Genomic DNA, 54,371 nt, shown 5'->3' with positions numbered 1-54,371 from the left:
TCGCGGCCTCGCGGTGCTCGTGCGCTCCTACAGGCTGGACACCGGGGCCGTTTCTACGCAATAAACGGCCATACTTCCAGCATGGCCATATAGCACATATGTGCTATTGAGCACGTTTTCAGCGACTGATATCGTCCGTGGTTTGTCTTTACGTCGACGCAGCCAGTGATTGTGCAGCGAGTGCCAGGCGGAGGGCGTTTATTGCTGGCGAAGAGACGGTTCATGGGTGAATTCAGTTTGAACAGTCGTTACCCAAAACAGGTAACGCGTCTGGCGGTTTTGGTGGTCCTTGCGTGTGGCGGAGCATTTGCGGGCTCGGCGGCTGCGAGTGATCAATCATCAGTCCCCTGTATTGCCGAGGCCGACTTCCGCCAAGGCTCATCGGTAGAAACCCAGACGTGGATCAGCAGCTCGCCCGGCGTGCAAGGTCACAACAAAACCGAGACCCTCGGCCGCCAATCATTTGCCGGTGCCAATCCGCTGATCCAGGCACAGACAACGCTGATCAATAACGCCCCGGTCTTCACCGGGTACGCCTTTGTCGACCTGGTGGATGGCAAGATCATCAGATACGGCAACCAGCACGGCAGCGGCGCTTCGCTGGTCACGACTTACAACGAGCCGCCCCCAGCCGTCCCTGTCGATTTCCAGCCGGGACAAGCAGTCACGGTCAGCTATCGCAGCAAAACCGTCACGGCCGGACCGGGTGTCGAATACGAGATTACTGAAAAGCACACCTACGTCGGCCGAGAGACGATAACGACGCGGCTGGGTACCTTCGACGCCTGCAAGTTCACCAATGAGATTTCCTCGGGACTTCCCTCCAGCAAGGATGGGCGAAATCTGGCTGTCATTGAAAGCTGGTTTGCGGCGGCCGGGCCTTATCGCGGGCGTCTCATAAAAACGTTTGTCCCGGCCCATGGAGGATTGCCGGACGTGACTAACGAAACGATAAAAATCGTCACCTCGCAATAACGCGCCTTGAAACTGCGCGCTTGATTTACCGGATTTTTGTGCGAACGGACTCGCCTCGGCCTCGCGCCGATTCATGCTGGAAGACAGGCATCCTTGATGGACTTCCCGGCACTTTTCAATAACGGGTTCTGAAGAAAGAAATGACCATGCTCAAGACAACCCTTGGCCTCGCCGTTGCATTTGCATCCACTCAAGTTTTCGCTGGCGGCTTCGCCCGCACCGAACAAAGCATCAGTTCCATGGGCAGTGGTCAGGCAGGGCGTGCATCGGCTGCCAATGACGCCGGTACCGTGTATGGAAACCCGGCGGGCATAGCGCGCCTCGAAGGCACGCAGATAACCGCGGGCGCGACGTTTATCGACGCCTCCACGGATATCAGCAATGTCAGCGGCCGCTCCAGTGGCAGCAATGACGGTGATATGGTGCCTTTCAGCACTGTGCCCTTTGGTTTCTATACGCAAAAGCTCGATGAGCATTGGTCTTTTGGCTTTGGGGTCTATGCGCCATTCGGGCTGTCGACTGATTACGAGAACGGCTTTCAAGGGCGCATGTTTGCCAGCAAGAGTGACATCAAGGTCGTCACGCTACAGCCCACCGTCAGCTACGCCTTCAACGACAGATGGTCGATCGGCTTCGGGCCCACCTTCAACCGTATTGCTGGCACGCTCGAGTCAGATGTCACACTGAATCCGGCCATTGCTGACACCAACGTCAAGGTCAAAGGTGACGACACCGCTGTCGGCTTCAATCTGGGCGTGTTGTTCAATGCCACCGATACCACCCGGATCGGGCTGACATACCACTCCAAAGTCGATTACAAGCTGGATTGCCACACCCAGGTCGCGACCGGCGCAGGCACCCCTCCGGCATTGCTTGCCAGCAACCGCTATGACTGCACCCTGAAAGTGACCACCCCAGAGTCGTACGATTTTTCGGTCACCCAGGAAGTCACCGATGCCTGGAAACTTTTCGCGAGCGCGACCTGGACCGGCTGGAGCAGCATGCAGGACCTGAGTCTGCGCAACCAACCGATCTCGGCGGCGCAGGGTGGTGTGTTGGCTGCGGCGTTGACCGGATCCATTCAGGAAGGGCTGAACTGGCATGACACCTGGGCTTATGCCATCGGCACCGCTTACCAACTGAATCCGCAATGGGTCGTGCGCGCGGGGCTGACACTCGACCAATCGCCGACCAGCAACACCAATCGTTCGCCTCGAACGCCGACGGGCGATCGGCAGATATTCAGCGTCGGTGTCGGCTATAACGTGACGCCGCAATTGACGATTGATCTGGCCTATTCCTACCTCAAGGAAGAAAGCGTTGACGTCAGCCGCTCCAACGCGTTGGCGAGTTACAGTGCAACTTATCAAAGCGACGCTAACTTATTCGGGGTAGGTGCAACTTACAGGTTCTGATAGAGCCTGAGTGCCATGGAACCAATGCCTTTTATCTTTAAAAGGCATTGGTCATTGCTCAGTAGGTCCTGAAGGCGCGTACGACGTCACCTCTGAAATCAATATGGATCGAGGTAATCTTTACCTTTTTCCCGGGGGTGTTGCTGCCTGAGAGCGTGCCCGCGTCTTCCGCAATTTCTTGAGCGTCGCCTACTTTGTTTTGACCACCAATGATGGCGCTTGCAGAATCGCCTGCTCCATATCGGCTGGTGTATTTATAGGCCATGTCCGCGAGCTTGCCCAATTTCGAGTCTTTGCTGTCGTAGACCCACTCAGATGAATCATTACCTAAATCATCACGCACCGAGGTGGGATCGCCAAACTTTTCCCGAATCTGTTGTTTTGACGATTTGCCGGCAATAATGTTTGCCTTAATGTACTCAGGCGCATACTTCGAATCGCCTGTTAGAGAATCCAGCCCGGGGATAGAACTACCCACACCACTTGAACAAGCCGTCAAGGCTACCATTATCATCGCCGCACTTGCCAAGCCTTTGAATTTTGCCAGTTGGCAATAAGTACTCATGCCTGTTACCTCTGATCTGAGATTAGAATTAATTCTTTCCGCGCAGGCGCGACTGCAAATGGCAGGTTACTTGCTAACAGGTTACTTGCTATGTGGAGTGACCCTGCAACGCATACTTTTTAACGGTGAGGCAGATTTCGTTTATGGCGATAGCTTAAAGGGGCTGTTTGAAAATCGCCTATAGTACAGATGTGCTATTGCCTGAAAGAGGTAGCGAGCAATAACCTTTAAGCGTCTACCATCAGGTTTTTATTTTTTGACGAAGTCATCACCCGTCAGGTGGTTACCCTGTGGTGCATTCTCTGGACAACAACAGAGATCAACAGCAGACGCATGTATGCGTCAACTTTCTCACTCCAGAATATTGCAACGCGCGTTTGCATCGGGAGGCTTTCCTTGCTTAGAAAATTGCTGGCCGGCGCGCTCGCGATTCTGGCAGTCGGATGCGGAGTGGTCGTGCTCTTCGTCGTGTTTCTGTTTACAAAGCTCCCGACAGACCACACGCCAAAGTACAGCGTAGCGTTGGACATGCAGGGCCCGGCAAGTACAACACACCTTGAAGTGTGGGTGACGGAACCTGGTAATTATGCCGTGGCGCTTCATTACCCATACAGCGACGACGTTGAGCGGGAGAAAGCCTGGGCCTTGGCGGGTGGGGGTGTCCGGAATGGCGATACCTGGAGCGAGCCAGGCTCTGCGTTAGTATTTAAAGTCCGCATTGAAGAGATCGAAAGTGGTATAGAGATGCTGAACCAGCAGGTCATGCACCCTAAACTGGACTCTTGGGCCGGCAACTATCTGAGTGCCGACCTGGTTAAGAGAAAGCTCGATACTGGTCATTATCAGGTGACCGTGCAGTGGGAAGGAAGCCTGGACGATACGCCTCCAGCCCCACTCAAGATCCACTTTGGCAAGGCTCATCAGGCAAAATAAACACGACGCGGCAAGACAGCCGAGCCATTACAAAGCAGGTGCGCAGACCGAATTTGTACAGCGGGACGTGCTGTGTGAATCTTCCATGCCCCATCTTTAAACTTATCCGAATCAAGACCACGCATCACCGCCAGGCTAACGGCAGGGTTACTCATGACAGACCGGAAAAACGCTGAGCTGGATCAGGCCACGCTGAGATTAACGGTGGCGACGGTGGCAATCATTTATGTATCGTTGATTGGTTTTTTGCCGGGGTACGATGTTGCGCAGTACGAGCCAATCATTGCTTACTATGCCGGCTTTCTTGTGGTCTCGTTTATCTTGCGGCAATACGTTATCAGTCGCCCTGGCGTATTCCCGGCACGTCGGGTATTCGGGATGGTGCACGATTACACCGGAATCTCAGTAGGGCTGGTGGTGGGCGGCGAGGCGACGCTGCCGATCTTCAGTGTGATGGTCTGGGTCACGCTGGGGAACGGTATGCGCTACGGCTCGCGCTACTTGGCGATCGCCGCATCATTGGCATTATTGGCGATCCTGATTATTTATCAGCTGACCCCTTACTGGCAGGCTCAGCCCTTCATGGTACTGATGCTGGTCGCGGTCACTATTCTGGTGCCCGGCTACGCCCACATTCTGTTGGTCAGGACGCGGCAGGCGTCCGAGCAGGCCACCGTTGCCAATCAGGAGAAAGAGCGCTTTCTCGCGCAGGCCAGTCACGACCTGCGTCAGCCCATTCATTCTATCGGCATGTTCACCGCCTGCCTGCGATCAAGTCCGCTGGGGGATTACGAGCGCAAGCTGGTGGACAACATCGATCGGTCACTGCATAACGTGGCGCAATTGTTCCGCTCGATTCTCGACATCTACACGCTGGACAGCGGCAAGGTTTCGGTCAAATCAGACGTGGTCAATCTCGGCGAGATGCTGGGTGAAATCGCGCAGCAGAATATCGCCGCCGCGCGTTGGGCCGGCGTTGAACTCAGGATCCGGCCTTGCAAGCGGTGGGTGAGGGTAGACGCCACGCTGCTTGCCACAATGGTTCAAAACATACTGTCCAACGCACTCAAATACGCCCCAAATCATCCAGTCCTGATCGGCGTCCGCAGTCACAAGGACGGTCTCTCGATCAGCGTCCATGATCAGGGGCCAGGGATCGCCGCCGAGCATCTCCCCAAGGTATGGGACGAGTTCTACCGAATACGTCACGCGCGTGACAAGGATGTAGAAGGCGTTGGGCTAGGCCTGTCCATTGTCAAACGACTCAGCCAGATTATCGGTGTGCAGATCCAGATTGAATCCAGAGTGAACCGTGGGACGAGCGTGACCATTCACGGGCTTGAAGAGGTCGCTGCCCCCGTGCAGCAACCGCGTAAAAAAACACTGGGGCACAGCTTGCTCAAGGGCGTCAAAATTTGCCTGGTCGAGGACGACAATAACGTCCTTATGGCCACCGCAGCCCTGCTTGAACGTTGGGGCTGCGACGTACAGACCGCCAGTTCGGCGGAAGGGCTGACCACCGACTGCGACATTATCGTGGCGGATTACGATCTGGGTACGAAAGCCAACGGCCTGGATTGCATCGACAGTATCCGCATGGCCCGGGGCTGGGACGTTCCGGCGCTGATTGTGACCGGGCGCGAAGTGGATATGGTTCAGGAGGCATCACAGGCCCGGGATGTGTCTGTGCTGTCGAAACCGCTGAGACCTTCGGAACTGCGTCTGACCCTGTTGTCGATGTGTGAGAAACCCACAGAGCGGGTCTGATCCCTGTCACGACGTGCTGATAATCGCTCCCAATCTTGTAAACGTGAACGGTATTGAAGACAGGAACGCATTGAATGTCGCTGAGAGTCATGGTTGTTGGCGGGTACGGAAATTTTGGCAGGATCGTTTGCCGACACCTGATCAACATGCCCAACGTTGTTCTTGTGATTGCGGGACGCAACACTGAAAAGCTGGCTGATAGCGTCAACACGCTGCAGAGCCAGTCGGGTGTTCCATGTGAGAGCTGGTGCGGTGATGCAATGGGGGCGGCGTTCGGCTCGGTATTACGCAGCCTTGATATCCAGTGGGTCATCCACACGGGAGGGCCATTTCAGGGCCAATCCTATGCCGTAGCCCAAGCGTGTGTGGACGCTGGGGTCAACTACTGCGATCTTGCTGACTGCCGCGCTTTCGTCAACGGTATCGGCATTCTCGACGCTGCAGCCAGGCAAGCGGGCGTGACACTGCTCAGCGGCTGCAGCTCGGTGCCCACGCTATCGTCTGCACTCATTGATCAGTACCGTCATCGCTTCAGCCGTATCGATGTCATTGAACACGGCATTTCCTCCTCGGCAAAAATGCCCGGATTGTCCACCGTTGAAGGCGTGCTCGCTTACGCTGGCAAACCGATCAAACAGCTTCGAGACGGGCAGGTCCATGAAGTGTCGGGCTGGCAGGATCTGACATTACGCAAAATGCAGCATCTGGGGACCCGTGTACTGGCTAATGTCGACGTGCCGGATATCGATATCTTTGGCCGTCGCTATGGCGCGCACACGCTACGTTTCAAGGCAGGCTCGGGCCTCAAGCTGGGCGGCGTAGCTAATTACCTGTTGGCAGCTTCCCTACGCGCAGGGCTGGTCAAAGACCGCATGGGATGGGCCGCTCGACTGCATCGCTGGGGCACGCTATTTGAGCGTTTCGGTGACGGTCGCAGTGCGATGTACATCGATGTCGAGGGTGTCGGCGTGGAGGGTAAGGCCCTGACCATGAATGTTCAGCTCACCGCGCACAATGACAAAGGTCCGGAGATTCCCAGTTGCGCAGCGGTCGCGTTGATGGCGAAAGTCGCTCGGCAGTATCGCCCGCAGCCAGGCGCCCGACCCTGTGTGGGGGAGATCAGCGTTGACGAGTACCTTGCCGCCATCAATGATCCGCAGAATATACAGCTGGCCGTACGCTTCTCAGATGAGCAGGGTTGATCAATGCTCTATCTGGCGCTGAAGTATTTGCACGTGATCGCGGCGGTTTTCCTGTTCGGGTTCGGCATGGGCTCGTTTCTCTATCTGATCGCGGCCAGTCGCACTCGTAACCCACAAGTCATCGCTCATGTCTGTGCAATGGTGGTGCGGTTCGACACATGGATCACCACCCCGGCAGGCTTTCTTCAGTTGGGCACCGGCTACCTGCTGTTGACGCTTGCGGGGCTGCCGTTGAACTCTCCCTGGTTGTTGACTTCGGTGGTGATCTTCATTGGCGTCGGTGCACTCTGGCTCCCGGTACTCGTACTGCAAAAGCGGATGCACGGGTTGGCATTGAGCGCAGTTGAACAGGGATTGTCGCTGGATAATCGATACCACAATCTCTATCAGAAATGGTTCTGGATGGGCATTTGCGGTTTTTTTGGCATGTTCGTCGTGGTGCTGATGATGACGACAAAGCTGACCCCGTGGCAGTGGCTCAAGATGCTGCTGGCCTGATCATGCACGGCAATTGGCTGAGTGTGATGGAGAACTTCTTATTGACTAGTACAGGTGTGCTATTGAATGCCAAAGAGGGTATGAGATTATCAGGGCAGATATAAAGTTTGTTCGGTTCCTATTGTCAGCAACTACGGGAGTAAACGTTGGTGCATAAACTCGCTTTGGTTCTGGCGGTCTTTTCCCCCCTTGTCATTTCTCCGGGCATCGCAGTTGCCGCAATGCCTGACTGGTGGCTAATCTTCGGAAGTGGGGATCAGCCGAAACGGCAAGTCATTTATGCCGATGCTCTTTCCGTTGCGGATACGCCTTCGAAATCTGGTGCTGAGCCCGCACGCTCAGTGAATGTTGTTTATGTATTCGAAGGAGAGGACAAACCTCTCTTCACGCTATACAGGATTGCCTTTCAGTGTAAGGGTGGCCGGTACACTGTCGAGTCCGCGAATTCTAAAATGCGTTCGGGCGAAGTCACCCAGGGACCGACAAGTACTCAATGGGAACCGGTTGCTAGCACTGTTCTGGAACGGCCCTATGATTTCGTCTGTAAAGCAAGCTCTCGGAGAACCAACGGCATGATCAAAATAGGTCGACCGGAGCTCGTGAATACGTTGCCGGAATTTACCTATAGAACGTTTTGGGGGCCCACGACTAACGCCCCACGTCAGTGAAAGGGGAACGCCAGGTCAGCGCCGCCATTGCCTTGAAGAACTCGGCGTGTGCTGACCGGAAATCTGATTCGTTACCCTCGCGCCCTTGAGCAAGGTTTAGTACTTGCGAAAAATCGGATCAGAGCATGCGGTGTACATGACCTTGCACTCATGGCCACCGCTTTTTTTGACACACCTGTTCATCGCCAGATCAATAGCTCGTTGCTTCGTTGCGGAACCTTGAGAGACGCTATTAATTTCACTGGACACCAGTGCAACACACTGATTTTTATACGCCAGGTCAACCTTGCAGTCAGTGGCTCCTCCTAAGGCGCATTGATAAAGGGCTGCCGACTTCGCTTCCTCTTGGGTTAACTTGCCGACCACCGCTCCGGACTCGCCAGTAGTATCTGAGCCCGCGATCGCCCCCCAGGTTTTAATCCATTCGCCAGTTGGCCGGGGAGGGGCACTTTGACCGGTCTGCGGGTCATCCGGTATGCATTGAATGCTGCCTGCCTGGACGCCTATGGGGCATCTTGTCTGCGCGCCGGCCTGCAGGCTGATCACCAGCAGTGAAAGACTCACCAGATAAATTTTCATGTCCATCTTTTGGCCCTATGGCAGTGACTGACTTCCAGCGCTGATCATTGAGTTTTCGATCTTTAAGAATGCTTCATGGCGCGTATAAACCTTGTTTTTATAGTTGAGCAGACGGAGTTGTCTGGGTCACGATTCGTTCTCCTTATGTTGCTTGGGGATGATGCTTTGCAACAGCACACCCTCCGTTTCTTCATTAACGGCGGGTAAAATCAGCATCACGAGATAATTCCTGCAGTGCGCTTCGTGCTCGATCTTGAATCTTCTTCCAGCCCTTGAACGCGAAACGCACATAGTTGATCTTTACTGCCGCATTCATCTCGGGGATGACAAACGTGTGCTCACATTCCGGCAACATGCGGTCGTTGCTGCGTACCAGCTTACCGTCACGATATTCCACGCCTGTCTCTTTAACTTCGTGCGATGTGCACTTGATGAACGTCTCGATGCGACCTTGGGCATCGCGATTCACGTACCAGTCCTTGTAATAGGTGGCGTCCATTATGGAGTTGGATGGCTTCAGTCCCTTCGCCAGGTAGTGCGCGCGATACGCAGCAATATTGGCGTAGTAAGGTGTGAGCCCATCGATCTCCTCACCTTTGATACGCGTCTGAATATCCATTTCGGGCGCATCTTCGCCAGGACCGTCTGGCACGGTTTGACGTTGCATAAACTCCTCGATGCTTACCCGGTCAAGGTAGTCATAGCCAATATTCACCGTGCGAGTCGCCACATCCAGTGTCAGGTGCGTTCGCTCGCCTGGCGCGAACGGCTTCAGCTCCGGATATTCGAGGTAAAGCCCAAAACTGCCATCGAAGTTCGGGCCCATCTGGTTATCGAAATAGTTGGCGGGAATGCGTAAAGAATAGGGGCCCAGGCAGGCATCCATGACGGGCGGCGGCACCATGCCGGGATCCTGTGGACCGCCGCGCTGCCTGACGCATCCCTGCTCATTGGTTACGGCGCTGGTTTCGCTCGCACGCACGATGGAGTGGTCCATGACCAGGCAGGCAGCTGCAACGAGGGCCATTGGAAGTCTCATGCAAATGAGGCTTGCGTTCTCAAGTCCGGCTTCTGCCGAAATGCGTTACTGAGTGGGCACGGCATTGGGTTTGCCAGTCGATTCGTTATTTGCTGATCGGGCGAGGCTGGAGAGGTAAGGATATTCCGGCTCTTTTTGCGGCCCGGAGGTATTGAACGGGTCGAAGCTGTTGGAAACCAGTATCGCGAGGGCTTTCATGTCTGCATCGCGCTCGCTGACCCATACGAGGTCTAAAGCACGAATCTCACTCCCGCGCTGTTCATAGCGACGGAGAAACTTGAGCGGCCCGCGAGAGCCCGCAGTGATGAATGAATCATCATGTCTGACGTTGTACGTAAAGGTGGACTGGGTATCGCTGGCGAGGTTGTTGTAGATCGTACCAATCTGGCCGGGTTTCATATTGATCAGTCGTTCAACCCGCAACGAAATACTGCTGTCCTCGGCATTCAGATTCACGGTATTGGCATTTGGGCTGGTGAGTACCGTGAGTAATTTTGACGGGTAGCCCAGTCTCACCCCGGTCTTTGGTTCAGTCCCGGTGGTCCAGCCGAAGGCTGTTCGTTTATTCAGCGCTGAACCGCCCAGGTGCATGGCCAGGTCGGCGTTCAGGAGACCGGTGCCGGGCTGTTTGTACTGCTGCTGAATCGCGGCAATGGCTGCCCGCGTATCTTTGCCAAAGTTGCCGTTAATAGCACCCTGATAAAAACCGCCCCAGATCAGACCTTCCTGAATCAGCTTTCGCTCATCAAGGTTCAGCGAGGCTTCGGTGTTATCGACAGGCAGGGTAGAGGAGGCGTTAGCGGGGGCCATAGATCCGGCCTGTGCGCTCAGCGGCTGCCAGCTGCATGTCGCCGCCACGGTGATGAACGCTACTCGCAGCAGTGGATTTTTCCAGCCAACGGGGAAACGGGTGGCAACGGTATCTAGCGTCAATTGAAAAGCCCCTGTGCTTTCGTGCCTGATCAAAGAATTGCGGAAAATTAATCCAGCGATGATCATCTGTAAGTTACAGGCGCAGGGCATTTTTCCTATAGCACACCCGTACTATAGGTGCGGCTGTAGTGGTGTGTTAATCGGGCGATCACAGCGCGCGGCACCTTTACACATCAGCAGCGTCGCGCCATAAAAGACCACCAGAACCTGGCTTGACGCCAATACCGGCTTTCCTGATCGCGGTGTACAACATGCGATCACAAATGACTGACGACTTCTTCTCGGCCATGCGGAAAACATGGGCCGAACCCACAAGGTCTTTTTTGAAGGTGAGACGTGCACCACCTGCAAAGGTCATTATCCTGAACGGTTTGCCAGTCTCGAATTCATGACCTGTGCGAACTTGATAAGTTGATTTTTGTTCGTCTAACGCCGCGAGCATGCGCACTAAGTCACAGAGGTGACGCGACGGCCATTTGAGCCATCTTGCAGCGGGCCTCAGTCAAAGAAATTGCGGATAATCATTCTTCACACGCGTCAGAACAGCCTCGATGAGAGGGTGCTGCTCAGCACAAGGCAAATCCCTGAGCGCCGACCACGGCCCATCGATCAGCACGTGACCCGCCGGGAAGTCTGCAAGGTTATCCCGTCGTCGTAGAGCCAGCACGGCCAGTAACTCGATCGGGAAGACGCGATCAAAGTCGTAGTCGAATTCGTAAATTTTCCAGCCTGTGCTGTGCTTGCTCCGACTGATATGGAATTCAGCGGCCTGGCTCATGTGTTGCGCAAAGGTGTTCTGGTCGTCGGTCTTCCAGTTATCCAGAAGACCCTGATAGGTAGCAATCAAGGGCTTGCGCGGCTCAAACCGGGTCAAAAGTGCATAGGCGTCGCAGAACAGGAACGTTAAAAACACATCGTGGGTGTTGTGGGCGATTCGACGAGACTGAGGCAACAGATTGAGCCGCGTATCTTTCTCCGCCATCTCCAGAAAGCGCTGCGCGCTGACCTTGCCTATATCCCAGCGACACAGCACGGTGGGGCCTGCAGCGCGCAAGCTGTCTGAGTATTCTCTGGGCCAATTGCCAAGCTGTGGCCTCAGCTGGCTGTGTACTCCATCCCAACGAAGCAGCAGCGCTCGGCTTTCAATCGTCCACCTGAAGAAACGGGCAAGCTCATCCGGGTCCGCACGAAAGTAAGCATCGCAAGCGGCTACGCTCCAAAAGTGGCTGATTCGCCCAAGTTGAGTCCCGACCTTGGGGGTAAGGCGGCCGGCAACTTCGAGATGATCTTGTACGGCGCTTGTGTAGCGGTCGATATCGCCTGAGGTCCGGGCCCGATCAAGCCATTCCCTGCATTCCGGTATCAAGGACTTCAACGAAGGGGACAATTGCATGGCCGACTCCTCAGCGTGAATTGATCATGGCGCGTATCTCAGAGAGGATTCATCCGGGAAACAGTGACTTTACCTGTAGGAGCGCGGTTGCCCGCGATTGCGCCAGCACAGACGATATCTTCATCAACTAACAGACCAAATCGCCGGCAAGCGCGCTCGTAAAACAACAGCCAAATACTGGATTGAAATGCGTTTTCTGTAGGAGCTGCCGAAGGCTGCGAAGCATTTCTACGGGTATACCGGGATCGCAGCCTTCGGCAGCTCCTACGGGGCCTATGTTTGCGGGTAGACAGCGCAGGACTATGGAAATCGGGGCCACAAGATTTGCCCCGACCTCAGGTGTTTGACTCGGCCTACAGATTGGCAGCATCTTCGAACCACAGCCCGTCCGAGTGACTTTGGCGCCAATCCCGGCCTGTCGAACCGTATCATTAATCGCTGACCTCGACGTTTAATCTGGAAGCTTCTTCATCCACCGTATCGAGGACGCGCACAATGTCACACAAGAAGTGAGTGGGCACCACCGAGCCATCAGGCAGATGGAATGTAATGTGGCGCGAGGCATATTGATTACTCGACCTCAATCAACCTTTAGATATCCGTCCAGAGGGGGAACAGTAATTGACCTGCTGATGATTTTCGATAGCACAGGTGTGCTATTGATTTGTCGACTGCGGTCCGTAAGTTGGTTATCAGAAAAACGGCGCTCACCAACAGCCAGGAAGTGTCCTGTGCGCCTGTCGAAACGTTGCGGGGCGCGGCATTCGATGTTGTTTATTTACGAAGGGCGCAGTTTCACGGCCCTACACATTTGATACGCGGCAGCAGTAAATGGGCTCAATCCTCCATAAGGGTGTAGTGATGAAGCGAGCTATTAATATTTGCTGTGCGGCTTTTTGCGCCAGCTCGTTGATGTTGCCTGCATCAGCCATGGCGCAACAATCACCGCCGCAAGCAGGCACTTATGCGACCGAGGGTGGTTGGGGCCGATTGGTCATTGGGACTGACATTGCGAAGGGTATTCAGACCTTCTCACTGGACACCGAAAACGCTGGCAGTGGTTGCACGTTTTCCGGCCGTCTGCACCCTAGGGGAGGCGCGGTAGTTTACGAGGGTGATGCCCCAAGCCAATGTTCACTGAATCTGACTAATACGCCCAAAGGATTAGTGGTGGGTACGTCTACCAAAGAACAGTGCCGGGAGTACTGCGGCAGCAATGGCAGTTTCGAAGGTGATTACAACTATGTGCCTGCCATCTGCGCTCAGCCGGCGATGGGCGAGACGCGTCGAGAATTTAAAAAGCTTTACGACGAGAAAAAATATACCCAGGCCGAGACCACGTTAGCGCCCGTTTATAGAGAGTGCCTTAGCACAGTGGGATGATTGATGAGGGCGGTCTGCGCAATGATTATGCGCTGACGCAGTATAAGTTGAATGACAAGGCAGGATGTCTGACGACACTGTCGAAATATCGTCATGACGCTGCAAGGGCAGATGATGCAATTACTCAGGGCATGTCACCTGCCGTCGTCGAAGATTACTTGAGCGTGATCCATGCTGCGCGCACGAACATTGCGCTCTGCGTGAAGTAACGGGTTACTCAAAGGATATGGCGCGCGATAAGCCTGTTCGGATCTCAGTATTTTCTGAACAGCGGTTCGCTGCATTCGGAGTACATGACCTTGCATGTTCCCCCACCGCTCTCATCACACACCTTTTTCACGCCACTCTCTGCGAGCTGTTTGCTCGCAGACGCCTGGAAAAAAGTGTCCACCTGAGACGCGGCCAGCGCAGCGCATTGATTTCGATAAACCAGTTGAACGGCGCAATCATTCGCTCCGCCCTTGGCGCATTGTTTAATGGCAGAGCTCTTCGCATCGGCCTCAGATAATTTGCCAACAACGGTTCCTACTTCGCCTGTGCTAGACATTGCAATCGCGCCCCAGGTCTTGATCCACTCGCCGGTCGGACGGGCAGGGGTGTTACCTTCACCCTGTGGCTCGTCAGGCAAGCATTGCATACTCCCTACCTGGACACCCATTGGACACCTTGTCTGGGCTTGCGCCTGTAACCCGATGAGCAGGCAGGTGAGGCACGCGGCATAAAATATCTTTTTCATTTGTGGTGCGATGCCTCAGTTTTACGTGGCACCAAGCAACTCCCAAGACAAACGCTGTGAGCATCTGCAATGAAAACAACTGGGTACGCAGCATGTTAATAACTCTATTCAATGAACCTGAAAAAATGGTTCAAGAAAATGCATTTAAACCCAGTAGTTTGCACGTTGTTTGATGAGGAGGAGGGCTAGGCGCGAATAGATTAACGGGCGTTACAAATCATTCAATGTGATTCAACCACCGCTGCCACACGATCAAAGTTCTGGACCGCCAGATCCTCCCTGGAAATCCAGAAAGTCGCTTGGCCGCAATCCCCAAACTTTAGGTTGATGGCGGGATCCCAGGCGAGCTGCAACAGGCATACCGGCTCCCCCTCGATATCAGGCATGGCGCCCTGCAAAAGCGGAACATGCCCCAACATCTGATGGACTCTAGCTCTGGCACAGTACCTTCGTCCATCGGCATGCTTGCGATAACTTTCCTCATACGGCAAGTGTTCGCCTTCAAGGTCTCTATATAGCGGTGATGGAATCAACCTCGCGGCGTCAGGTGAACCAGCGAGGTACGCAATGGAGGCGAGCAGGCCGTTCGTGAAAACTTCTCCCATTGTGACGTCGGTGAACGTGGCGCCTTCATTCTTGTCGCCAATCTGTTCAATGATCCAGTTTCGGAAGGCCTCCCTCGTGACCTCATCAGGAACGTTATCCCAGCCAAGGCGACTGGCGTGCTCCACCCAGTCCAGTACATCCTGATCAGCGACAAAGCGGCGTGTTCTCTTGCTTCGCTCATTGCCTACGATCCGCGCCAGCCGATCTATCATGATTCCCGCCTGCGGGAAGTCCAGCTGATAGCGCAGCCATTGGGCAGGGAACGTCCAGGATTGGGAGAGCGGTTGCTCCCAACGGAAAACAGCGTTGGCATTGGGCATTAGCCCGGTCGCTGCCACGGCTGCTCCCAGGCTAAGTTCGGACCATCGCTGGTGGTAGGCCGCCACGTCTGGCATTGAGCGGCCTTCCGGCGTTGGCACGTCGTATGGCCAGGTCTCCATCCGCCGTGCAACCAATGGCCATCGTACATGGAGGCGCGGGCCACTCTCGCCAGGTAGCAGCCATCCCTGTTCCGTATAAGGGCTGTCTGCTTTATTCACGTCCTGAATCGGACGCAGATGTTCCGGTGCCTGACGCTCGGGCTGGTCCTCCGGGACGCTCCGCACGTACAACACCCGGACACGTTCCTGAGGAGCACCTGTATCCCATATCTGTTCTTCGTCGTTTACAGCGAAGAAAAACAACATGCCCTGCGTTGGCATCAGCGACTCGACGCGTGGCAACTCCGCGCAGTCGATCTGCGCAAGAAAATGCATGGGCGCCGACTCGCCGTAACTCACGCCTATGGGCCATTCAAAAGCATGTGGTAATTGGGGCAGACCGCCCAAACGACTGCGTACACGGGGGAACGATGTAGGGGGATAAATCCTCTGCAGCACGATGCCGGTTTTGCGGTGATTGCAGAAGTAAGCCTCAAGCTCGGCTTCCATCTGGTGGTCGCGCACGCTGGCGTCGTAGGGGGACTGCGTTTGGTTTTCCATTTCCTGAACCTCCACGTTGCAAAGCGTCAGGACGCAGCCTTGACTCGGCAATGTTGCTTGGGTCGCAGTGCCAGCTACACCTGTCGTTGAATTGCCGTTGCAGCTTGCGATATACCAACGGGTATCGGTATGAATCGCGAGGCCTGGTGCCGTGAGGTTTTATAACGACAACAACCATAAAGCGAGACTTACAGATTGCTCTGTTAGCGAATCCATGAAGCTATGGCCCGACGGGTAAAACGATAATCGAATACTCGATGCGTGCCCATAGCACAGGTGTGCTATTGAAATGCTGGAGGTCTTGGGCGATCTTCTCCTGATTATTATAAATACTCGGCACTGGCTTTCATTTGGGGACTGTAGGGCATTTGAATCATAAAAATTGGCCCGTGAATTTAACAAAGCCACTTGCGCCGTATCGCCAAGCGCGCAGAAGCGTCATCAATCTTTGTGCGAACTTGTTATGGGCCGGTGTGTTGCTGGTCTCTTTTGCGAGTGCACAGCCCCAAGTCATTCCTGTATCCACAGATGCCGCTGCGCAGCCCTTGCCGGATTTGACCTCTGAGGAACTTGCGCAGCGCATCGTGCGGTTGACGCTTTCGATCCATGGCAAGCAGGACATGGCGCGTATACAGGTCGAGAAAAAGTTTGGCGTGATGTTGAAATACAACGCCACCGATCCGCAGGAATTCTGGATCTCAGACGAACGGGTCGGCGGCACGGGCTACTCACTGGAATCAATATCGGACGCAAAAGGCCAACCTGTCAGTCGCCTGGACTTCAAATTTCCACAGAGTGCTGTTGCACCTGGTCAGGCAACCTGTACACAGACCATAGGGCTATATCACCAGTCGCTGGTTGACGGAGGATTCACTGCAGAGTGGGTCGGCTCGCCGCGTCGCGGGACTCCTGCGAGATGGCACTTCGAACGTGGAAATGTGGTGGTGACGGTTTTGGTCAGTGCTGACGCACACAAGGAAGATACACAGGCCTGTGTGTCGAACTTGATGGTTCTGGCTGTATCGTAAGCGGGGCAAGTTTTACTGACGAAGAAAATTGCCCACGGTCTATGTAGTCCTGCTTTGGAGCGGCAAACGCCAGGCGCGAGTCGGCTCGCGATGTTTGTAACGCAATTAGTTTTTTCGTTTGGTGTGCGTTGCCACTTCCTTAATCAAAACGCAGCATCAATAAACACGCAGCATCGTATTGGACCCATTGCGAACACGAAAAAGACCCGGTATTGGGATGCGCAGTCCATAGCACACGTGTGCTATGGAGAATCGTCATAAAATCAAATTTTTTAAATTGGATTTACGCAATTCAATTGGCCTAATTCCTTCACCCATGAGGTCAATCGCTGGACGCTCTCGAGCGGCCAGCGCTCTATCGGCAAGTGATCCCCCTATCAATTGACCGCACTTTCATGCACCAACTCCCCTGTAAACGTACAGGCATTACCATGAAACGTCAGGCATCCTTCTTTCTCATCGACCTGAAGAAACCCTTCATCGTTGAACGTAAGAATGACCTTGCACGCCTTATGCCGCGTCAACGGACTGTTTGTCACGAGGTCATAGTCCGGGTTGGGCACCGAAAGAACGCCGGTGTCGCCGTGGAACGTCATCCGCCCATCGACGCCCCCCGAACAACCGCCTTCTACCATCGTATTGATCGAGGCATCGTAGTCTCCTCCGCCAACCGCTTTCAGTTTGACCGTTACATCGCCGCCATCGCCCGAGCCGAAGTAAGTGCCTTCACGGACTAGAGGATCCTCGGCTGCAACGATGCCGGTGCTCAGGGCCAGACACACACCTGCTAGAAAAAACCTGTTCATTACTTCTCCTTGGTAAAGCCGTCTCGAGGGCTGTTACTGTCCGTTCAACCACACGCCAAGGGTTTCGGGACGTCAATGATCGTCGGCGACGAGCGTTACAGAACCTGCTTTATGGCGCAAGCGTCCCGAGATGATCTGCGCCAAAGAGGCCACTCTAATCTGGCAACAGAACGCACCGACGAAGATCTAACTGCACGCCCTGCGAAAAGGCGCGTCAAATGTTGCCGATGTATATCTGAGTCAGTGAGCTGATGCTGACCGTAGGCTGTTCATTTTGTACGCCTCGCGCCCTCAGCCTTCATCTTAGATAGAGCGTTTTCGAAAAACGGACTGGAGGAGGGTGCGCACTTTACGTCCAGACAAGCCCGCTCGGCCTTCCAGCGTCGTGAGTAGAGGAGTTCGTTCTTTTTCAGCCGGTGAGTTCGGCAAGCCGAGAAAAGTGCGATAGCGTCTGAGGTACCGATTAACATACTCGTCCCTGTGTTGCCTTTTCCGATCACGTGATTCTCAAGCACGTAGTCCCATTGCAATGGCGTTAAGGCCCGATTCTGGGCCTCGCCGGTTAGATTCCCAATGAAATCCCGCTTATTTTTTACAAGTCTGAACGGGTTCAGGCTCACCAAGTTGTCTTCGGCAAGAAACTCATAAAACTGCTACATACGGAGAAGATTTGATTCATCGTTCCTTTGGAAGCCGCATACACCTGAACAGCATCAGCTTGGGCGTTTAAGCTACTAATCTGTTGAAAGTCTGCTCGCTGCCTACGTATGCGCGCTAGAACGAGCGCGCGACTCTGTAGCCTGCAGAAGCACACAGTGCAACAGGGAAACTTTCGATGTGTTAGCAGTCCGAACGACGCCGTTTTAATGCAAACCCAATGAAATCAGATAGATAGGTAAGGGAGGAAGCCTCATCAAATCGCGACCGTCACAAAATCGGGATTTGGAAAGCGAACCATAACCAGACACACTATTTAACATAATATACATTATGCGTACCTATGGGTTTTTCTACGGCGGTGCTTCTGGTGATCATTTGACTCTGATTCGATGCTGCCATTTTCCAATCGCGCTGCTTGTCATCAGTTATCGCTGATGTGGCTCCCCCGTAAAAATGGCGCTTTAGATGGCGCCTAGCTTCCCAGCCCTGAAAGCCTTGCAGACCGGGCCTGTGCGTTCAGTCACCCGCTAACGGATCACCATTTCGGCATCTTTTAATGTTGGCAGCAGCGGCCAGAATTGCAGGTTCTGCCAGTGTTTCGTCGAATTGAGGCGCCAGATGCTACCCAAACATGCCCCAGTTCGTTCCTCAAGGCATCCATTTAGGCTGGGCTCCTCAGCAGCAACACTGCCCTGGAATACGGGACATCTTTTAAAGATGGTCAAATCCTTTAAAAATGACTGTCCGTTTACCCCAATGAATGCGGTTATCTGCGATGTCAGGCGGGCTCGGGCCTCCCTTAGCTCTGTGGCCGATTGCGTGAGCTACGCAGCACGGTGCCAGTCCTCACGATCTCTCACGGAGATCGAATGCTGATCTACAACGATCGTCGAGATCGTGAACTGACCTCGCCTGCGCCGTGATAGTGCCGTCTGGTCAAGGGCGCGGCCTGCCTGCGTAGCGTGGATAGAGATTTCCTAGGGCAATTGATATAGCGATTCAAAGTGAGAATAAAGCTAAACTTACATCGCTAATTACGCGAATGGAGCTATGCTAGGGGGGAGTTGCAGACTGAAGCTTCGAAGAAGCTTCATTATAAACCACTAGCGGTCGTTAATTTCAAGAGGTCTTTCGATAAAGAGATAACCGGTAACGGTTAAGGCCTCCTGACTAATAAGGGGGTATTTTTTAGAAATGATCAAAACCTTTAAAAGTGGTCTACTCATCGAAAACAATGAATATTAACTGCCATGTGTCGTAAATACAGGGCCGTAACGCTCCAACTTTTAAAAAAGGTTGGATCTTTTAAAAGTGACCATCTGATCGCTACGTTGATGAAGCCCATGCGCGGAACTTAAGCGGGCGTATTATCCCCTGCAGCAGAAGCAATTAAGGCCAAAACCCTCATGATTCGGGGCTTTTAGCCTTTTTTTGTGTCGATGAATTCAGCGCCGAGCTCTGCCTTTCAATATATGTTTAAATCGACGTTAGTTCCCGCGTCGTACAAAAAAATTTGCAAGATACTTGCAAAGCCAGGCTTGCCGTGTATAACCTGAGTGGCATCGAACAAATGATTAGGGCTAGGTGATGAGCGACTCATCCAGGCAGGCGGAGACACGCGTCTTGAAAAAACAGAAGGGCATCTCCCCTACTTCCGATAACTCCCAGAATCGGAAGTCTGAAAAGCCGTCTTCGAAGCAGGCTGTCCCAGCCAGTGGCACTGTAATGGCTGTTCCGTGCCCCCTGTTCAACACCTATAAAGAGTTTGTTAATCACACTAACGATGAACCTGATCCATGCCTGCCGTGGGTGATGGATTATGTTATGGCCGTCGACGCACAGCTCAAGCCAATGGAGGGTTACGAAGTCGTCAGAGGCTTTCTGCGCGCGTACTCCAATGTTGAGGCGACATTCGTTTCATATCGCACCCATGCCGAGCGCCTGCTGCTTTGGGCATTGTTGATAAGAAAAAAGCCCGTCATGGAACTGCGCCGTGCAGATGCCGAAGCTTTCCTGGAGTTCTGTGCGAGTCCGCCTCTTGACTGGGTTGGCCCGGTTACGAGGAGCAGGTTCATGGTCTCGGCGTCAGACGCAGATTATCCGGTGCACCCAAATCATCGCTGGCGACCCTTTGCAGGAAAGACCGTGGGTAGCGCTGCTGACGCTTATGATGATGCCCGGGGTGCATGTGCTCCGTATCAACCAGCCCGAGCCAGTATTTCCCAAGCGTTTTCCGTCTGCAGTACTTTGTACGAGTACGCGGTTGATGAAGGCCTGACCTCGACGAATCCCTTTCGGGCGATCAAACAGAAATCACGCTTCAAAACGTCACGTGGCACGGCGCTAACTGGCCGTGCACTCACGCCCCTGCAATGGGACTTCGTGCTGTCAACTGCTGAAAAAATGGCAGCAGCGCTTCCAGAGCTACATGAGCGGACGCTTTTCATCGCTGCAACGCTTTTCTCTATGTACCTGCGCGTTTCAGATATCTGCGGGCGAGTGAATTGGCAGCCGACGATGAGTTCGTTTAAGCCAGACCACGAAGGCAACTGGTGGTTTCACCTCATTGGCAAGGGTGATAAGGCGGCCAAAGTGGCCGTCCGGCCGGAATACATCGATCTGTACCTAAAGCGGTACCGGCGCTACATGGGGCTTACTGAGCTGCCGCTACAGAACGAGCACACGCCCCTCATTGCAACCTTGAGTGGTCGTCCAGGTTTGTCTACTCGAAAAGTTCGTTCAATCATCCAGGAGCTGTTTGATTCAGCCGCTGATGAGATGGTGAGCGAAGGTCGTCAATCGGGCGAAATCGAAGCACTAAAAATAGCCTCCACTCACTGGCTGAGGCATACCGCAGCGACGCTCGATGCGCCTTGGCGCGACGCCAAGGATTTGCAGATGGATCTACGTCACAACAATCTTGCCACTACCCAGGATATCTACTACAGCAGCTATGAAGACAAACGCTCGTACTCACTTAGGCAGTTGGGTTTGAAAAACCGAGACTGAAATTTACAGATCACCGGTAGGAAAAGTCATGGAAATAATTCCTCGACCATGCTTCAAAACCCTGACTGATTTTAAGCGACTCGACCCAGACACGTTAGATTATGAGCTTTCAGTCGTCGTAGATTTTCTGGACATCTGTCCACCCAGCAGTCAGCCGGTGGAAAGTTATCTGCTGGTTAAGCAGTTTCTAGCCAATCATGCAGAGCCAACGCGTTACAACAACTACCGGGCTTGTACGGAGCGGCTGTTGCTCTGGAGTCTTTTGGTAGCGAAAAAACCCATAACTAGATTGGTGGAGGTCGATGTTCAGGGGTTTATGGACTTTTGCACCTCTCCACTTGAGTCGTGGATAACCTCAAAAAACTGTAAGCGTTTCACTACCGGTAAACGACCGAGCGCAGACAAATTTAATCCTGAATGGCGCCCTTTTTACCTCAGACAACCGGCTGCCGAGGAAAATGGCGAACGCATTTCTTTTTTAGCCAGCAAGGCGGTACTCGCTCTGCAAATGTCTGTGACAGCAAACTTCTTTTCGTATCTCCACGACAATGATCGGATCGCGGTTAACCCTGCATATCGGCTGCATAGGGCAGGTTTCTACGCGCCGTCTCTCCCTGTGCATACTGGGGATAATGTATTCACCGATCAAGAATTTGCGGTTTTGATGTCAACGCTATCCGAATTGGCAGACGGAGATGTCAAGCAAGAGCGGACATTGCTTATGATTGCATCGATCTATTACCTTAGGCTGCAGCCCAGCGAAATTGATCAGTTTGGACAAAACCTAACCTTTAGTGCCCTACGCCTGACGGCGGATGGCAGCTATGACTTAGCCGAAGATCAATTTCCTGGGAAGTCCGCGTGGAAAATTCATCCCGATTTCGTGGAAAATTATGTCAATCGCTATCGCGAGCGATTTGGGAGAGCCTGGATCCCACTTGAAGATGATCACACCTCCCTACTTGGAAAAAATCGGGGCTCCGACTCGGTCAGCTCAGGTTACGCCAGGTTTCTATTTCGAAACGCATGCCAGCACGTTATTGATAAACTCAGCGAGGACGGATGTGTAGTATCCCCTGATTCTGGTTTTCGTACTGCTAGCCTGTTCTGGCTCCGGGAAACCAGCATGCACCGCAGCGCAAGGGTGTTGACGATGGATAACGTTATTGGACTCGGGCGCAGATCGAACGCTGAAAACCTATACCAACGTTTTTTTGCTTGGCGTGATGAGTGGGTGAGTTGGAGCCAAGGGCGCAAGCCACGCTAGCATTACTCTCCTGGGGTCAGCCTAAGTCGGGCCTGGCTGACCTCATCACCATAGCCAGAAGCGGATCCACACTCTCATCGAGTACAGACCCTAGATATTTCTGACTTGATATGACGCATGCCTATGGCTTGATGAATTTACAGACCAAGATCTCGTGCAAATAGCTTGCAACGAAAGGAGCTCGTTAATAGCTCATCTTTCACTAGCTTGTCGAGAAGTGCATAAGTGAAGTTGGCCCACGGGATTGCCGGACGAATCAAGCGGAATTCACAAATTCCAGCATCGTGGAACCAAATACGTAGTTTTGCATCATGTTGCGCTTTTAGATGAGCCAACGCTCTTATCGCGACAGAGCCTGCCTCTTCAAGTGCATCAATTGGAAGTGGCAGAGCGCCAGCTCGATAATCAGCCTTATTGACGTAGTTCGAATGAAGCTCTTTGAATATCGGTTCGAATGCCAGTGATATCTCGCCAGCAGAGTAGGCCTGGCTAGCGGTTCGCCAGATTATTTTGACCTGCTCGGCGTCAAAACCGCACTCAATCGAAGACTGCTGTACGCAGGAGTAAAGGTCGCGGATTAAAAGAGAGATGCCCGTTCCAGATTGCCTGTAGGCAGCTTTAGCCTGTTTTAGATCTGACCTCCTCCGATGTTCGTTCACTTTCCGCTCCCTTCCTAGTTTGGGCGTGCTACAAATCGCAAAAAAACCTGAGGCTAGTGCAAGCCTTGCACGTATCAAAAAATTGGGTTCCTACTGATTTGAAAGTGATACGACAGTGCGGGAAGTGGAGGATTTGACCGGTTTACTGGTCAAACTTTGGCATTCAAGGTCTAACAACTGGGGTGCAGCTTTGCTGAGCTCTGCGAAAGCCCGAGTTACATGCCCAGTCGTGGCCAAGGTAATCGAGGCTGGCGTTCAGCGGTACCTGGACAGGTTGGCATTCGTCCCCTACCCGCTTGAAACCTCGCGTGCACTCCCAGGCATGCCCGAGATAATCTAGCTTGGCGTTTCGAGGGACGAGCACAACTGAGCACCCGTCGCCCGACCGTTTATAGCCTGCAAGGCATTCCCATCCATGGCCGAGATAGTCGAGCTTAGCGTAGGGTGGCACATTAACGGAGCTGCAAGCCTCGCCGGACTTCCTGTAGCCCTTGGCGCATTCCCAGCCGTGGCCCAAGAAATCCAGGCTTGCGTGAGCCGGAACCACAACCGCGTCACAGCTACTGCCTTGACGCGCATAACCCCGCTGGCACTCCCAGCCGTGACCAAAGTAATCAAGTTTGGCGTGTTGAGGAACGACGACCTCGCGGCAAGCGCTGCCGCTTCTCTGATAGCCCCTGATGCATTCCCAGTTTCGCTTCGTGTAGTCAAACTTGGCGTGCGCCGGGAGCTTCACTTGCGCGTCCGGCGGCCCCGAGCTTGAGGTGCTCGATGGCTGCACTGGCGTGTATGCAGGGACGGGCGACGTCGTCGTGTATGTAGACCCGGACGAACCGTGTGGCTCGGTCAAGGTGCCTGGTTTTCCGGTATATGGATTGACGTTGCCCAGGGTGCTCCAGTTGTTTCCAAAATTACCGTCTGGGGCTGAGCGGTAATGGGGCGCAACGTAGGTTCCGTTTGCACGGGTGTAGCCACTGACGTGAACCGTGCCGCCGCGAGCGTGAGCATCCTCACCACAACCTAAGCCCAGGAGACCGATAATCACCAAAGCAGTAGTGCTCAAATTCCTGAGCCATTTGATCGCCGTGTCCATGGTCACCTACGAAAGATTGGATTGCAGCAGCCGCCATTTCGGTTCGCGACGGGGCTCTTAAGCCATCATAGCAATGAGCCATCAAATCTGTAAGTGTGTGGGTACGCCGCGCGGCGTTTTGTGTCCGTTCTCACGCTAATCGTTCTTGTGCTATGGGCGGCGCTTGGCTGGTCTGCTTGACCTCGGATACGTAGGGTTCTATGCCGTCGGTGCTTACAGCTACGCATTACTCTCCCACTATTACGGGCTGAGCTTCTGGGTCTGCTTACCGATAGCGGGCCTTATGGCTGCCACCTTTGGTTTTCTGTTGGGGTTCCCTGTCCTTCGGCTCAGGGGCGATTACTTGGCAATCGTCACGCTCGGCTTCGGCGAAATCATCCGAATCTTTTTGCGCAACTTGACGGACATCACAGGCGGCCCGAACGGCATCAGCAATCTGGAAAAACCAACATTCTTCGGCTTGACCTTTGAACGTCGGGCCTCGGACGGCATGCAGACATTTCACGAGTTCTTTGGCTTGCCATACAACTCAGTCACCAAAGTGGTTTTCCTGTACCTAGTAGCCCTACTGCTGGTTTTGTTCGCCTTGTTTGTCATCAATCGGCTGCTGAGAATGCCAATCGGGCGCGCTTGGGAGGCCTTGCGGGAGGATGAAATTGCGTGTCGAGCACTAGGCCTCAACCCTACGGTGATAAAGCTGTCAGCCTTCACGTTAGGTGCGTGCTTTGCCGGGTTTGCCGGCAGTTTTTTTGCCGCGCGCCAAGGCTTGGTTACGCCCGAGTCATTCACATTCATCGAGTCGGCCATCATCCTCGCCATCGTCGTCCTTGGGGGCATGGGATCGCAACTCGGCGTCATTCTCGCGGCAGTAGTGATGATCCTCGTACCCGAACTCATGCGTGACTTCAGTGACTATCGCATGCTGATGTTTGGCGCCCTTATGGTGTTGATGATGATCTGGCGCCCCCAGGGCTTGCTCCCAATGCAGCGCCCTCAAATGACCCTAGGCTCGCGCACCGTTGAGGCCTCCCCACCGACTGAAACACAGTCCACATTCATACAGTCGAGCAATCGTGGAGAAGCGCGATGAACCAACCGATCTTGGAAGTCAGCGGTCTTTCGATGCGCTTCGGCGGGCTCCTGGCAGTCAATAACGTCTCTTTGTCCGTACCAGAAAAAAAAGTGGTATCGCTAATCGGGCCCAACGGCGCGGGAAAGACAACGGTTTTCAACTGCCTTACGGGCTTCTACAAACCAACGTCAGGAACAGTCGCGCTGAACGGTGAGCCGATTCAGGGATTGCCAGGCCATACCATCGCGTCAAAAGGAATTGTGCGGACGTTCCAAAACGTTCGACTTTTCAAGGAAATGACGGCGATTGAAAATCTGCTTATCGCACAACACCGCCATCTGAATACGAACTTCCTCTCAGGCTTGTTCAAAACGCCGGACTTTAGGAAGAAAGAGGCTGAGGCAATGGACTACGCGGCTCACTGGCTGAAACGCACAGACCTCCTGGACGTCGCCAACCGGCCTGCAGGTACGCTCGCTTATGGCCAACAGCGACGGCTCGAAATTGCGCGATGCATGATGACCAGACCTCGGCTTCTGATGCTGGATGAGCCTGCTGCAGGGCTGAACCCAAAAGAAACTGAAGACCTTAAGTCAATGATCGGTGTCCTGCGCACTGAGGATGGGGTGACAGTCATGCTGATCGAACACGACATGCACTTGGTCATGAGCATCTCTGACCACATCTACGTCGTGAACCAGGGTACCCCCTTGGCGAACGGAACTGCTGAAGAAATCAAGGCCAATCCAGATGTCATCAAGGCCTATTTGGGGGAGGCTTGAATATGCTGCACTTTGAGAATGTTTCCACTCACTACGGCAAGATTCAAGCGCTGTACGATGTCAGTATTGAGGTAAACCGGGGTGAGATCGTCACTCTTATCGGAGCTAACGGGGCCGGGAAATCGACCCTTCTGATGACTCTCTGTGGGTCACCACGCGCAACAAAAGGGAGCATTCGATACGAAGGGGAAGAGCTTACGACCCGGCAATCGAATGAAATCATGCGCAAGAGTATTGCGGTGGTTCCCGAAGGCCGGAGAGTATTTTCGCGCCTGACCGTTGAGAGAACCTGGCCATGGGCGGGTTCTTCACCGATAAAGCCGACTTCCAAGCCCAGCTGACAAAGGTGCTCGACCTCTTTCCTCGCCTCAGCGAGCGCTACAACCAGCGCGCAGGAACGATGTCTGGCGGTGAGCAACAGATGTTAGCCATTGGTCGCGCGCTTATGAGCAAGCCGAAACTGCTGCTGTTAGATGAGCCGTCCTTGGGTCTTGCTCCGATCATCATCCAGCAGATCTTCAAGATCGTAGAGCAGCTACGTGAGGATGGGGTGACGGTGTTCTTGGTGGAGCAGAATGCCAATCAAGCACTCCGCTTAGCCGATCGGGGCTACGTGCTGGAGAATGGACGAATTGTGCTGCAAGGCAGCGGTGAGGACTTGATGGCCAACCCTCGTGTTCGTGATGCGTATCTGGGCGGTTGAAAGGTCAATCTTCGTGGTGTGAAAAAAGGGCTAACGTATGTTAGCCCTTTTTTTACCCGCTCGTTACACAGCAACAGCGGCGATGCGTGCAACCTCTGCAGAAACCCTGAAGCTCGCAATCTGATCGAAGCTCAGATATTTGTAGATGTCCGAAGACATCTCCTCGATCACCCCTGCATACTCCATGTACTCAGCCACTGTAGGCAGGCGGCCAGTGATCGCAGCCACCGCCGCGAGCTCAGCAGAAGCCAAGTACACGTTTGCACCGTCACCCAGTCGGTTGGGGAAGTTACGGGTCGACGTCGACACGACCGTGGAGTTGGCCTCAACACGAGCCTGGTTGCCCATACAGAGAGAGCAACCTGGAATCTCGGTTCTGGCACCAACGCGCTTATACACCCCGTAGAAGCCTTCCTTGGTTAGCTGATGCTGATCCATCTTGGTCGGAGGTGATACCCACAGTCTGGTAGGGATGGCCCCCTCCACACGCTCCAATAGCTTCCCGGCAGCCCTGAAGTGACCGATGTTGGTCATGCAAGATCCGATAAACACCTCGTTGATCGGAGCCCCTTCGACCTCAGAAAGTTTGCGAGCATCGTCCGGATCATTCGGAGCGCACAGAATAGGCTCGGCGATGTCGTGGAGATCAATTTCGATAACAGCGGCGTACTCAGCATCATCATCTGCAGACAGAAGCTCTGGAGATTTAAGCCACTCCTCCATTGCCCTGGCGCGCCGTTCCAGCGACCGCGCATCGCCATAACCTTCCGAGACCATCCAGCGTAGAAGTACAATGTTCGAGCGGAGGTAACTGGAAATGGCCGAATCAGGCAGCTTGATCGTACAACCGGCTGCGGAACGCTCAGCGGAGGCGTCTGAAAGCTCAAACGCTTGCTCAACGGTCAGATGATCCAGCCCCTCGATTTCGAGGATTCGACCCGAGAAAATGTTCTTCTTACCCTTCTTATCGACAGTCAAATGCCCTTGCTCGATCGCGTAGTAAGGGATCGCATGTACCAGGTCTCGAAGTGTTATACCGGGCCGCATTTGCCCCTTGAATCTGACCAAAACAGATTCAGGCATGTCTAAAGGCATCACACCGGTTGCGGCAGCAAATGCGATCAGGCCAGAGCCTGCAGGAAATGAGATTCCCAGTGGGAAGCGAGTATGAGAATCCCCCCCGTACCGACGGTATCTGGCAACAGCCTCCGGTTAAGCCAGCTGTGGATGATCCCGTCGCCCGCACGCAAAGAAATACCGCCTCGGTTGCGCATGAAGTCCGGAAGCAGGTGATGGGTCATCACATCGACAGGCTTAGGGTATGCGGCTGTGTGGCAGAACGACTGCATCACCAGATCAGCAGAGAAGCCCAGGCAAGCAAGGTCTTTCAGCTCGTCGCGGGTCATCGGGCCTGTTGTGTCCTGAGATCCAACAGTGGTCATCTTTGGCTCGCAATAGGTTCCAGGGCGAACGCCTGCAACGCCTAATGTACGCCCAGGCCGCATTGCAGCCCCAGACAATCTAATGGATTGTCGACATTTTTAGAATAGGCGCCGCCTGACAAAAAGCAGTCAGGATCTTTCAACCAATATAAATATCTATATTATTCATATAATTAAATAAAATAATCCGATCATCTGAAAGCCAAAACCTATCTCCAAGATTCAGTCTACTTTTCTCAAAGCGTCATAATTGTCGACAACCGGCCATGTTCCCGTGACAACCGAAACTCTGATTCCACGCCTGGACACCAAGTGAGAGCTTGCTGGCAGGCTTAGACTTCCATAAGGGAAGGTATTGGCTCGTCTAAACCGATGGGAAAAACAGATAACTACGTCCGTATCGTGACAAAAATGACCAGCACGAATAACAGCTATCTGATTGGCGACGCTTCGTACTGGTACCATCAGACCCGTCATCTGACTCGTGCAACTGGTAGCGCTTTAATCATGCGGCGATCGCTCTAGCACGCGTCTTCAAACTATCTCCGTACAGCCACCCATCAAGTGAACCAATGACCTCGGATTCAGCTACAGATAGCTTCTCAACACCTAGAAGTGGAACCTCGGCAGTGAACATTGCCCAAGGCGTGATTGCAGCCATGTCTTTCAGCATCCTGCTCGCCGGCACAAATGCAACAACCCCGATGTTGCCGATATATCACCGGGTTCTGCATTTCTCACCTCTCATGATGTCGATGACATTCGTGGCTTATGTGGCCATCCTGATTTCCACACTACTGTTTTGCTCTCGACAAGGCGTGGCCAGATGGTCACCACCTCTTCTGGTGAGCGCGCTGTTGATATCTGCGATTTCTGATTACCTCTTATCCACAGCGTCAGAGTCTTGGATTCTGATGGGGCGAGCGATCGCCGGCATCGCAGGAGGGATTGGAACGGGATCCGCAGCGGCGCTTGTCGTCGCAGCACTGGGTGCCAAGGGTCGCTCAGTTTCCGCCACCGGCAATCTGATTGGCGCCGTTGGAGGGACGGCGCTCGCTCAGTACTGCGTTATACGCTTAGGGGATGCAGCGATTCACTGGACTTTCATCATTCATGGCGGGGCATGCCTGATTTTGGCCGGTTGCCTGGTGACGGTTCCAGCGTTTCGCGCAAAGACAAACCGTATTCAGCTTCGAAATAAACTCAGCACCGAAACTGCGTCATGGCACGTCCTTAAACATAACCGGATCCCAATGTTGGTAGGCTCCTTGGGTTGGATGCTGATTAGCGCCGCGATTGTGACACTTCCGGTTTTCTTCGGTGCGTTGGGAATGCAGTGGATCAGCTCGTACGGGGTGATTGTGCTTCTTACAGCATGTGCAGCGGGCCAATTAGGCAGCCCTTGGCTAACGAGGGTCGCACCCTGGATGTCAGGAATCTTCGGTATGATCATCGGATCAGCATTGATTATCGCCGGTGGCGCCCTACTGAGTTCCGCAGTAGCTTTTTTCGGCTTCATTGCGGCTGGAGTAGGCATCGGAGTTTCGTATCGGCTGAGTCTCGTCGTTGTAACGCGGGGAGCATTACCCGCCCAACAAGGCACGCTATCCTCTTTATATGCCGCTTTCACCTACGCAGCTGCAGCGGTTGGTGTCTTGGCTATAGGTATTGCAGGAAATGCGATTGGACTGCACCAAACCGTCATCGGCATCACTGTAGGGATGATTTGCGCACTGGTACTTGTTGCCAAAAAAGCACCCCGACTGGCGCATGCTTATGAATAGCGGTGATTTATTGCGGGGACAATTCCTCTTTCGGTGTTACCCCGCGTTGCAATTTTTCTCGACACCGAGTTGATGGTCTTACGCGATTGCGGTAAAACTACATTTGTCTGACCGGCTCCGGTTTTAACCGCCAATGCCGTTCGTAGTCCCCTTTGGCAAGTTCGTACGAATCAAATTAATAGGTGACGATGCCTCGATGCAGCGAAAGGATGAATTGGGATCAGCCCAGCCACAAATGCGGCCTTCGCCAAGCCTCCAGCCGCAGACGCGCCGAAAAGCCAGAGCCACAGTGAGATCTAACACGAAGATCCTTGACGAAATCACGGACTCAATAGGTGCCCCTTAGGCGTTTGAGCCGCTGCCTAAGGTGATCGACTGGGAAAAGGTTTGGTACGCTAGACAGAAGCAGCAAAGCAGCTAATGCGCTCGGACTACAAAGAAACACCGAGGGAAAGAAGCCTTCCAATTTTGCGGGTCGCCTCCTGCATCAACTGGGTAAGCGTTGGAAGGTCACGTTCGTCTTTACGATATTGAGGGATGGTAGCGGAGATCGAACCCCGGACTCTACCATCTACAAAGAACGGAACGGCCAAACCAAAAGCGCCCAATACTCGCTCGCCTGTCCCCGTAGCCCAGCCTCGTTGAGCGATCAACTCCAGATCAGAATTCAACTTAGCACGGTCAATTATCGTGGCTTCAGTAAGTCTGATTAGTTCAATTGAATCAATGGTTTGCTGGTCGCAATACGCAAGCACAGCCTTCCCCGCTGCACCAGCATAAAGGGGAACATCGGTATTCACCGAAAGCTGATACTGGATCGGCCTCCAGCCCTGAATTACGTCGAGAAACATGGCTCGTTTAAGTACTTCATCGAACGACAAGATGGCAATGGTTTCGCCAGTTTCCTGTACCAACTTGTGAACGGTTGAGCGAGTCAGATCAGCGATATTGTCCCTGTAGCCCAGCCTGGATGCCCATTGATAGAGTTTGGGGCCGGGGTACAAAGTTGAGCCTACTGAAACGACAATCCCTGCCTGTTCACCGGAATGCACCAAACGCTTGGCAGTGGCGGCATTACACAGCAACTGATCCTGAAGCCCGACCGTGTTTTTAACCCCTTGAGGGAAAGCACATGCGATAAGCAGAAGTCGCTCCAACCGCGATACCGTCGACTTGGTATCCTCCAGCGTAACCACTGGATCAGAGCTATTACGCTGATTTGAAGCCCCGTTAACTGCCGCACCGAGCTTGTCCGCAAAACTCACAACGAGATGTTCAGCTTGTTCTGTGGCTTGGACATGTTCGCCATCTGCGGAGTGAATGGAGACGGCGACGATCATCCCGTTATGCAGCTTTTGAACTGCCACCGACAATGGCTCCGGGAACTCTGACTCCGACAGTGTTCCCGGCAGCCCCCTGAGCGGTAGGTCATCATGAACGTGACTGGAGTCTGCCGACGGAATCGACTGAACGAGTTCACCGGCATCCAAGAAAGCAGCCAATTGCTTACCAATCCCTCCGAACGACTGCGGATGCATGACACCTAGCTCGGGCCTAAACGTCAGCGAGGTTTGGGGCTCGCTGCAAGCCGCAACGAAATACCTCCCATCAACGGGGTTGCAGATCGAAATCAGCGCAGTTGCACGTGTTGCGTTGGCCAATTCCGCAAGTCCGTCCTTACCAAGTTGTAGCAAAACGCTTCCAGATGACAACGCGTTCGTAAGCACACTCAGCCTGGGCCCAATCGTGTACTTACCTGCCCCCGCTTCGAGGGCGAAGCCTTGCTCTACCAAGGAATGCAAAATCCGATTAACGGTGCTTCGGCTCTCATCCAGCTCAGCCGCCAGCTCTCGGACGCCCCATGGCTCGGCACCGACCCGGAAGACGAGCGCATCGATCACCTCAATCAGTCTTGTGTGGCTGGATGCAGGTGAACTGGTCTGGAGGCCACGACTTACGGGGATTTCTTGAGCCATTGGGAGATCGAGTTATTGTCTAGGGGCTCCATTCTGCGGGCGAACCAACTCCTACCGCAATGATACTTGGCAGTTGACAACCCTCTCAGCCTTCTAGATTCTAGAAAAAACAAAAGCAGGACACTGTCCCATTTTTTGAAATGGCAGAGTCCAACAACCTGGAGTGGCCATGAATAACAACAACGTTATGGCGGAGCCCGTCGTGCTGCCGACCAAAACCAAGGAGCAGGTGACGAAGGCCAAGAAGGCCACCCGTGCAGCCGTGTTTGGAACCTTCGTCGAGTACTACGACTTCAGCGTGTATGGCTACGTTGCCGCCACGCTCGCCATGGTCTTCTTCCCATCTGACGATCCCACGATTGGGTTGCTCAACACTTTTCTGGTGTTTGGCTCAGCCTTTCTCGTTCGACCTCTGGGAGCCATCGGCTTCGGTTGGCTAGGCGACAAAGTGGGTCGCCGCACCAGTCTGATTGCCAGTATCACCTTGATGGGTGCGGCAGCGACTCTGATCGGCCTGCTACCAGGTTATGCAGTCATCGGAGTTTGGGCGCCGATTCTGCTGGTCGCGCTGCGGATGCTTCAAGGCTTCTCAGCCGGCGGCGAAATCGGCGGTGCAGCCAGCTACATCCGTGAATGGGCGCCTGCCAATCGCCGGTCGCTGTACATCTCTTTCCTGCCCTCCATCGCCCAGCTCGGCAAAGGCCTGGCCGCTGCCATCGCAGGCCTCGCTGCGGCCACGCTGACCGATCCGCAGATGCTCGAATGGGGCTGGCGCGTGCCATTCCTCCTTGCTCTACCCTTGGGCATCATTGGTCTGTGGATGCGCCTGAGCATCGAGGACAGCCCGGAGTTCGAATCGAAAAAAGACGAGACGACGGTCAAGAAGAGCCAACCCTTTGCCGAGCTGATTAGCAGCTACCCTCGGGCGCTGTTCAAGGTCATCCTGATTGCCCTCGTGCAAAACATCGGCACCTACATCGGTACCGTGTTCATCGCCGCGTACTTCAGCTCTATCCTGGGTTACACCAAGGGGCAGGCCTCGACCATTGTTCTGATCGCCGTAATCCTTGCAGCCTTCCTGATCCCTCTGGCTGGCCAGCTTGGCTCCTATCGCGGCGGCAAATCGATCCTGCGCCTCTCGTACCTCGCCTACGCCTTGCTTTCGATCCCATCGTTCATCTTGATGCAGCAGGGCTCGGTCAACCTCGCAATCGCGGGTCTGGCACTGGGAATGATCCCGTACGCCCTGTGCCAAGCGGGTACCTATTCGGTAATGCCCGAGTTTTTCCCGATGCACATCCGCCACACCGGCGTTGCTTTCGGCCACAGCGTAGGAGCAGTTATCGGTGGTGGCGCCGGCCCTTACTTCGCTACCTGGCTCATCGGTGCCACGGGCAATCAGTACACCCCCGCTTACATCTTGTGTGTTGCCGGCCTCATAGGGCTGATCGTCATCTCGACCGTTCGCAAGAACGTGTCAACCGACCAAGACACCACTTCACATCAATATTCCTAAGGTGCCGATCATGCCTTTGATTTATGTCACTAGCCCCGTCCATAAGGACGTGTTGACTCAGCTCGCAACCGTTGGAGAAGTGCGTCTTGGTTATGGCCCAAACGCTGTGTCTTACGAAGAAATTCAAAAACAGGTGGATGCCGTATTTCTTCGTGGGGGACATATCTCTGCCGAGATGATTGCCGCCTCGCCAAAGCTGCGAATTGTGGCTCGCCACGGCGCCGGTTATGACAACGTCGACTTCAAGGCCGCTGCCGATTACGGCGTCTGGGTAACGAACACTCCTGGCTCCAATCGCAGAAGCGTCGTCGAGCACGTGTTTGCTCTGCTGCTGAGCTTGGGTCGCAAACTGCAGATGGCATCGGAGCAGACTCGCAACAACATTTGGGCCGAGGATCGCCTATCGCTGACCGGCATAGAGCTAGAAGGACGCACGCTTGGGCTGATCGGTTTCGGTGACATCGGTCAGCACGTGGCTCCGGTAGCAGAAGCGTTCGGCATGAAAGTACTGGCCACTGATCCAGCCTACGACGCGAGCTTCGACAAACGCCTGGTTAGCCTAGAAACCCTTCTGGCGAACTCCGATGTCGTCAGCCTTCACGTTCCACTTTTGCCCGGAACACGCAAGCTGATCGGCAGTCCGGAGCTGGAGAAGATGAAGACCGGTGCCATTTTAATCAACACCAGCCGTGGCGGTGTGATGGATGAAGCTGCCGTAGCCGCAGCGCTCAAATCAGGGAAATTGGGTGGCGCCGGAGTGGATGTTCTGGACGCTGAGAACGTGGACATGATTCACCCGTTCAAGCACAACGAATTCCCCATCTCCGATCTGCCAAACCTGATCGTTACCCCGCATGTAGCCGGACAGACCAATGAATCTCTTCTTCGGGTAGGGATGAGCGCTGTCGATGCCATCGCAGCGGTACTCCGAGGGGAAGCCCCTCAGCATCCAGTAAATAAGCCAGTCGCAAAATCATTCGACTGAATACACCGCTCACCAACTGTAAGAGGTCACCATGTTTATCAATGCATCAGATGAAAACATCGCAGTGAGCGATAACTGGGAGCGTGCGCCCCTCAATCTGATTGAAGACATTTCCCATTACCCTGTTGCACTGATCGGCGATGTGCTTCAACGCTTGGGCATGATGGCTTCGGCCATCCACCACGTCGCCGGTAAGCCATCTTTTTTTGGGACGGTTTTGCCGATCCTGACCTGGGAGGGAGACAACCTCGCGATCCATCGAGCCTTGGATGACGCTCAGCCAGGAGATGTTTTGGTCATTAATGGCAACGGCGAAACCAACCGGGCCGTTTTTGGCGACTTGCTCGGTGAAGTCTGCCTTGCACGCAAAGTGGCAGCCGTCGTCATCGACGGCGCAGTACGTGACATTGAAGAGCTCGACATCATGGGGCTGCCAGTCTACGCACGAGCAGTGAATCCAGCCGGCCCATCCAAATACGGGCCAGGTCATGTTGGATCTCCAGTGGCGTGCGGCAACGTCGTGTGCAATGCCGGTGACGCTATCTTGGGTGATCGCGACGGCATTATCGTGATCAGTCGACAGATCCTGCCAGCCCTGGCGGATAAGCTGAAAGTCCAGGACGGAATCGAGAACTCGTTCCGCGAGCGAGTGAGGGCAACCATTCGCTAACGCCAGTACCGAAGCAAGCGAGGCCCACTGGGGTTTCGCTTGTGGAAGACGTCCGAGCAGCGCCCCCTCGAATTCATAAGGGCCAGCTCCACATACCTCTCCGCAAACCGCCCAAAGAACACAAAAATATGGGAGTTTGACCATGCGTAAACGCTACGTAGTTTATGGCCTACTGTTCTCGCTGACCGCTATCAACTATATCGACCGTATGGCGCTCGCCATCGCGTCTCATCAAATCACCACAGAATTCAACATCAGCCCCTTCATGCTGGGCTTGCTGCTCTCATCGTTTCTGTGGCTTTACCTCTTTGCCCTCATCCCGATGGGTATGCTGGTCGACCGCTATGGAACCCGTCTGGTCAACGCTTGGGGGATTGGTGTGTGGTCGTTCGCTACTCTACTTTCCGCAGCCTCGGGTGGTTTCTTATCAATGTTGATCACCCGATTGATGATGGGTGTCGGTGAGTCGACCTCCTACCCTGCGGGCGGAAGAGTCCTTAGAGAATGGGTGCCAGCACGTGAGCGGGGAATGGCGACGTCTCTGTTCCACGCGGGGAGCTTGATTGGCCCCGCGATAGCGGCACTTGGCTTGAGTATTATCGTTAACAGCTACGGATGGCGGTCTGCGTTCGTGCTGGCAGCAGTCATAGGCTTCGTATGGCTCGCCGCATGGCTCATCTGGTTCAGACAACCTGAGAAGGCCTCATGGCTGTCAGACGAAGAGCGAGCACTGATCCTCAGCACTCGGGATACCGCGACCATCGCGCATAGTCCGGATTTGCCGCGACTGGGACTGAAAACACTTCTTCGCTCCAAAACGTTATGGGCGATAACATTCACCCACGGCTGTGCCGTGTACACCACTTACCTCTTTCTCACCTGGCTCCCGAGTTACCTTCAGGCAGAAAAAGGGCTGACGCTATTGAAGAGTGGCCTGTACACCGCGATCCCTTATTTGGGCGCCGCAGTGCTGGGGATTGTAATCGGTACACTCGGCGACCGCATCATGGCCAGCAAATCGTTAGGAGACGGCCAGCGCCGAGTCGTCGTTGCTGCCTGCCTTCTGATGTCTACGCTTATTTTTTTCGTTCCTTTCCTCGACGATATTCGTCTGATCCTCGCAGTCTTCACCCTTTCCCTCACCGGTTGCACAGCTGCCGTTGCGGCCAACCTTTCGCTCATCAACGACCTGATCCCTTCCAAAGAGGACTCGGGAACAGCCATCGCGGTGATCAGCACTGGAGGCAACTTTTTCGGAATCTGCGCGCCTATTGTCACCGGCTATGTGATCTCGATCACCAACCAATATCAGTACGGATTCGTCATCGCGGGGATATTGCTCGCAGTAGGCTCCTTGGTGTCGATGTTTCTTACCCGCAATCCGATTGGCCAACGTCAGGAGGTTCACGATGTTCGAATCGCCCAAAGTTCTCCACAGTGAAATCTTCGCGAGCTACCCCCTCTCACTACAGACTGGAAACGAGCATTCCAGCTGGAGCAAGGCACAGCCGGGCAAGCATGTTCACAAAAGCTTTCTGGAGGGCCCATCGTTCGATAAATCAGGAATGCTGTGGTGCGTGGACATCGTCAACGGGCGCTTACTCAATGTCGACCGTGCCGGCACTTTCTCAGTAGCCGCTGAGTACGATGGCTGGCCAAACGGGCTAAAAATCAGAGAGGACGGCCTCGTTTTCGTCGCGGATTACAAGCACGGAATCATGATCCATGAGCCTGGATCCGGGAAAGTGATCCCGCTGCTGGAGCGCGCAGGTGTCGAACGCTTCAAGGGAGTTAACGACCTGTTCTTTGCGCGCAATGGTGATCTCTATTTCACCGATCAAGGACTCACCGGCTTACACGATCCGTCTGGGCGAGTATTTCGTCTGAGGCCCGACGGTCGGATCGATTGCATTCTTGATTCAGTACCGAGCCCTAATGGGCTCGTCATGAACCTGGACGAGGACGCTTTGCTGTTGGCAGTCACACGCGCGAACGCTATCTGGCGGGTGCCACTAACAGACCATGGAGCAGCCAAGGTGGGAACGTTTATCCAGCTATCCGGTGGTATCGGCCCAGATGGTCTGGCACTGGATGCTCAGGGCGGGCTTTGGATTGCTCATGCAGGCATGGGGTCGGTCTGGGGGTTCAACGCCATTGGTGAGCCACAGACGCGGATCAAAGCCCAGAGCGGATTGCTGACTACCAACCTTGCTTTCGCCTGCCACACGAGCAATGACCTCTACTTCATTGAATCCGCCTCTGCGACCATACAGCGAGTGGATAGTGCTGTGCCAGGGAAAGCGATGGCGTCACACGTCGAGTCCCCTGTCCCACCGAGATAAGCCCACAATCCGAGGTGATGATAATGATGGGGCCGGTTTTCCAGGCACTGATCCCCGTGGTCGCTCTAATCGTTTTAGGGTTTCTGATTGTCCGTGTCGGATGGCTACGGGCCGAAGGGATGAGGGACATTTCGAACGTCGCATTTCTGGTGCTGGCCCCGGCGTTGCTTTTTCGTAGCATGGCGACAGTGCATCTCGCTGAAATTGACTTCACACCTGTCGCTATCTACTTCTGTGCAATATGGATCGCCTTCGCCATCATCATGGCCAAGCATGGGTTGAATAAGCGGGCAGCCGTCCTTGCGTTGTCTACCACATTCTCAAACACCCTGATGATAGGTGTGCCTCTGGTGAGCCTGGCGTACGGCCAGGAAGGCCTCGTCACCCTTTTTGCATTGATGTCGGTGCATTCCCTAATCATGCTGACCATGGTTACCAGCATCGTCGAATTCGCGGACGCGCGTGAAGCCAACTCCAGCGCGGGCACTGCAGGGTGGAGCTCTCGACTCATCAGCCTCGGCCTAACGCTGATGAGGGCTACCAAAGCAACGTTGCTTCACCCCGTTCCGCTACCGATATTGATTGGATTGCTCTACTCGACCACCGGACTGACTATCCCCTTACCACTTGATCAAACGCTCCAGTTAATTGGCAGCGCGTTCTCACCCATCGCGCTGATGCTCGTGGGGGCGACGCTTGCAATCAACAAAGACCTCGGACATATCAAAACAGGCCTTCTACTCGCGCTGACCAAGAACTGCATTCATCCTCTGGTGATGTTCACACTTGGAATCCTGGTGGGTTTGAAAGGCGTTGGGTTCAAGGTAATGATTCTTTCCGCCGCATTACCCATTGGCGCCAATGTCTATCTCTACGCCACCCGCTACAAAGTCGCAGAACAGGAGGTCACTGCCAGTATTGCGGCCTCAACGGTACTCGCCCTTGTAACACTCACGGCTGTAATGCTGGCTATCACACATGTGCGCTGAGGATCAAAGCAAGCCCGTCGGCCTACGTTGTTGCCAGTGAGCTCCACCGACTGATCTCACACCTCAGATCAAGGCTGATGTCCGAGGGCCCGCGAAAACTATTGAGTGACGAATCAATATCTTCTAGATCCCTCATGACCCCATCGCCTTGGCCTGCTATTCCTGCCCTTGAGAGGTGACCGTGACGCCACTGGCAGTACGTTGCACCAAGCGCATCCCGATCAGCCGTTAGCTCCTGCACCTGCACCTGCTCACTAAGCCTAAGCCTAAGCCTAAGCCTAAGCCTAAGCCTAGCGTTGGGCATATCCGGTAACGCAGGGCGCGGCTAACGCTGCAGTCCTCCACAACGCGCGCAAAAGCAAGGATTGCCGACACATGCTCAATAACGCCGAAGTTCAAATTTCAACAAGCCGACTGTCCACAATAATGATGAGTCCTTGACTTTCGAGAGACCAAACAATATTAATGACTTTAAGGTCATTAATATTTGTGAGGTTGGATCATGGCGCAAACCGACGTTCTCATAGTCGGAGCCGGCCTACTGGGCTCGCTCTAGCTCTGTGGCTCACTAAGCAGGGGGTTGCCGTAAGGATCGTGGATAAGAGCAGCGGCCCGGGTGAAACTTCTCGCGCAATGGCTCTTCAGGCGCGAACACTGGAGTTCTATCGCCAACTCGGCATGGCCGATGCGGTCGTAGAGGCCGGCTATAAAACTCCCGCCATGAATATGTGGGCAAGAGGTAGCCGAAAGGCCCGCATCCCCTTGATCGATGCAGGCGGAGAAATCTCTCCCTATCCATTCGTTTTGGTGTATCCCCAAGATCGCCACGAACGCTTGCTAGTGGAGCAGCTCAAGGTGCTCGGCGTCGAGGTCGAACGCCAGACCGAACTGTTGTCTTTCAAAGATGATGGGAGCGAGGTTACTACCATTTTGAAACAGGCTGACGGGCAGGAGGAAGCCTTCACATCGGCCTATCTTGCAGGGTGTGACGGTGCTCGTTCTCTCGTTCGTCATGAGATCGGCAGCGGCTTCGAGGGCGGAACTTACAAGCAGCTTTTCTATGTGGCTGATGTCAGCGCATCGGGCGTAGAACCTGCTGGTGAAGCGCACATCGCTTTTCATAAGTCCGAGTTTGTGATGGTCATGTCATACGGTGAAGCTAACCAATATCGCCTTATTGGCATCGTCCAAGACAAGCGTGCCGAGCATCCAGAAACACTCACTTTTGCGGATGTCGGCCATGAGGCAATCAATGGTCTAGGTATCAAAATCACCAACGTGAATTGGTTCTCCACTTATCGGGTTCACCACCGGGTCACGGATCAATTCAGACGTGGTCGAGCGTTTCTGCTTGGAGATGCTGCCCATGTCCATAGCCCGGCAGGAGGCCAAGGTATGAATACAGGCATCCTGGACGCCATCAACTTGGCGTGGAAATTAGCAGCGGTGCTGAAAGGGATGGCTTCCGATTCCTTGCTTGATAGCTATCAAGTCGAGCGCCAAGCCTTCGCCCGCAAGCTAGTGGAGACTACTGACAAACTGTTCACATTTGCGACCGCACAAGGCGGCTTTGCGGACTTTGTACGAACACGCATCGCTCCTATCTTCGCGAGTGTCGCGTACAAAAGCGAAAACGTGCGCGAATACATGTTCCGAATGGTTTCTCAGACGACTCTGAACTACCACGAGAGCCATTTGAGCCAAGGCAAGGCAGGTGAGGTTCAGGGCGGAGATCGTTTGCCATGGGTACCTGTGCCCGGCGCAGATAACTACGAGCCTCTCCGTGCAATCCATTGGCAGGTTCACGTCTACGGTGAGCCTAAGGCAGACCTCATGGACTGGTGCAAAAAGTACGACACGCCGCTTCATGCTTTCGCTTGGCAGCATGAGCATCAGGAAGCAGGACTCGTTAAGGACGCCGCCTACCTGCTTCGCCCCGATACCTACGTGGCACTGGCTGATCCCAAGGGACAATCAGCTACCTTGGGCCTCTACTTCAGTGAACAAGGCTTTATACTGCCGGTTTGAGCAGTCAGGCTAGGCGATGGACTCTACGGATACCAAACCCAAATGGAACCGACGCAAGGACGCGCGGCCCGCTGAGATAATCGAGGCGGCTTTGGATATATTTGCGGAAAGTGGTTTTGCTGCTGCCAGGCTGGGCGATGTGGCAACGAGAGCGGGCGTGGTCAAAGGTACGCTGTACCGCTATTTTGACACGAAAGAAGACCTGTTCCGCGCAGTCGTCCAGCACGCCGTTTCAATCAACCTGAAAAATATCGAACTGATTTCTACCGGGTTTCGGGGGACGCTTCGTGAACTGGTACCTTTGATCCTCAACGGCGCAGCCGGTCGGATGGGGGATAGTCGAGTTCCAGCCCTGGCCCGACTCGTCATCGGCGAAAGTCGAACCTTTCCTGATCTGGCGACGATTTGGCACGACAACGTTGTTGCACAGATGCTGCGGTTGATGACCGGAATCATTGCCGAAGCGCAGCAGCGCGGTGAGGTTCGGCCTGGCGACCCGGCCCTGTACGCTTTTTCAGTGTTGGGCCCAATGGTTGCCGGCGCGCTATTTCAAGAGATGTTCGGTCTATCCAGTCCTTATGCCCCCGACCTCCAGGCGCTTGCCAAGCAGCATGGGGATACAGTTGTCAGGGGAATGCTGGTATCAGTGGACTGAAGCCAATAGTTGCTGATACGCAATGTGTATTCAACGGGCTCCACTGCCCTTCGTGTCCGCGTGCGACAAGTTCGTCTACATCGAACTGCTCCGTGACGATGCGGTGACGCCGGCGAGCGAAGAGCTTGGGTCGGATGCATACACGAGCACCGATGCCATAAAGACTGCCTCAGACGGGCCGAAAAAGCCAAAGGCTCCAGTGGGATTTATCGCGAAGATCCTGGACGACATTGCGGACGAAGATGGATGAGCGCATCTAGGCGCGCTGGGCACCAACATCACGAAGCTGCGGCCTGCGTTTGCCCCCCGTACTCATGGCTACAAAAAGCTGAGCGATCTCATCAGGGGCAATCCTCAGGCGTTTGAGCTACAGGCGAGAGGTGCCTCAGGCGGGACATCGGTGATGTACGCAAGGCACAAGCAACCAGGGAAGTGATGGCCCTATTGAGGATTCCGTTACTCAATATCCACTTCCGCCACAACCTCTCGAATCATACTCATGAATGCACGGGCTGCTGGAGACTGAAGTGCGGCGGCTCTATAAGTGAGCCCTATTGGTCGGGTGGTGTGACTTAGCACCAGTGGCACCGGGATCAGGTCTTTACTATCGATCTCATACTGAAGTTGATGCGCCGAAACGGCGGCGAGCATGTCAGAGTTCAAAAGCACTCCTCGAAGTATCGCAAGGTCTCCGGTTTCCACCCCCGGTGGCGGCGAGCTGATACCTATGTGTGCAAAAAACGTTGAAAGCAGTTCACGTGCCGGCGAGCCAGATCTTGGCAGCACCCATTTTGCAGAAGCGAGCATTGCCGGTGTAACTCTCCGGCCTGCCCACGGGTGCCCACGACGCATCAAGATCACTAGATTTTCCCGCATCAGCTCTTCGCCTTGCAGGTCTGAGCCATAGGAAGATGAACGCAAGGCACCAAAGACTAAATCCACATCGCCTGACCGTAACTCGCTAGCCAAGAGGTCAAACGGGCTCTCGTTCGTGACGATTGAAACGCCGGGATGGCGACCGGTGAGGCGCACTATTGCTTGCGGAAGAATATGAGTCCGCCCCAACGGCAGCGCTCCAACATGTACGGTGCCTTTAACAACGCCATCCAAAAATGTGATGTCTGCTTCCAAATGGCGGAGCTCATTCAACGCACGCCGAGTGTGGAGCAGAACCGTAGACGCCGGCCTGGTTGGCAACAAGCCTTGAGGTGTGCGCTCGAAAAGACTGACGCCACAGCCTTGTTCTAGAATCTTTATCGCCGCGCTTATTGCGGGCTGAGATACGCCCAGCACCATGGCTGCGGTTTGCATATTTTGGGTTTCGCAAAGCCGAGCAAATATCTCCAGACGTCGATTCTGGAACAAATAAAGCGGCTCCCCCGCCCGTTCCTTCCCTCTACCGAGAACCTGCGGGATACATAGGAGTTCAGCCACCGCGCGCTTGGCCCGTGGGAGAATTGACGCGCCTTGCCGGGTCAGTCGCATACCGCTCGCATTGCGCTCAAATACGGACACCCCCAAAGACGACTCGAGTGAAATGATTGATCGAGTAACGGCTGATTGAGCGCGTAACAAGGCGGCAGCTGCTTTAGAGATGCTCCCGGTCTCAACCACGTACAAGAATGCTCGGATCTGCATCAGGCTAGGAGAAAAAGGGGGTGTCATGAGTTCGCCCTCTCAGCGCTCGTCGGTATATCGCAGGATGGCGTGGCCATCCCAATAAGTAAAATGCATACCTTGAGAGGAGGAAGGCATTATCTGCTTAAGGTACACGTATGCGACGGTATGTCCCATTGATCCCCACGATGAGATGAGCCTCAAATGAACACCTCACAACAAAAAACAGCCTTGATCGTCAGTGCACATTCCGCCGATTTTGTTTGGCGCGCGGGTGGCGCCATCGCTCTACATGCCCAGCAGGGATATGCCGTACACATCGTTTGCCTGTCCTACGGGGAACGCGGTGAGTCTGCCAAATTGTGGCGCAAGGGTGAGATGACCGAAGAGAAGGTGAAAGCGGCTCGTCGTGAGGAAGCTCAAGCTGCCGCTGACATCCTGGGCGCCAGCGTCGAGTTTTTTGATATTGGTGACTATCCGATGCGCGCAGACAAGGAAACCTTGTTTCGCCTGGCCGACGTCTTTCGACGAGTTCAGCCGGAGTTTGTACTGAGCCATTCAATTAAGGATCCGTACAACTACGACCACCCACTGGCGATGAACCTCACTCAGGAAGCCCGCATCATTGCTCAGGCTGAAGGCTACAAGCCTGGCGAAAAGATCGTCGGCGCTCCCCCTGTCTATAGCTTTGAGCCACACCAGCCTGAGCAGTGTGAGTGGAAACCTGATGTGCTGCTGGACATCACTGAGGTGTGGGACAAAAAGTACGCGGCGATTCAATGCATGGCAGGTCAGGAGCACCTCTGGGAGTACTACACCCGCGTAGCCCTTCAACGCGGCGTGCAAGCCAAGCGCAACGTCGGCATCGCCTCTTCGCGAAACATTGTCTACGCAGAAGGCTATGAAAGCCTCTTCCCTCGCGTTACGGAGAACCTGGGATGAGCAGCCTCATTGGAAAGACAGGCATTGTGATTCGCAATATTCCCCGAGCTGACGGCAACCTGATAGACGCGCTGAACGAGTTCGGCGTCGCAACGGTGCACGAGGCCCAAGGCCGCAAAGGGCTGCTCGATAACGCGATCCGTCCCATCCAGCAAGATCATGGCATTAGTGGTTCCGCCGTGACGGCACTGGTTGCCCCCGGCGACAACTGGATGTTTCACGTCGCGGTAGAACAGTGTCGGCCAGGAGATGTCTTGGTCGTGGCGACTTCCTCCCCATGCACTGACGGCTACTTCGGTGACCTACTCGCAACTTCCCTACAAGCTCGGGGAGTAAGAGGACTGATCATCGATGCAGGCGTAAGGGACACACGAACGCTCAGGGAAATGGGTTTCAAGGTCTGGTCACGAGCCGTGCATGCCCAAGGCACAGTGAAAGAGACGATTGGCTCGGTGAACACTCCGGTAGTCTGCGCCGGCCAGTTGGTTGAACCTGGAGACGTGGTGGTTGCAGATGATGACGGCGTTGTGATCGTCAGACGGCAGGAGGTTCGGGCAGTGGTCGATAGCAGTCGCAAACGTGCTGACCTAGAGGAACAAAAGCGACTGCGTCTCGCCGCAGGTGAATTAGGCCTCGATATTTACACCATGCGCCAGAAGCTCGCTGATCGCGGCTTGGTCTACTACAACACTCTCAGCGATCTGGATGGATGACGCCATGAGCCAGACTCGAATTCCTTGTCTGTTGATTCGCGGCGGCACCTCTAAAGGCGCATTCTTCTTGGCGAGTGAGCTGCCTCCTGAAGGCGAGGCGCGAGACCAGGTATTACTTGCTGCCATGGGCTCCCCCGATCCACGCCAGATTGATGGCATTGGTGGCGCTAACTCGCTCACTAGCAAGGTTGCGATCATCAGCCCTTCAAATCGTCCCGACGCTGATGTGGACTACTTGTTCGCCCAGGTTTCAGTTGAGGAAGCCAAGGTAGATTACGGCCAAAACTGCGGAAATATCCTGGCAGGTGTAGGCCCGTTCGCCATCGAGCGGGGCTTAATAAAAGCACATGATTCGATCACACCCGTACGCATCTTCATGGCCAATACGGGCCAGACCGCAATCGCTCATGTCCAGACGGTTGACGGTCGAGTTGAGTATGACGGAGAGGCCAGAATCGATGGTGTTCCGGGTACCAGTGCTCCTTTGATTGTCGAATTCCAGGACATCGCTGGCTCCAGCTGTGGGGCTCTACTTCCCACAGGCAACGCAGTCGACCAAGTCGATGGTGTTGAGGTGACATGCATTGATAACGGTATGCCCGTAGTCCTGATAAGAGCAGCCGATCTGGGCCGCACAGGATACGAAAGCCCTGAGGAGCTCGATGCCGATACCCAGCTTAAATCGAAGCTTGAGGCCATCAGACTACAAGCCGGGAAGCTGATGAATCTGGGTGACGTTAGCAGCCGAACCGTACCCAAGATGTCTTTGGTCGCGGCTGCGCGTGATGGCGGCGCGATCAGCAGCCGCACATTCATTCCCCACCGCTGCCACACATCCATCGGTGTATTCGGCGCGGTCAGTGTCGCGACAGCCTGTCGCCTTGAGGGCACGGTTGCTTCAGGTGTCGCTCGAGTCGAGCCCGGTGATCACTTACGAATATCCGTGGAACATCCAACTGGAGAATTCTCCGTTGAGCTTCGCATGCGAGAAGACAAGATCGCAGGCTGTGGCCTGGTGCGTACGGCTCGATTGCTCTTTGACGGACATGTGCTAATCCCTGCCTCAATCTGGCCATCGGTAACTACAAAATGATCAAAACCCTTACCTTGATCGGCTTCGGTGAAGCTGGTGGCATCCTAGGGCAAGACCTTGCTGCCGCTGGCGTAGAAGTTTTCACCTATGATCGATTGCACGACGACCCGAAAAAACGACCAGCCCTGCTCGAAAAAGGGCGACGTTGCGGCGTGACCGTCTGCGATAGCGCTGCCCTTGCCCTATCGCGCGGCGAGTGGGTGATTTCTGCCGTGACCGCCGACAGTGCCCTGAGGGTCGCACAGGATGCGGCTCCACTGATGCTGAAGGGGCAGTTGTTCATAGATATCAACTCCGTTGCACCTGCAACCAAGCGGGTGGTAGAAGCCGTGATGGCCCAGTACGGAATTGATTACATTGACGCCGCTGTCATGGCGCCCGTTCCTCCGCAGCGACTGCTCACGCCCATACTGCTCGGCGGCACTCGTTCTGATGAGGTCTGCTCTCAACTCAACGCTCTTGGCATGAACACCCGCGTGGTCGCCAACACCATTGGCGTGGCCTCAGCGATCAAGATGTGTCGAAGCATCATGATCAAAGGCTTAGAGGCCCTCACGACGGAGTGTTTGAGCGCTGCTCGCCAGTACGATGCGGAGGATGAAGTTCTCACGTCGCTGCACAAAAGCTTTCCAAGTATGGGATGGAACAGTGATCTCCCGCACTATCTGATCAGTCGCGTGGCAGAGCACGGGCTACGCCGATCAGAGGAGATGAAAGAGGTAGCGAAGACAGTTAGCGATGTCGGTGTTGCCGCTTACATGAGTCGGGCGATAGTGAGCTCACAACGAGGGCTTATAGACTCAATGGCTGAAGCGGACATCGAATATTCGACGCTGGAACCCTTCAGTTGGAGTGTATTGGTCGACACCCTCTATGGCAGCTCAGCCGCCAAGCAAAGTGAAGCCCTAGAAAAAGGGTAAGATAAGGTCTTTGAGTCGAGCCCCATGGATCTCAAGCAACTGGAATGCTTTGTACGGGTGGCGGAATTTGGCAGTTTCACCAAAGCCGCAGCTGTCCTGAACATCTCGCAGTCTGTCGTCAGTCGGCAGGTTCGCCAGCTTGAGGTTGAACTCCAGGAGCATCTACTGATGCGCAATGGACGTGGGGTATTACTAACCGGTTCTGGGCAGCGACTCTTTGAACACGGTAAGGGCATTCTCAGACAGGTTCAGGTAGCGCGGGAAGACCTACGGGAACAACGCGATACCCTGTCCGGCAAAGTCGTCATCGGCCTTCCTCCCAGCATTTCCCGGCGCCATACCGTGGCGTTGGTAACGGCATTTCGCAAGCGCTTCCCGAATTGCATCTTAGGCATCAAAGAAGGCCTTACTCACTCGGTGCGCGAGTGGTTGCTCTTGGGCCGACTTGATTTCGCGCTGCTTTTCAATCCTGGTCAAAATGCGCAGCTCCAATACGAGCACCTACATTCTGAGCCATTGATGCTCATCGGGAGCCAGCATTCCGAGCTCCCAGCCACTGTCCAGATGAAGGACTTGGGCAATTTTCCGCTCATCACCCCGAGTGAGCCTCATTCAATTCGGCGCTTGATCGAGACTGAAGCAACACGCCACGAGGTTCAGCTCAACATATCTCTGGAGGTAGACAGCATCCCGTCCCTTCTGGAGCTGATTGATCTCGACATGGGCTATGGAGTGCTGTTTCGTTCCGCGCTGGTCAACAGCAACGGCCAATTGGAAGGTCTCAAAGCCGCGCAGATAGTCGATCCCACAATTCAGACCCATATATTCGTCGCCACATTCGAGCAGAGGCCTCTCTCTCGTCTCGCAGAACAAACGATGGCACTCGTGCGTGAGATTTGCATACCTTAGCCTGACACATGCAAAAACAGCATAACTGCTAGAACTCGGGTCGAGTTGTTGATAGGCCGGAAGACGCCCACCATCGGGCTATCGATTCCACTAACAACGACTAATAGGATACGAGATGAAATCCTGCCTCGCTCCAGATCCACACCCCACCATTCCTCTGCAAAAGCTGCCAGAAGGCGCGTGGGACGCACATTGCCATGTGTTTGGGCCCGCCTCGGTTTTTCCCTACGCAGAAGACCGCAGCTATACGCCTCCAGATGCACCTTTCGAAGCTCTGCGGTCTTTGCACGATCACCTCGGTTTCAGCCGTGGCGTAATAGTCCAGGCCAGCTGTCACGGTACCGACAATCGCGCCATGCTCGACACCATCGCTCGCAGCGAGGGGCGCTATCGGGGTGTAGCCATCGTCGATGGCTCCGAATCTGATGAGCAGCTGGCAGCCCTTGATGCCGGCGGTGTTCGTGGGGTTCGTTTCAACTTCGTTGCTCACTTGGGCGGAGCCCCCGATCTTGATGTTTTCGATAGCACCGTAGATCGTCTTGCAGATTTGGGATGGCACGTGGTTTTGCACCTTGATGCCCAAGACATCCTCACCTACGCAGATCGGCTTGCGCGGATCCCGGTACCTTTCATCATCGACCACATGGGCCGAGTCAAAGCCCAGGATGGCATCGACCAGAAACCATTCCACGCACTGCAACAACTGATGGAAAACCCATTGGCTTGGGTGAAGGTCTGCGGTGCAGAACGCGTCTCCGCTGGTCGTCGACCGTTCGAGGATGCGATACCTTTCGCAGAGCGACTTATTGAGATCGCTCCGGAAAGAGTTTTGTGGGGTACCGACTGGCCACATCCAAACATCTCTAAGGACATGCCAAACGACGGAGGGCTGGTGGATCTGATGTTTCAATTCTGCGCAGATCCAGAGAAGCGTCAGAAGCTTCTGGTGGAGAACCCTCTGAAGCTATACGGACGCTAAGCAAGACAAGCTCGACCATTCCTCCAAAAATAAGATTTAGTGAGACTAGCCATGAACTCCAGCCCTGCGTCTGCTCAGGCCGAAGCTACTTCACCCTCTGTAGTGAAGACAAAGCCACCCTTCTACAAAGCAATGTACTTCCAGGTGCTACTGGGAATCATCGTAGGTGTAGTCGTCGGTCACTTCTGGCCTACCTTTGCCGCTGATCTCAAACCGCTGGGTGATGCCTTCATCAAGCTGATCAAAATGATCATTGGCCCAGTTGTTTTCTGCACAGTGGTAACCGGCATCGCAGGGATGCGCGATTTGAAGAAAGTAGGTCGTGTCGGTGGTAAAGCACTTCTCTATTTCGAGGTCATTTCTACAGTCTCTCTCCTCATCGGCCTGATTGGAGGCCATCTCTTCAATCCGGGAGGGGGATTCAATGTGGATGTGAATTCGCTGGATGCATCAGCGGTCACGGGTTTTGCAGAAAAAGCCCAACACATGCACATGGTCGAGTTTCTGATGGGAATCATCCCTTCAACATTCGCCCAAGCTTTTGCCGAGGGCAATGTGCTGTGCATCCTCTTGGTCTCCATCCTCTTCGGATGCGCACTCTCGTCAATGGGCGACAAGGGCAAGCCGGTCTACGACATGATTGAAGGTCTCTCGGCGGTTTTCTTCCGGATCGTTCATATCATTGCCAAGCTCTCCGCAGTCGGCGCGTTTGGTGCGATTGCCTTCACGGTAGGCACCTATGGCGTCGCAGCTCTGCTGCCACTCATGAAACTGGTGGGCAGCTTCTACATCCTCTGCGCGCTATTCGTGATTGTTGTGCTTGGCGCTGTGGCTAAGCTTTGCGGCTTCAACATCCTCCGGTTCGTGGCTTACATTAAAGAAGAACTGTTGGTGGTGCTGGGTACCAGTTCGTCTGAAGTTGTACTTCCGCAAATCATGGAGAAGATGGAGCGATTGGGTTGCTCGAAGCCGGTAGTAGGCTTGGTGATTCCGACCGGTTACTCGTTCAACCTGGACGGTACCAATATCTACCTGACCATGGCCGTTCTGTTCATCGCGCAAGCTTTAAACATCGAACTGTCACTCACCCAACAGCTGACGCTCGTGGTGGTCGCAATGCTGACATCCAAAGGTGCCAGCGGTATCTCCGGCGCCGCCTTTGTGATGCTGACCAGTACGCTGATGGTTGTGCCTCTTGTTCCTGTGGCAGGCATGGTGCTAATCCTCGGCATTCACCGTTTCATGGGGACTGGATTGGCAATGACCAATCTTGTTGGTAATGGTGTAGCTGCCCTGGTCGTCTCAGCTTGGGAAAAAGAGCTGGATCGCGACAAGCTCGCTAAAGAACTCAGCGTCAAACACTAAAGCTTCAACCTCAATAATAAAAGTATGTCCTGTTCGGCCTAGCGCCGAGCAGCGACACTCTGCGTCAGGAAAATAATAAAAATGAATCGCTCCCTCTCAAATGTCATCATCCCTCTTACGCTCATCGCTAACAGCGCGTTCTCGGAAGGCTTTATAGAGGACAGTAAAATCCGCCTTGAAGCCCGAAACTTTTATTACAATGGTGACTTTCGCCAAGGCACAGGCGTATCTAAACGAGAAGAGTGGGCCCAAGGCCTTTTGCTCAATTATGAGTCTGGTTACACATCAGGCCCAGTTGGCTTCGGGGCAGACGCGTTGATCTTTGCAGGGTACAAACTGGACTCTAGCCCAGATCGATCAGGTAGTGGACTGCTTCCAAAACGCGCTTCTGGCGAAGCAGTAGATGAATATTCAAAGGCCGGGTACGGCGTCAAAGCCAAGGTATTCGATACAACTGTTCGGTACGGTATGTCACTACCGAAATACCCTGTTCTCCAGTACAACAATAGTAGATTGACGCCGCAGACATTCCAGGGATTCCAAGTCACTTCGACAGATATTGATCGATTGACAATCAACCTCGCGCAGTTCGACCAGACCATTACCCCCGATTCTACGGACTTGAAGGACATCACCATCGCTGTGAAAGATGGCCGCTATCGTGCGACTGGGATCGGTGACTTTTACCGACTCGGGGGAGCCACATATAGAATCACCCCTAAGTTGAGCGCCAGTTATTTCTATGGCGAGCTGGATGACGTATATCGTCAACAGTATGTGGGCTTGGTTCACAGCATGCCGCTAGGGAACGGCAACCTCACGACCGATCTGCGTGCCTTTGCCAGCAGCGACATCGGAGCCGCCAAGGCTGGTGATGTCGATAACCGAGCCTATGCGGCCTCGTTCAACTACTCAATGAATAATGGCCACAGCGTGATGGCGACGTACCAGGTCATGCAGGGATCGACCGGCTTTGCCTACGTCAACAACCCTTACCTTCCCAACTATGTGCAGTATCACGACTTCGGGAGTGCAGGCGAGCGTAGCTGGCAGCTTCGTTACGGCTATGATTTTGCTGCGCTAGGAGTTCCCGGACTCAGCTTCTTCACCGCCTATATTCATGGAGACGGATTGAAGAAAGCCGGCGCTGACAGAGAGTGGGAGCGTGATGTGGACGTGAGTTATGCGTTTCAAGGAAAGCTCAAAGGCCTCTCCCTCAGACTCAGAAATGCGACCTTCCGAAGTGATGACTTGCGCGACATCGACGAGACGAGATTGATTGCGAGCTATCTTTTCACCTCATTCTGAGAACCACCCTGTCCAGGACACGCCATAAGATTATCGATGCCTATGTGTGCAGTAGTGACTTGAATTCTCGATGGTCACCTCTGATGGGCTAGGTATAGGCTCCCTGGTATTGGATGATCATCTACTACCAGGAGGCCACGGGAGTCTCAAACACGGGGTGAAGAGAGGTGGACATCCAAACGCTACAGATCAGATCAGCTTGAGGTACTGCAAAAACGCGGACGCCGCTGGTGAAAGGGTTTCGTGTTGATGACAGATCACGCAGATTTTTGGCTTTGCCCACGAGTCAAGCAGCGGTACGAATGCGAGCCCGTATGTCGCTCCGTAGGCCTCGGCGAGAAATGACGGCACGATACCCACTCCCATGCCGAGGCCGATCATTCGGCATACAGCATCAAATCCCCGAACCCTTATGCGGACAGTCTTGAGTAACGAACTCTGCTTGGCCGCGTAGTCCACTAACTGAGCGAGAGCGGTGGTGCGAGGCTGTTCTACATGGTCGTACATCAACGTCTGTTCATAATACACGCTGGCTTCATGACTAAGGGCGTGCCCCTCCGGTACAACTATCGACAATTGATAATCAGCGAAAGGAAAAACCTCCAGTCGATCGTCAAAAAACAGGCCAGGGCAAACGCCGACATCGGCACGCCCTTCTGCTACTTCCCTGACGATCAGAGGAGTCTCCAGTTCTTCAAGATCGAGCCTGATGTCCTGATGTTGCTTCAGGAATTCTTGTATTTGTTGAGGCAAGCCTACCGATAGCGCTGACGCGCTGACCCGAACTCGCACCACTCCACGAATGCCCTGCCCGTATTCCGACATTTCCACACGCATCAAGTCCAGCGCCCGAATCACCTGACGTGCGTGGTGAGCCATAGCTTCGCCTGCGGGCGTTAAACGGATTCCCTGCTGACTCCGCTCGACCAAGGTGACATCCAGAGCCTGTTCAAGCTCCTTCAGCCGCTTGCTCACAGCGGAAGCCACGATGTGCTCACGGACAGCAGCTTTCGCAATGCTGCCCTCCTCGGCCACGGCGAGAAAAATGCGGGCGGTACGGGTATCAAGGTCACGCATCTATAGCCATCTCATTTGGAGAGGGGGGGAAGCTTTAATGATCGCTTTTCGGGGCAGGTAATTGGAGGAAGGATACAAAAAAACAATCGCAACCTGGGCGGCCTGATCGTACCAGGGCACACAGCAGGAGAAGACAAGATGACGAACAGTCAAAACGAAGGCGCAACGCTGGCAAGCTCTAGCAAGCCTATCATCGAAGTCACCGAGGTCGGCACCCGGGATGGCTTGCAAATCGAACACACATTCATCCCTACGCAGAGAAAAATCGAGCTTATCAACGATATGCTTGACGCTGGTCTGAAGAATATCGAAGTCACCTCCTTTGTATCCCCCAAAGCCGTACCGCAGTTGGCCGATGCCGAAGTCGTTCTCGCTGGGATCAACCGTCGCTCAGACACCCGCCTATCTGCTTTGGTGCCAAACCTTCGAGCCGCGCAGCGCGCGATCCAGACCGATCTGGACGCCGCCGTATTGCTTTGTTCTGCCTCCAATACCCACAACCGCAAGAATCTCAACCGAAGCCTTCAGGAAACGCTCGACGGACTCTCTGAGGTTGCATTCAGCCTGCGCAGCCGCCCTAGGCCAATGAAGATTATTGGAGCAGTGGCCACAGCCTTTGGTTGCCCGTTTGAGGGCGATATCCCGGTAGAAAAAGTCCAAGAAATTGCCCGTCGTTACGTCCGCGTTGGCGTGACTGAAATCACCCTCAGTGACACCACCGGCATGGCAACCCCGCAGAACATCAGAGCTCTAGTGCGCGCTGTGCGTGCAGCGGTGCCAGGCGTGGATCTCGCGCTGCATCTTCACAACACCCGAGGGATTGGACTGGCCAACGTGCTGGTCGGTCTTGAAGAAGGCATTACACGCTTTGACTCTTCCGTAGCCGGCTTGGGTGGATGCCCATTCGCAGCAGGAGCAACCGGCAACATCTGCACAGAAGATCTGATTTACCTTCTGCACGAAGCGGGTTACGAGACCGGTATCGACCTGGAACGTGCCATTAGTGTCGCCAAAAAAATGGAAAGGTTCCTTGGAAAGACTCTAGCTGGCCAAGTCATGAAAGCGGGCCCGCGCTTACGGCTTCACTCAGCGGAAGCTACCGCTACGGCAGCAGGGTGATCTCATGAGCCTTCCATTAAGCGGTATCAAGGTGGTCGACCTCACGCGGATTTTGTCAGGCCCTTTCTGCACCATGTTGCTTGGCGACATGGGTGCAGACGTGGTGAAGATTGAAGCTCCTGGGGAAGGCGATCCAATACGTGGTCAGGGGACGATCCAGAACGGACTGAGCACCTATTTCGCGGGGTTCAATCGCAATAAGCGCTCAGTATGTCTGGATCTACGCACTCAAGATGGCCTTCGCCAATTGAACCAGTTGCTGAGCAAAGCCGATGTACTGGTTGAGAATTTCCGACCCGGTGTACTGGATAAAATGGGGTTAAGTGCCGAGCGTCTAGAGGCCATCAATCCCAAGCTTATTGTTGCATCAATCAATGGCTATGGATCTACAGGGCCAAACAGCCAGAGACCGGCGTTTGATTTCATCGCGCAAGCGATGAGTGGATTTATGAGCCTGAACGGCACGGCTTCAGATAGTCCGCTGCGGACTGGAATACCTATCTCAGACCTTGTTGCCGGGCTCTATTGTGCATTCGGTATCGTCAACGCGTTGCGCGCCAGAGATACCACTGGTAAAGGCCAACGTGTTGAAGCCGCCATGGTGGACTCGTTGATGAGCATGTTCGCCTGGTACGCGTCGGACTTCTTGGCCACCGGAGACGCTCCCGTGCGAAGCGGTAACGACCATCCAATCACTGCTCCATATGGGCTCTTCCCTGCGAATGATGGAGCCATCGCTGTAGCCCCGAGCACTGAAGGAGTATTACAGCGCTTCTTGAAAGTCATTGGTGCGTCGTCCCTACTTGACGATCCTCGTTTCTCTACCAATCAGAAACGCATGGAGCATCGATCAGAGCTCAATGCTCTTATCAGTGTGTACACAGCACAGTACTCCCAGGCGCATTGGGTGACATTGCTCAACGATGCAGGTGTGCCTTGCGGAGTTGTCCAACCGTTGTCCGAAGCCTTTCAGAGCCCTCAAACTGTTCATCAGCAGATGGTTATTGATGTGCCACACGGCAACCATGGCACCGTAAAAATGTTGGGCTTCCCGGTGAAACTGTCTGCTACCCCCTGCCGGATACGTTACCCAGCGCCGTCACATGGTCAGCACAATGCTGAAGTCTTTGATGATTGGCAGCTCGATTACCTGCCACACACGTCGGGGGCTACTTCATGAGCGCGCCGTCA

General features: G+C 54.2%; 45 protein-coding genes and 6 pseudogenes (1 of these 51 cut by a window edge). 35 read left to right on the top strand and 16 right to left on the bottom strand.

What is annotated here, in order from left to right; genetic code table 11:
• Nucleotides 1-222: 222 nt before the first annotated feature.
• Nucleotides 223-975 (top strand): hypothetical protein, encoded by a 753-nt coding sequence (locus tag AUC60_RS01955; protein WP_087264396.1) that lies wholly within the window; start codon nt 223-225, stop codon nt 973-975.
• A 146-nt stretch (nt 976-1,121) separates the two neighbouring features.
• Nucleotides 1,122-2,390, top strand: coding sequence for an OmpP1/FadL family transporter (locus AUC60_RS01950; RefSeq protein ID WP_087264395.1), 1,269 nt, complete (start codon nt 1,122-1,124; stop codon nt 2,388-2,390).
• A 58-nt stretch (nt 2,391-2,448) separates the two neighbouring features.
• On the opposite strand, the gene AUC60_RS01945 is transcribed toward AUC60_RS01950, so the two are convergent.
• A complete protein-coding gene (locus AUC60_RS01945; RefSeq protein ID WP_238599498.1) occupies nt 2,449-2,955 on the bottom strand; it encodes a hypothetical protein in 507 nt (168 codons plus the stop codon).
• A gap of 396 nt (nt 2,956-3,351) precedes the next feature.
• Between AUC60_RS01945 and AUC60_RS01940 the strand changes: the two genes are divergently transcribed.
• The 4 genes from AUC60_RS01940 (at nt 3,352) to AUC60_RS01925 (ending at nt 7,355) form a co-directional block, all read left to right on the top strand.
• Nucleotides 3,352-3,888 carry a DUF5625 family protein gene (locus AUC60_RS01940; protein WP_087264394.1) on the top strand — a complete coding sequence of 179 codons (537 nt, stop codon included), beginning with the start codon at nt 3,352-3,354 and terminating at the stop codon, nt 3,886-3,888.
• A gap of 153 nt (nt 3,889-4,041) precedes the next feature.
• Nucleotides 4,042-5,655, top strand: a complete 1,614-nt coding sequence (locus AUC60_RS01935) for an ATP-binding response regulator (RefSeq protein WP_087264393.1) — start codon at nt 4,042-4,044, stop codon at nt 5,653-5,655.
• 74 nt (nt 5,656-5,729) lie between these two features.
• Nucleotides 5,730-6,857 carry a saccharopine dehydrogenase family protein gene (locus tag AUC60_RS01930; protein ID WP_087264392.1) on the top strand — a complete coding sequence of 376 codons (1,128 nt, stop codon included), beginning with the start codon at nt 5,730-5,732 and terminating at the stop codon, nt 6,855-6,857.
• Nucleotides 6,858-6,860: 3 nt separating this feature from the next.
• A complete protein-coding gene (locus tag AUC60_RS01925; protein ID WP_087264391.1) occupies nt 6,861-7,355 on the top strand; it encodes a DUF2269 family protein in 495 nt (164 codons plus the stop codon).
• A 764-nt stretch (nt 7,356-8,119) separates the two neighbouring features.
• Here AUC60_RS01925 and AUC60_RS01915 read toward each other — a convergent pair.
• The 6 genes from AUC60_RS01915 to AUC60_RS28385 form a co-directional block, all read right to left on the bottom strand.
• Nucleotides 8,120-8,602 (bottom strand): DUF4189 domain-containing protein, encoded by a 483-nt coding sequence (locus tag AUC60_RS01915; protein WP_202973056.1) that lies wholly within the window; start codon nt 8,600-8,602, stop codon nt 8,120-8,122.
• 193 nt (nt 8,603-8,795) lie between these two features.
• Nucleotides 8,796-9,629: a hypothetical protein gene (locus AUC60_RS01910; protein ID WP_202973055.1), complete on the bottom strand. Its 834-nt coding sequence runs from the start codon at nt 9,627-9,629 to the stop codon at nt 8,796-8,798.
• A gap of 57 nt (nt 9,630-9,686) precedes the next feature.
• Nucleotides 9,687-10,574: a peptidoglycan-binding domain-containing protein gene (locus AUC60_RS01905; RefSeq protein WP_158099092.1), complete on the bottom strand. Its 888-nt coding sequence runs from the start codon at nt 10,572-10,574 to the stop codon at nt 9,687-9,689.
• 166 nt (nt 10,575-10,740) lie between these two features.
• Complete coding sequence (locus tag AUC60_RS01900) at nt 10,741-11,076, bottom strand: imm11 family protein (RefSeq protein WP_338014010.1); 336 nt, start codon at nt 11,074-11,076, stop codon at nt 10,741-10,743.
• Nucleotides 11,077-11,967, bottom strand: a complete 891-nt coding sequence (locus AUC60_RS01895; protein WP_087264386.1) for a hypothetical protein — start codon at nt 11,965-11,967, stop codon at nt 11,077-11,079.
• 431 nt (nt 11,968-12,398) lie between these two features.
• On the bottom strand, nt 12,399-12,551 hold the full coding sequence (locus AUC60_RS28385) for an imm11 family protein (protein WP_144443203.1): 153 nt from the start codon (nt 12,549-12,551) through the stop codon (nt 12,399-12,401).
• A 277-nt stretch (nt 12,552-12,828) separates the two neighbouring features.
• Here AUC60_RS28385 and AUC60_RS28040 point away from each other — a divergent pair, with 277 nt between their 5' ends.
• Nucleotides 12,829-13,350, top strand: a complete 522-nt coding sequence (locus AUC60_RS28040; protein WP_202973054.1) for a hypothetical protein — start codon at nt 12,829-12,831, stop codon at nt 13,348-13,350.
• Complete coding sequence (locus AUC60_RS28035; RefSeq protein ID WP_202973053.1) at nt 13,347-13,559, top strand: hypothetical protein; 213 nt, start codon at nt 13,347-13,349, stop codon at nt 13,557-13,559. The genes AUC60_RS28040 and AUC60_RS28035 overlap by 4 nt, the downstream gene beginning before the upstream one ends.
• 44 nt (nt 13,560-13,603) lie before the next feature.
• Here AUC60_RS28035 and AUC60_RS01885 read toward each other — a convergent pair whose 3' ends face one another.
• Both AUC60_RS01885 and AUC60_RS01880 read right to left on the bottom strand, forming a co-directional pair.
• Nucleotides 13,604-14,086 carry a DUF4189 domain-containing protein gene (locus AUC60_RS01885; protein WP_087264385.1) on the bottom strand — a complete coding sequence of 161 codons (483 nt, stop codon included), beginning with the start codon at nt 14,084-14,086 and terminating at the stop codon, nt 13,604-13,606.
• A gap of 221 nt (nt 14,087-14,307) precedes the next feature.
• A complete protein-coding gene (locus AUC60_RS01880; RefSeq protein ID WP_087264384.1) occupies nt 14,308-15,672 on the bottom strand; it encodes a DUF1963 domain-containing protein in 1,365 nt (454 codons plus the stop codon).
• Nucleotides 15,673-16,040: 368 nt separating this feature from the next.
• Here AUC60_RS01880 and AUC60_RS01875 point away from each other — a divergent pair, with 368 nt between their 5' ends.
• A complete protein-coding gene (locus tag AUC60_RS01875; RefSeq protein ID WP_144443202.1) occupies nt 16,041-16,700 on the top strand; it encodes a hypothetical protein in 660 nt (219 codons plus the stop codon).
• A 377-nt stretch (nt 16,701-17,077) separates the two neighbouring features.
• Here AUC60_RS01875 and AUC60_RS01870 read toward each other — a convergent pair whose 3' ends face one another.
• Entirely contained in the window at nt 17,078-17,506 is a 429-nt protein-coding gene (locus tag AUC60_RS01870; RefSeq protein WP_087264382.1) for a hypothetical protein, read from the bottom strand.
• Between the two features lie 2,385 nt (nt 17,507-19,891).
• Between AUC60_RS01870 and AUC60_RS01860 the strand changes: the two genes are divergently transcribed.
• The gene (locus AUC60_RS01860) at nt 19,892-21,175 is read left to right on the top strand and encodes a tyrosine-type recombinase/integrase (protein WP_087264495.1); all 1,284 of its coding nucleotides are present in this window, start codon (nt 19,892-19,894) and stop codon (nt 21,173-21,175) included.
• A gap of 28 nt (nt 21,176-21,203) precedes the next feature.
• Nucleotides 21,204-22,442 (top strand): hypothetical protein, encoded by a 1,239-nt coding sequence (locus AUC60_RS01855; protein WP_087264380.1) that lies wholly within the window; start codon nt 21,204-21,206, stop codon nt 22,440-22,442.
• Between the two features lie 137 nt (nt 22,443-22,579).
• Here AUC60_RS01855 and AUC60_RS01850 read toward each other — a convergent pair whose 3' ends face one another.
• The gene (locus AUC60_RS01850) at nt 22,580-23,101 is read right to left on the bottom strand and encodes a hypothetical protein (protein WP_087264379.1); all 522 of its coding nucleotides are present in this window, start codon (nt 23,099-23,101) and stop codon (nt 22,580-22,582) included.
• 1,256 nt (nt 23,102-24,357) lie between these two features.
• On the opposite strand from AUC60_RS01850, the pseudogene livM reads away from it, so the two are divergent.
• The 3 genes and pseudogenes from livM to AUC60_RS01830 all read left to right on the top strand — a co-directional run.
• Nucleotides 24,358-25,284, top strand: a pseudogene (livM, locus tag AUC60_RS01840) (high-affinity branched-chain amino acid ABC transporter permease LivM); the annotation flags it as partial.
• Nucleotides 25,281-26,048, top strand: a complete 768-nt coding sequence (gene livG / locus AUC60_RS01835; RefSeq protein WP_087264378.1) for a high-affinity branched-chain amino acid ABC transporter ATP-binding protein LivG — start codon at nt 25,281-25,283, stop codon at nt 26,046-26,048. The pseudogene livM and the gene livG, both read left to right, overlap by 4 nt.
• A 2-nt stretch (nt 26,049-26,050) precedes the next feature.
• Nucleotides 26,051-26,751, top strand: a pseudogene (locus tag AUC60_RS01830) (ABC transporter ATP-binding protein).
• 63 nt (nt 26,752-26,814) lie between these two features.
• On the opposite strand, the pseudogene AUC60_RS01825 reads toward AUC60_RS01830, so the two are convergent.
• Nucleotides 26,815-28,229, bottom strand: a pseudogene (locus tag AUC60_RS01825) (bifunctional aconitate hydratase 2/2-methylisocitrate dehydratase); the annotation flags it as partial.
• A gap of 593 nt (nt 28,230-28,822) precedes the next feature.
• Between AUC60_RS01825 and AUC60_RS01820 the strand changes: the two are divergent.
• Nucleotides 28,823-29,977, top strand: a complete 1,155-nt coding sequence (locus AUC60_RS01820; protein ID WP_158099090.1) for an MFS transporter — start codon at nt 28,823-28,825, stop codon at nt 29,975-29,977.
• Between the two features lie 431 nt (nt 29,978-30,408).
• On the opposite strand, the gene AUC60_RS01815 is transcribed toward AUC60_RS01820, so the two are convergent.
• Nucleotides 30,409-31,953, bottom strand: coding sequence for an IclR family transcriptional regulator domain-containing protein (locus tag AUC60_RS01815; RefSeq protein ID WP_087264376.1), 1,545 nt, complete (start codon nt 31,951-31,953; stop codon nt 30,409-30,411).
• Between the two features lie 169 nt (nt 31,954-32,122).
• Between AUC60_RS01815 and AUC60_RS01810 the strand changes: the two genes are divergently transcribed.
• From AUC60_RS01810 to AUC60_RS28380, 9 genes and pseudogenes are all read left to right on the top strand, one after another.
• Nucleotides 32,123-33,469, top strand: a complete 1,347-nt coding sequence (locus tag AUC60_RS01810; RefSeq protein WP_087264375.1) for an MFS transporter — start codon at nt 32,123-32,125, stop codon at nt 33,467-33,469.
• 10 nt (nt 33,470-33,479) lie between these two features.
• A complete protein-coding gene (locus tag AUC60_RS01805; RefSeq protein WP_087264374.1) occupies nt 33,480-34,454 on the top strand; it encodes a hydroxyacid dehydrogenase in 975 nt (324 codons plus the stop codon).
• A gap of 31 nt (nt 34,455-34,485) precedes the next feature.
• The gene (locus AUC60_RS01800) at nt 34,486-35,124 is read left to right on the top strand and encodes an RraA family protein (protein WP_087264373.1); all 639 of its coding nucleotides are present in this window, start codon (nt 34,486-34,488) and stop codon (nt 35,122-35,124) included.
• Between the two features lie 142 nt (nt 35,125-35,266).
• The gene (locus AUC60_RS01795) at nt 35,267-36,565 is read left to right on the top strand and encodes an MFS transporter (protein ID WP_087264372.1); all 1,299 of its coding nucleotides are present in this window, start codon (nt 35,267-35,269) and stop codon (nt 36,563-36,565) included.
• Nucleotides 36,534-37,466, top strand: coding sequence for an SMP-30/gluconolactonase/LRE family protein (locus tag AUC60_RS01790; protein ID WP_087264371.1), 933 nt, complete (start codon nt 36,534-36,536; stop codon nt 37,464-37,466). Before AUC60_RS01795 ends, AUC60_RS01790 begins: the two co-directional genes overlap by 32 nt.
• Before the next feature lie 23 nt (nt 37,467-37,489).
• Nucleotides 37,490-38,455 carry an AEC family transporter gene (locus AUC60_RS01785; protein WP_087264370.1) on the top strand — a complete coding sequence of 322 codons (966 nt, stop codon included), beginning with the start codon at nt 37,490-37,492 and terminating at the stop codon, nt 38,453-38,455.
• Nucleotides 38,456-38,957: 502 nt separating this feature from the next.
• Nucleotides 38,958-40,483 (top strand): annotated as a pseudogene (locus AUC60_RS01780) (FAD-dependent monooxygenase).
• 16 nt (nt 40,484-40,499) lie between these two features.
• The gene (locus tag AUC60_RS01775; RefSeq protein WP_087264368.1) at nt 40,500-41,138 is read left to right on the top strand and encodes a TetR/AcrR family transcriptional regulator; all 639 of its coding nucleotides are present in this window, start codon (nt 40,500-40,502) and stop codon (nt 41,136-41,138) included.
• A gap of 181 nt (nt 41,139-41,319) precedes the next feature.
• Nucleotides 41,320-41,574: pseudogene (locus AUC60_RS28380) on the top strand (OST-HTH/LOTUS domain-containing protein); the annotation flags it as partial.
• A 20-nt stretch (nt 41,575-41,594) separates the two neighbouring features.
• On the opposite strand, the gene AUC60_RS01765 reads toward AUC60_RS28380, so the two are convergent.
• Both AUC60_RS01765 and AUC60_RS28315 read right to left on the bottom strand, forming a co-directional pair.
• On the bottom strand, nt 41,595-42,503 hold the full coding sequence (locus tag AUC60_RS01765; protein WP_338014009.1) for a LysR family transcriptional regulator: 909 nt from the start codon (nt 42,501-42,503) through the stop codon (nt 41,595-41,597).
• A 111-nt stretch (nt 42,504-42,614) separates the two neighbouring features.
• A pseudogene (locus AUC60_RS28315) lies at nt 42,615-42,776 on the bottom strand (helix-turn-helix domain-containing protein); the annotation flags it as partial.
• Between the two features lie 183 nt (nt 42,777-42,959).
• On the opposite strand from AUC60_RS28315, the gene galB reads away from it, so the two are divergent.
• The 8 genes from galB to AUC60_RS01725 all read left to right on the top strand — a co-directional run bounded on the left by galB (nt 42,960) and on the right by AUC60_RS01725 (nt 50,984).
• Nucleotides 42,960-43,697 carry a 4-oxalmesaconate hydratase gene (gene galB, locus AUC60_RS01760; protein WP_087264364.1) on the top strand — a complete coding sequence of 246 codons (738 nt, stop codon included), beginning with the start codon at nt 42,960-42,962 and terminating at the stop codon, nt 43,695-43,697.
• Nucleotides 43,694-44,410, top strand: coding sequence for a 4-carboxy-4-hydroxy-2-oxoadipate aldolase/oxaloacetate decarboxylase (locus tag AUC60_RS01755; protein WP_087264362.1), 717 nt, complete (start codon nt 43,694-43,696; stop codon nt 44,408-44,410). The genes galB and AUC60_RS01755 overlap by 4 nt, the downstream gene beginning before the upstream one ends.
• Before the next feature lie 4 nt (nt 44,411-44,414).
• Nucleotides 44,415-45,503, top strand: a complete 1,089-nt coding sequence (locus AUC60_RS01750) for a 4-oxalomesaconate tautomerase (protein ID WP_087264360.1) — start codon at nt 44,415-44,417, stop codon at nt 45,501-45,503.
• Nucleotides 45,500-46,423 (top strand): NAD(P)-dependent oxidoreductase, encoded by a 924-nt coding sequence (locus AUC60_RS01745; protein WP_087264359.1) that lies wholly within the window; start codon nt 45,500-45,502, stop codon nt 46,421-46,423. Before AUC60_RS01750 ends, AUC60_RS01745 begins: the two co-directional genes overlap by 4 nt.
• A gap of 24 nt (nt 46,424-46,447) precedes the next feature.
• Nucleotides 46,448-47,332 carry a LysR family transcriptional regulator gene (locus tag AUC60_RS01740; protein ID WP_087264358.1) on the top strand — a complete coding sequence of 295 codons (885 nt, stop codon included), beginning with the start codon at nt 46,448-46,450 and terminating at the stop codon, nt 47,330-47,332.
• Between the two features lie 115 nt (nt 47,333-47,447).
• Nucleotides 47,448-48,311, top strand: coding sequence for an amidohydrolase family protein (locus AUC60_RS01735; protein WP_087264357.1), 864 nt, complete (start codon nt 47,448-47,450; stop codon nt 48,309-48,311).
• Nucleotides 48,312-48,362: 51 nt separating this feature from the next.
• Nucleotides 48,363-49,676, top strand: coding sequence for a dicarboxylate/amino acid:cation symporter (locus AUC60_RS01730; protein WP_087264355.1), 1,314 nt, complete (start codon nt 48,363-48,365; stop codon nt 49,674-49,676).
• A gap of 81 nt (nt 49,677-49,757) precedes the next feature.
• Nucleotides 49,758-50,984, top strand: coding sequence for an OprD family porin (locus tag AUC60_RS01725; RefSeq protein WP_087264353.1), 1,227 nt, complete (start codon nt 49,758-49,760; stop codon nt 50,982-50,984).
• Nucleotides 50,985-51,173: 189 nt separating this feature from the next.
• Here AUC60_RS01725 and AUC60_RS01720 read toward each other — a convergent pair whose 3' ends face one another.
• Nucleotides 51,174-52,061, bottom strand: a complete 888-nt coding sequence (locus tag AUC60_RS01720; RefSeq protein ID WP_087264352.1) for a LysR family transcriptional regulator — start codon at nt 52,059-52,061, stop codon at nt 51,174-51,176.
• Between the two features lie 138 nt (nt 52,062-52,199).
• Here AUC60_RS01720 and AUC60_RS01715 point away from each other — a divergent pair, with 138 nt between their 5' ends.
• The 3 genes in view from AUC60_RS01715 to AUC60_RS01705 are tightly spaced (at most 4 nt apart) and all read left to right on the top strand, a layout consistent with a single transcriptional unit that may run on beyond the window.
• Nucleotides 52,200-53,180, top strand: coding sequence for a hydroxymethylglutaryl-CoA lyase (locus tag AUC60_RS01715; RefSeq protein ID WP_087264350.1), 981 nt, complete (start codon nt 52,200-52,202; stop codon nt 53,178-53,180).
• A 4-nt stretch (nt 53,181-53,184) separates the two neighbouring features.
• Nucleotides 53,185-54,360, top strand: a complete 1,176-nt coding sequence (locus tag AUC60_RS01710; RefSeq protein ID WP_087264348.1) for a CaiB/BaiF CoA transferase family protein — start codon at nt 53,185-53,187, stop codon at nt 54,358-54,360.
• A protein-coding gene (locus tag AUC60_RS01705) for a hydroxypyruvate isomerase family protein (RefSeq protein WP_087264347.1) crosses the window boundary here: on the top strand, nt 54,357-54,371 show its 5' end (the start). 807 nt of this gene lie beyond the right edge of the window; the window shows 15 of its 822 coding nt (coding positions 1-15); it begins with the start codon at nt 54,357-54,359; the stop codon falls past the right edge of the window. Before AUC60_RS01710 ends, AUC60_RS01705 begins: the two co-directional genes overlap by 4 nt.

Origin of the sequence: Pseudomonas caspiana, assembly GCF_002158995.1 — a bacterium.
Taxonomy (GTDB): domain Bacteria; phylum Pseudomonadota; class Gammaproteobacteria; order Pseudomonadales; family Pseudomonadaceae; genus Aquipseudomonas; species Aquipseudomonas caspiana.
This window is presented reverse-complemented; position numbering and strand designations above follow the sequence as displayed.

Excerpts from the sequence above, each read along its gene's own strand:
- AUC60_RS01955 (WP_087264396.1), top strand. The coding sequence starts at position 223 with ATGGGTGAATTCAGTTTGAACAGTCGTTACCCAAAACAGGTAACGCGT.
- AUC60_RS01950 (WP_087264395.1), top strand. The coding sequence starts at position 1,122 with ATGCTCAAGACAACCCTTGGCCTCGCCGTTGCATTTGCATCCACTCAA.
- AUC60_RS01945 (WP_238599498.1), bottom strand. The coding sequence starts at position 2,955 with ATGAGTACTTATTGCCAACTGGCAAAATTCAAAGGCTTGGCAAGTGCG.
- AUC60_RS01935 (WP_087264393.1), top strand. The coding sequence starts at position 4,042 with ATGACAGACCGGAAAAACGCTGAGCTGGATCAGGCCACGCTGAGATTA.
- AUC60_RS01930 (WP_087264392.1), top strand. The coding sequence starts at position 5,730 with ATGTCGCTGAGAGTCATGGTTGTTGGCGGGTACGGAAATTTTGGCAGG.
- AUC60_RS01925 (WP_087264391.1), top strand. The coding sequence starts at position 6,861 with ATGCTCTATCTGGCGCTGAAGTATTTGCACGTGATCGCGGCGGTTTTC.
- AUC60_RS01915 (WP_202973056.1), bottom strand. The coding sequence starts at position 8,602 with ATGAAAATTTATCTGGTGAGTCTTTCACTGCTGGTGATCAGCCTGCAG.
- AUC60_RS01910 (WP_202973055.1), bottom strand. The coding sequence starts at position 9,629 with ATGGCCCTCGTTGCAGCTGCCTGCCTGGTCATGGACCACTCCATCGTG.
- AUC60_RS01895 (WP_087264386.1), bottom strand. The coding sequence starts at position 11,967 with ATGCAATTGTCCCCTTCGTTGAAGTCCTTGATACCGGAATGCAGGGAA.
- AUC60_RS28040 (WP_202973054.1), top strand. The coding sequence starts at position 12,829 with ATGAAGCGAGCTATTAATATTTGCTGTGCGGCTTTTTGCGCCAGCTCG.
- AUC60_RS28035 (WP_202973053.1), top strand. The coding sequence starts at position 13,347 with ATGATTGATGAGGGCGGTCTGCGCAATGATTATGCGCTGACGCAGTAT.
- AUC60_RS01885 (WP_087264385.1), bottom strand. The coding sequence starts at position 14,086 with ATGAAAAAGATATTTTATGCCGCGTGCCTCACCTGCCTGCTCATCGGG.
- AUC60_RS01880 (WP_087264384.1), bottom strand. The coding sequence starts at position 15,672 with ATGGAAAACCAAACGCAGTCCCCCTACGACGCCAGCGTGCGCGACCAC.
- AUC60_RS01870 (WP_087264382.1), bottom strand. The coding sequence starts at position 17,506 with ATGAACAGGTTTTTTCTAGCAGGTGTGTGTCTGGCCCTGAGCACCGGC.
- AUC60_RS01860 (WP_087264495.1), top strand. The coding sequence starts at position 19,892 with ATGGCTGTTCCGTGCCCCCTGTTCAACACCTATAAAGAGTTTGTTAAT.
- AUC60_RS01855 (WP_087264380.1), top strand. The coding sequence starts at position 21,204 with ATGGAAATAATTCCTCGACCATGCTTCAAAACCCTGACTGATTTTAAG.
- livG (WP_087264378.1), top strand. The coding sequence starts at position 25,281 with ATGAACCAACCGATCTTGGAAGTCAGCGGTCTTTCGATGCGCTTCGGC.
- AUC60_RS01815 (WP_087264376.1), bottom strand. The coding sequence starts at position 31,953 with ATGGCTCAAGAAATCCCCGTAAGTCGTGGCCTCCAGACCAGTTCACCT.
- AUC60_RS01810 (WP_087264375.1), top strand. The coding sequence starts at position 32,123 with ATGAATAACAACAACGTTATGGCGGAGCCCGTCGTGCTGCCGACCAAA.
- AUC60_RS01805 (WP_087264374.1), top strand. The coding sequence starts at position 33,480 with ATGCCTTTGATTTATGTCACTAGCCCCGTCCATAAGGACGTGTTGACT.
- AUC60_RS01800 (WP_087264373.1), top strand. The coding sequence starts at position 34,486 with ATGTTTATCAATGCATCAGATGAAAACATCGCAGTGAGCGATAACTGG.
- AUC60_RS01795 (WP_087264372.1), top strand. The coding sequence starts at position 35,267 with ATGCGTAAACGCTACGTAGTTTATGGCCTACTGTTCTCGCTGACCGCT.
- AUC60_RS01790 (WP_087264371.1), top strand. The coding sequence starts at position 36,534 with ATGTTCGAATCGCCCAAAGTTCTCCACAGTGAAATCTTCGCGAGCTAC.
- AUC60_RS01785 (WP_087264370.1), top strand. The coding sequence starts at position 37,490 with ATGATGGGGCCGGTTTTCCAGGCACTGATCCCCGTGGTCGCTCTAATC.
- AUC60_RS01775 (WP_087264368.1), top strand. The coding sequence starts at position 40,500 with ATGGACTCTACGGATACCAAACCCAAATGGAACCGACGCAAGGACGCG.
- galB (WP_087264364.1), top strand. The coding sequence starts at position 42,960 with ATGAACACCTCACAACAAAAAACAGCCTTGATCGTCAGTGCACATTCC.
- AUC60_RS01755 (WP_087264362.1), top strand. The coding sequence starts at position 43,694 with ATGAGCAGCCTCATTGGAAAGACAGGCATTGTGATTCGCAATATTCCC.
- AUC60_RS01750 (WP_087264360.1), top strand. The coding sequence starts at position 44,415 with ATGAGCCAGACTCGAATTCCTTGTCTGTTGATTCGCGGCGGCACCTCT.
- AUC60_RS01745 (WP_087264359.1), top strand. The coding sequence starts at position 45,500 with ATGATCAAAACCCTTACCTTGATCGGCTTCGGTGAAGCTGGTGGCATC.
- AUC60_RS01740 (WP_087264358.1), top strand. The coding sequence starts at position 46,448 with ATGGATCTCAAGCAACTGGAATGCTTTGTACGGGTGGCGGAATTTGGC.
- AUC60_RS01735 (WP_087264357.1), top strand. The coding sequence starts at position 47,448 with ATGAAATCCTGCCTCGCTCCAGATCCACACCCCACCATTCCTCTGCAA.
- AUC60_RS01730 (WP_087264355.1), top strand. The coding sequence starts at position 48,363 with ATGAACTCCAGCCCTGCGTCTGCTCAGGCCGAAGCTACTTCACCCTCT.
- AUC60_RS01725 (WP_087264353.1), top strand. The coding sequence starts at position 49,758 with ATGAATCGCTCCCTCTCAAATGTCATCATCCCTCTTACGCTCATCGCT.
- AUC60_RS01720 (WP_087264352.1), bottom strand. The coding sequence starts at position 52,061 with ATGCGTGACCTTGATACCCGTACCGCCCGCATTTTTCTCGCCGTGGCC.
- AUC60_RS01715 (WP_087264350.1), top strand. The coding sequence starts at position 52,200 with ATGACGAACAGTCAAAACGAAGGCGCAACGCTGGCAAGCTCTAGCAAG.
- AUC60_RS01710 (WP_087264348.1), top strand. The coding sequence starts at position 53,185 with ATGAGCCTTCCATTAAGCGGTATCAAGGTGGTCGACCTCACGCGGATT.